55 protein-coding genes and 1 tRNA gene (2 of these 56 running past the window's edge) are annotated in these 55674 nt (G+C 68.3%); 23 read left to right on the plus strand and 33 right to left on the minus strand.

Annotation, left to right across the window (positions count from 1 at the left end; genetic code table 11):
• Positions 1 to 604: the 5' portion of an MFS transporter gene (locus tag ACUTAG_RS12410; protein ID WP_070540533.1), read on the minus strand. It extends 728 nt beyond the left edge of the window; the window shows 604 of its 1332 coding nt (coding positions 1-604); its start codon is at positions 602 to 604; its stop codon lies beyond the left edge, outside the window.
• 133 nt (positions 605 to 737) lie between these two features.
• On the opposite strand from ACUTAG_RS12410, the gene ACUTAG_RS12415 reads away from it, so the two are divergent.
• The gene (locus tag ACUTAG_RS12415) at positions 738 to 1640 is read left to right on the plus strand and encodes a LysR substrate-binding domain-containing protein (protein ID WP_223203263.1); all 903 of its coding nucleotides are present in this window, start codon (positions 738 to 740) and stop codon (positions 1638 to 1640) included.
• A 67-nt stretch (positions 1641 to 1707) separates the two neighbouring features.
• Positions 1708 to 2415, plus strand: coding sequence for a FadR/GntR family transcriptional regulator (locus ACUTAG_RS12420; protein ID WP_006389979.1), 708 nt, complete (start codon positions 1708 to 1710; stop codon positions 2413 to 2415).
• Between the two features lie 46 nt (positions 2416 to 2461).
• Here ACUTAG_RS12420 and otnK read toward each other — a convergent pair whose 3' ends face one another.
• From otnK to ACUTAG_RS12450, 6 genes are all read right to left on the minus strand, one after another.
• On the minus strand, positions 2462 to 3724 hold the full coding sequence (gene otnK, locus ACUTAG_RS12425) for a 3-oxo-tetronate kinase (RefSeq protein WP_054507883.1): 1263 nt from the start codon (positions 3722 to 3724) through the stop codon (positions 2462 to 2464).
• Positions 3721 to 4626: an L-threonate dehydrogenase gene (ltnD, locus tag ACUTAG_RS12430; protein ID WP_053500469.1), complete on the minus strand. Its 906-nt coding sequence runs from the start codon at positions 4624 to 4626 to the stop codon at positions 3721 to 3723. Before ltnD ends, otnK begins: the two co-directional genes overlap by 4 nt.
• Entirely contained in the window at positions 4623 to 5600 is a 978-nt protein-coding gene (gene denD, locus ACUTAG_RS12435; protein WP_006389976.1) for a D-erythronate dehydrogenase, read from the minus strand. The genes ltnD and denD overlap by 4 nt, the downstream gene beginning before the upstream one ends.
• The gene (gene otnI / locus ACUTAG_RS12440; protein WP_049050810.1) at positions 5597 to 6388 is read right to left on the minus strand and encodes a 2-oxo-tetronate isomerase; all 792 of its coding nucleotides are present in this window, start codon (positions 6386 to 6388) and stop codon (positions 5597 to 5599) included. Before otnI ends, denD begins: the two co-directional genes overlap by 4 nt.
• Positions 6389 to 6439: 51 nt before the next feature.
• On the minus strand, positions 6440 to 7078 hold the full coding sequence (gene otnC, locus ACUTAG_RS12445; RefSeq protein WP_020926036.1) for a 3-oxo-tetronate 4-phosphate decarboxylase: 639 nt from the start codon (positions 7076 to 7078) through the stop codon (positions 6440 to 6442).
• A gap of 185 nt (positions 7079 to 7263) precedes the next feature.
• Positions 7264 to 7710, minus strand: coding sequence for a hypothetical protein (locus ACUTAG_RS12450; RefSeq protein WP_148317367.1), 447 nt, complete (start codon positions 7708 to 7710; stop codon positions 7264 to 7266).
• A 189-nt stretch (positions 7711 to 7899) separates the two neighbouring features.
• Between ACUTAG_RS12450 and ACUTAG_RS12455 the strand changes: the two genes are divergently transcribed.
• Positions 7900 to 8334: a SecDF P1 head subdomain-containing protein gene (locus tag ACUTAG_RS12455; protein ID WP_054446826.1), complete on the plus strand. Its 435-nt coding sequence runs from the start codon at positions 7900 to 7902 to the stop codon at positions 8332 to 8334.
• A 38-nt stretch (positions 8335 to 8372) separates the two neighbouring features.
• Here the strand turns inward: ACUTAG_RS12455 and ACUTAG_RS12460 are convergent, their stop codons facing one another.
• A complete protein-coding gene (locus ACUTAG_RS12460) occupies positions 8373 to 9278 on the minus strand; it encodes an alpha/beta fold hydrolase (protein WP_148317369.1) in 906 nt (301 codons plus the stop codon).
• A 90-nt stretch (positions 9279 to 9368) separates the two neighbouring features.
• On the opposite strand from ACUTAG_RS12460, the gene ACUTAG_RS12465 reads away from it, so the two are divergent.
• Complete coding sequence (locus tag ACUTAG_RS12465) at positions 9369 to 9755, plus strand: MerR family transcriptional regulator (RefSeq protein ID WP_006389970.1); 387 nt, start codon at positions 9369 to 9371, stop codon at positions 9753 to 9755.
• A gap of 15 nt (positions 9756 to 9770) precedes the next feature.
• On the opposite strand, the gene ACUTAG_RS12470 is transcribed toward ACUTAG_RS12465, so the two are convergent.
• Positions 9771 to 10634 carry a LysR family transcriptional regulator gene (locus ACUTAG_RS12470; protein ID WP_020926031.1) on the minus strand — a complete coding sequence of 288 codons (864 nt, stop codon included), beginning with the start codon at positions 10632 to 10634 and terminating at the stop codon, positions 9771 to 9773.
• Positions 10635 to 10747: 113 nt separating this feature from the next.
• Positions 10748 to 11719 carry an alpha/beta hydrolase gene (locus ACUTAG_RS12475; RefSeq protein WP_006389968.1) on the minus strand — a complete coding sequence of 324 codons (972 nt, stop codon included), beginning with the start codon at positions 11717 to 11719 and terminating at the stop codon, positions 10748 to 10750.
• 309 nt (positions 11720 to 12028) lie between these two features.
• Here ACUTAG_RS12475 and ACUTAG_RS12480 point away from each other — a divergent pair, with 309 nt between their 5' ends.
• Positions 12029 to 13060 (plus strand): quinone oxidoreductase family protein, encoded by a 1032-nt coding sequence (locus ACUTAG_RS12480; protein WP_446650206.1) that lies wholly within the window; start codon positions 12029 to 12031, stop codon positions 13058 to 13060.
• Between the two features lie 16 nt (positions 13061 to 13076).
• On the opposite strand, the gene ACUTAG_RS12485 is transcribed toward ACUTAG_RS12480, so the two are convergent.
• Positions 13077 to 14015 (minus strand): LysR family transcriptional regulator, encoded by a 939-nt coding sequence (locus ACUTAG_RS12485; protein WP_187378281.1) that lies wholly within the window; start codon positions 14013 to 14015, stop codon positions 13077 to 13079.
• A 95-nt stretch (positions 14016 to 14110) separates the two neighbouring features.
• On the opposite strand from ACUTAG_RS12485, the gene ACUTAG_RS12490 reads away from it, so the two are divergent.
• The 5 genes from ACUTAG_RS12490 (at position 14111) to ACUTAG_RS12510 (ending at position 19848) form a co-directional block, all read left to right on the plus strand.
• Positions 14111 to 15475 carry a 2-hydroxycarboxylate transporter family protein gene (locus ACUTAG_RS12490; protein ID WP_082392035.1) on the plus strand — a complete coding sequence of 455 codons (1365 nt, stop codon included), beginning with the start codon at positions 14111 to 14113 and terminating at the stop codon, positions 15473 to 15475.
• A complete protein-coding gene (locus ACUTAG_RS12495; protein WP_222850759.1) occupies positions 15465 to 16460 on the plus strand; it encodes an esterase in 996 nt (331 codons plus the stop codon). The genes ACUTAG_RS12490 and ACUTAG_RS12495 overlap by 11 nt, the downstream gene beginning before the upstream one ends.
• Before the next feature lie 239 nt (positions 16461 to 16699).
• On the plus strand, positions 16700 to 18145 hold the full coding sequence (locus ACUTAG_RS12500) for a gluconate:proton symporter (protein ID WP_148317375.1): 1446 nt from the start codon (positions 16700 to 16702) through the stop codon (positions 18143 to 18145).
• A gap of 11 nt (positions 18146 to 18156) precedes the next feature.
• The gene (locus tag ACUTAG_RS12505; RefSeq protein ID WP_148317377.1) at positions 18157 to 19020 is read left to right on the plus strand and encodes a serine hydrolase; all 864 of its coding nucleotides are present in this window, start codon (positions 18157 to 18159) and stop codon (positions 19018 to 19020) included.
• A gap of 12 nt (positions 19021 to 19032) precedes the next feature.
• Positions 19033 to 19848, plus strand: coding sequence for a carbon-nitrogen hydrolase family protein (locus ACUTAG_RS12510; RefSeq protein ID WP_148317379.1), 816 nt, complete (start codon positions 19033 to 19035; stop codon positions 19846 to 19848).
• A gap of 75 nt (positions 19849 to 19923) precedes the next feature.
• Here the strand turns inward: ACUTAG_RS12510 and ACUTAG_RS12515 are convergent, their stop codons facing one another.
• The 4 genes from ACUTAG_RS12515 to ispB all read right to left on the minus strand — a co-directional run bounded on the left by ACUTAG_RS12515 (position 19924) and on the right by ispB (position 23118).
• The gene (locus ACUTAG_RS12515; protein ID WP_006389963.1) at positions 19924 to 20682 is read right to left on the minus strand and encodes an alpha/beta hydrolase family protein; all 759 of its coding nucleotides are present in this window, start codon (positions 20680 to 20682) and stop codon (positions 19924 to 19926) included.
• A complete protein-coding gene (locus ACUTAG_RS12520; protein ID WP_172965867.1) occupies positions 20669 to 21799 on the minus strand; it encodes a DUF3182 family protein in 1131 nt (376 codons plus the stop codon). Before ACUTAG_RS12520 ends, ACUTAG_RS12515 begins: the two co-directional genes overlap by 14 nt.
• 115 nt (positions 21800 to 21914) lie before the next feature.
• Positions 21915 to 21991: transfer RNA gene (locus tag ACUTAG_RS12525), tRNA-Pro, on the minus strand.
• Between the two features lie 161 nt (positions 21992 to 22152).
• Positions 22153 to 23118, minus strand: coding sequence for an octaprenyl diphosphate synthase (gene ispB / locus ACUTAG_RS12530; RefSeq protein WP_006389961.1), 966 nt, complete (start codon positions 23116 to 23118; stop codon positions 22153 to 22155).
• A 457-nt stretch (positions 23119 to 23575) separates the two neighbouring features.
• Here ispB and rplU point away from each other — a divergent pair, with 457 nt between their 5' ends.
• The 4 genes from rplU to proB all read left to right on the plus strand — a co-directional run bounded on the left by rplU (position 23576) and on the right by proB (position 26690).
• Entirely contained in the window at positions 23576 to 23887 is a 312-nt protein-coding gene (gene rplU, locus ACUTAG_RS12535) for a 50S ribosomal protein L21 (RefSeq protein ID WP_006389960.1), read from the plus strand.
• 35 nt (positions 23888 to 23922) lie between these two features.
• On the plus strand, positions 23923 to 24183 hold the full coding sequence (gene rpmA / locus ACUTAG_RS12540; RefSeq protein WP_006389959.1) for a 50S ribosomal protein L27: 261 nt from the start codon (positions 23923 to 23925) through the stop codon (positions 24181 to 24183).
• A gap of 175 nt (positions 24184 to 24358) precedes the next feature.
• Complete coding sequence (gene obgE / locus ACUTAG_RS12545; protein WP_020926019.1) at positions 24359 to 25495, plus strand: GTPase ObgE; 1137 nt, start codon at positions 24359 to 24361, stop codon at positions 25493 to 25495.
• A 58-nt stretch (positions 25496 to 25553) separates the two neighbouring features.
• The gene (gene proB, locus ACUTAG_RS12550) at positions 25554 to 26690 is read left to right on the plus strand and encodes a glutamate 5-kinase (RefSeq protein ID WP_148317381.1); all 1137 of its coding nucleotides are present in this window, start codon (positions 25554 to 25556) and stop codon (positions 26688 to 26690) included.
• A 172-nt stretch (positions 26691 to 26862) separates the two neighbouring features.
• On the opposite strand, the gene ACUTAG_RS12555 is transcribed toward proB, so the two are convergent.
• A complete protein-coding gene (locus ACUTAG_RS12555; RefSeq protein WP_035184254.1) occupies positions 26863 to 27552 on the minus strand; it encodes a response regulator transcription factor in 690 nt (229 codons plus the stop codon).
• A 78-nt stretch (positions 27553 to 27630) separates the two neighbouring features.
• On the opposite strand from ACUTAG_RS12555, the gene ACUTAG_RS12560 reads away from it, so the two are divergent.
• Entirely contained in the window at positions 27631 to 28080 is a 450-nt protein-coding gene (locus tag ACUTAG_RS12560; RefSeq protein WP_076472060.1) for a helix-turn-helix domain-containing protein, read from the plus strand.
• 79 nt (positions 28081 to 28159) lie between these two features.
• Here the strand turns inward: ACUTAG_RS12560 and ACUTAG_RS12565 are convergent, their stop codons facing one another.
• Positions 28160 to 28732, minus strand: a complete 573-nt coding sequence (locus ACUTAG_RS12565) for a SecDF P1 head subdomain-containing protein (protein ID WP_006389953.1) — start codon at positions 28730 to 28732, stop codon at positions 28160 to 28162.
• Between the two features lie 359 nt (positions 28733 to 29091).
• On the opposite strand from ACUTAG_RS12565, the gene thiC reads away from it, so the two are divergent.
• Positions 29092 to 31005, plus strand: coding sequence for a phosphomethylpyrimidine synthase ThiC (thiC, locus tag ACUTAG_RS12570; protein ID WP_006389952.1), 1914 nt, complete (start codon positions 29092 to 29094; stop codon positions 31003 to 31005).
• A gap of 195 nt (positions 31006 to 31200) precedes the next feature.
• Here the strand turns inward: thiC and ACUTAG_RS12575 are convergent, their stop codons facing one another.
• The 7 genes from ACUTAG_RS12575 to gpmA form a co-directional block, all read right to left on the minus strand.
• A complete protein-coding gene (locus ACUTAG_RS12575; RefSeq protein ID WP_148317384.1) occupies positions 31201 to 32613 on the minus strand; it encodes an FAD-binding oxidoreductase in 1413 nt (470 codons plus the stop codon).
• Entirely contained in the window at positions 32610 to 33329 is a 720-nt protein-coding gene (locus ACUTAG_RS12580) for a FadR/GntR family transcriptional regulator (protein WP_148317385.1), read from the minus strand. Before ACUTAG_RS12580 ends, ACUTAG_RS12575 begins: the two co-directional genes overlap by 4 nt.
• 88 nt (positions 33330 to 33417) lie before the next feature.
• A complete protein-coding gene (locus ACUTAG_RS12585; RefSeq protein ID WP_080684358.1) occupies positions 33418 to 34596 on the minus strand; it encodes a GGDEF domain-containing protein in 1179 nt (392 codons plus the stop codon).
• Between the two features lie 151 nt (positions 34597 to 34747).
• On the minus strand, positions 34748 to 35503 hold the full coding sequence (locus tag ACUTAG_RS12590) for a HesA/MoeB/ThiF family protein (RefSeq protein ID WP_026382147.1): 756 nt from the start codon (positions 35501 to 35503) through the stop codon (positions 34748 to 34750).
• Positions 35500 to 36945 (minus strand): S41 family peptidase, encoded by a 1446-nt coding sequence (locus tag ACUTAG_RS12595; RefSeq protein WP_006389947.1) that lies wholly within the window; start codon positions 36943 to 36945, stop codon positions 35500 to 35502. Before ACUTAG_RS12595 ends, ACUTAG_RS12590 begins: the two co-directional genes overlap by 4 nt.
• A gap of 61 nt (positions 36946 to 37006) precedes the next feature.
• Positions 37007 to 38596 (minus strand): murein hydrolase activator EnvC family protein, encoded by a 1590-nt coding sequence (locus ACUTAG_RS12600; RefSeq protein ID WP_020926011.1) that lies wholly within the window; start codon positions 38594 to 38596, stop codon positions 37007 to 37009.
• 5 nt (positions 38597 to 38601) lie between these two features.
• On the minus strand, positions 38602 to 39354 hold the full coding sequence (gpmA, locus tag ACUTAG_RS12605) for a 2,3-diphosphoglycerate-dependent phosphoglycerate mutase (protein ID WP_006389944.1): 753 nt from the start codon (positions 39352 to 39354) through the stop codon (positions 38602 to 38604).
• A gap of 161 nt (positions 39355 to 39515) precedes the next feature.
• Between gpmA and ACUTAG_RS12610 the strand changes: the two genes are divergently transcribed.
• From ACUTAG_RS12610 to ACUTAG_RS12630, 5 genes are all read left to right on the plus strand, one after another.
• A complete protein-coding gene (locus ACUTAG_RS12610; RefSeq protein ID WP_006389943.1) occupies positions 39516 to 39938 on the plus strand; it encodes a rhodanese-like domain-containing protein in 423 nt (140 codons plus the stop codon).
• A gap of 50 nt (positions 39939 to 39988) precedes the next feature.
• Positions 39989 to 40258 (plus strand): glutaredoxin 3, encoded by a 270-nt coding sequence (grxC, locus tag ACUTAG_RS12615; RefSeq protein WP_006389942.1) that lies wholly within the window; start codon positions 39989 to 39991, stop codon positions 40256 to 40258.
• 49 nt (positions 40259 to 40307) lie between these two features.
• Positions 40308 to 40850 (plus strand): protein-export chaperone SecB, encoded by a 543-nt coding sequence (gene secB / locus ACUTAG_RS12620; RefSeq protein WP_148317387.1) that lies wholly within the window; start codon positions 40308 to 40310, stop codon positions 40848 to 40850.
• Between the two features lie 18 nt (positions 40851 to 40868).
• Positions 40869 to 41918: an NAD(P)H-dependent glycerol-3-phosphate dehydrogenase gene (locus ACUTAG_RS12625; protein WP_446650207.1), complete on the plus strand. Its 1050-nt coding sequence runs from the start codon at positions 40869 to 40871 to the stop codon at positions 41916 to 41918.
• 72 nt (positions 41919 to 41990) lie between these two features.
• Complete coding sequence (locus ACUTAG_RS12630; protein WP_006389939.1) at positions 41991 to 42986, plus strand: Bug family tripartite tricarboxylate transporter substrate binding protein; 996 nt, start codon at positions 41991 to 41993, stop codon at positions 42984 to 42986.
• Positions 42987 to 43071: 85 nt separating this feature from the next.
• On the opposite strand, the gene ACUTAG_RS12635 is transcribed toward ACUTAG_RS12630, so the two are convergent.
• On the minus strand, positions 43072 to 43542 hold the full coding sequence (locus tag ACUTAG_RS12635; protein WP_006389938.1) for a tRNA (cytidine(34)-2'-O)-methyltransferase: 471 nt from the start codon (positions 43540 to 43542) through the stop codon (positions 43072 to 43074).
• A 131-nt stretch (positions 43543 to 43673) separates the two neighbouring features.
• Positions 43674 to 44423 (minus strand): ComF family protein, encoded by a 750-nt coding sequence (locus tag ACUTAG_RS12640; protein WP_392388247.1) that lies wholly within the window; start codon positions 44421 to 44423, stop codon positions 43674 to 43676.
• Between the two features lie 51 nt (positions 44424 to 44474).
• Between ACUTAG_RS12640 and ACUTAG_RS12645 the strand changes: the two genes are divergently transcribed.
• Positions 44475 to 45407, plus strand: a complete 933-nt coding sequence (locus ACUTAG_RS12645; RefSeq protein WP_020926005.1) for a methyltransferase domain-containing protein — start codon at positions 44475 to 44477, stop codon at positions 45405 to 45407.
• 68 nt (positions 45408 to 45475) lie between these two features.
• On the opposite strand, the gene ACUTAG_RS12650 is transcribed toward ACUTAG_RS12645, so the two are convergent.
• The 7 genes from ACUTAG_RS12650 to rsmB form a co-directional block, all read right to left on the minus strand.
• Entirely contained in the window at positions 45476 to 46720 is a 1245-nt protein-coding gene (locus ACUTAG_RS12650; RefSeq protein ID WP_020926004.1) for a YbdK family carboxylate-amine ligase, read from the minus strand.
• Between the two features lie 387 nt (positions 46721 to 47107).
• Positions 47108 to 48577, minus strand: a complete 1470-nt coding sequence (locus tag ACUTAG_RS12655; RefSeq protein ID WP_020926003.1) for a TrkH family potassium uptake protein — start codon at positions 48575 to 48577, stop codon at positions 47108 to 47110.
• Between the two features lie 55 nt (positions 48578 to 48632).
• The gene (trkA, locus tag ACUTAG_RS12660; RefSeq protein WP_006389932.1) at positions 48633 to 50012 is read right to left on the minus strand and encodes a Trk system potassium transporter TrkA; all 1380 of its coding nucleotides are present in this window, start codon (positions 50010 to 50012) and stop codon (positions 48633 to 48635) included.
• Complete coding sequence (locus ACUTAG_RS12665) at positions 50009 to 50698, minus strand: response regulator (RefSeq protein WP_026382142.1); 690 nt, start codon at positions 50696 to 50698, stop codon at positions 50009 to 50011. Before ACUTAG_RS12665 ends, trkA begins: the two co-directional genes overlap by 4 nt.
• A gap of 11 nt (positions 50699 to 50709) precedes the next feature.
• Positions 50710 to 53031, minus strand: coding sequence for a sensor histidine kinase (locus tag ACUTAG_RS12670; protein ID WP_047992069.1), 2322 nt, complete (start codon positions 53029 to 53031; stop codon positions 50710 to 50712).
• Positions 53028 to 53618, minus strand: a complete 591-nt coding sequence (locus ACUTAG_RS12675) for a DUF4390 domain-containing protein (RefSeq protein WP_006389929.1) — start codon at positions 53616 to 53618, stop codon at positions 53028 to 53030. The genes ACUTAG_RS12670 and ACUTAG_RS12675 overlap by 4 nt, the downstream gene beginning before the upstream one ends.
• A gap of 41 nt (positions 53619 to 53659) precedes the next feature.
• Positions 53660 to 54997 carry a 16S rRNA (cytosine(967)-C(5))-methyltransferase RsmB gene (gene rsmB / locus ACUTAG_RS12680; protein ID WP_148317389.1) on the minus strand — a complete coding sequence of 446 codons (1338 nt, stop codon included), beginning with the start codon at positions 54995 to 54997 and terminating at the stop codon, positions 53660 to 53662.
• Positions 54998 to 55126: 129 nt separating this feature from the next.
• On the opposite strand from rsmB, the gene ACUTAG_RS12685 reads away from it, so the two are divergent.
• Positions 55127 to 55674 carry the 5' portion of a LysE family translocator gene (locus ACUTAG_RS12685; RefSeq protein WP_006389927.1) on the plus strand. Its footprint extends 85 nt past the window's final position, so 548 of the gene's 633 nt are visible here — the first part of the coding sequence; it begins with the start codon at positions 55127 to 55129; its stop codon lies off the right edge, out of view.

The raw sequence follows: 55674 nt of genomic DNA on the forward strand, positions 1-55674 counted from the left end.
CGAACGGCACCCGCCAGCCCCAGGCCTGCATCTGCTCGGCGCTGAGCGCGGCGGTCAACGTGCCCACCACCACCGCGCCCAGCGCCACGCCGAGCGACTGGCTGCCGAACTGCCAGCTGGAATAGAAGCCGCGTCGCGACGGCGGCGCGTGCTCGACCAGCAGCGTGGTCGAGGCGCCGACCTCGCCGCCGGCGGCAAAGCCCTGGATCAGCCGCGCCAGCACCATCATGACCGGCCCCAGCAGGCCCATCTGCGCGTGCGTGGGCGCGGCGGCGATCAACGCACAGCCCAGGCCCATCAGCCACAGTGTCAGCGTCATGGCGGCGCGGCGGCCATGGCGGTCGGCGTAGGAGCCGATCAGCATGCCGCCCACCGGCCGCATCAGGAAGCCGACGCCGAACGTGGCGGTGGTCAGCAGCAGCTGGCCGTAACTGGAGGCCGCCGGAAAGAACAGCGGCCCGATGACCAGCATCAGAAAAGTGAATACAGTGAAGTCGAAGAACTCGAGCGCGTTGCCGATGGTGGTGCCGGCGATGACCCGCCGGCGCATGGAAGGCGTATGCAGGCTGCGCGCGCCGGCGCCGGCCGCGATGGCGATAGACATGTTTTCCCCTTGATGTCCGATCTCTGTGCCGGCCCGTGTTTCCGGTAACCGTGCCTAGTGAATATACGGATGGCCCGCGAAACGCAAAAGACAGTATTTTTGACGCAGTGATGACTTTTACTTATAGCCCGCCGTGCCCGCTCCGATGAACCTGCGCCAGTTGCGCGCCTTCGTGCTGATCGCCGAACACGGCAGCATCCGCGCCGCCGCCCGCGCCCTGTGCGTGACCCAGCCGGCGGCCACGCGCAGCCTGCGCGAACTGGAACAGAGCCTGGGCGCCGAGCTGGTGCGGCGCAGCGCCAAGGGGGTCGAACTGACGCCCTACGGCCAGGCGCTGCACAAACGCGCCGTGCTGATCCTGCAGGAAGCCCGGCGGGCGCAGGAAGACATCGACCAGATGCGCGATGGCGAAGGCGGCACGCTCAACCTGGCCATCAGTTCATCGGTCTTGCCGATACTGCCGGCCGCGCTGGCCGCGTTTCGCGCCCGCATGGCGCGCGTTGCCGTGGCCTTCCATGAAGTCGCGCCACCCTACAGCCACGAACAGCTGGAAACCGGCCGCTACGACCTGGTGGTGCAGACCGAATACGACGGCGACATCTATGACGGCTTTGCCCGCACCACGCTGTTCACCCTGCCGCTGGCGGTGGGCGCGCGCGCCGATCATCCGCTGCGTCACGCCACCGACCTGGCCGAACTGCGCGACCTGCTGTGGCTGATGCCCGGCAATACCCAGACGCCCACCAATCTGCTGCGCCTGGCCTATGCGGAACGCGGCCTGCCGCCGCCCACCGACGTGATTCCGTGCCAGTCCATCGCCATCGCGCTGGCGATACTGGACCAGAGCGACGCGGTGGGCTTTTTCGTGCGCAACGGCCTGCACCGCGTGCTGGCGCCGACGTCCTTGTGCATATTGCCGCTGGCGCATCCGCTGCCGGCGGCGCGGGTGTCGATCCTGACCCGGGCGGATTCGCCGCCGACGCCGGCCGCGCAGTTTTTCATCGAGTGCCTGAACCGCGCCCGCGCGCCGGCCTGATGCGGCGGGTTATCATGAGCCCCCACTCCCAGGGCGGTGACCCGCCTTGCTTACGCGGCCCCATGCCATGGCGTTTCCCCGACTCAACACGCCCCCCACGCTGACCGATACGGTGGCCAAGCAGTTGCTCGCCGAGATCGACGCGGGCCGCGTGCTGCCCGGCGAAAAGCTGCCCACCGAAACCCGCCTGGCCGAGCAGTTCGGCGTCAGCCGCACCGTCATCCGCGAAGCGGTGTCGCGGCTGCGCCAGGACGGCATCGTCGAGGCGCGCCAGGGCAGCGGGGTGTTCGTCACCGGCCACGACGGCAACCGCGCGCTGCGCATCGACGCGGCCGAGCTGGCCTCGCTGGACGCGGTGCTGCACATCGTCGACCTGCGGCGCGCGCTGGAAACCGAAATCGCGGCACAAGCCGCCGCCCGGCGCGGCGAGCGCGACATGGCGGCCATCGACGACGCGCTGGCGGCCATCGCCACCGCGGTCGACAACGGTGGCGACGGCGTCAAGGAAGACGTGGCCTTCCACCGCAGCATCGCGCGCGCCACCGGCAATCCGTACTTCCTCGCCACGCTGGCGTTCGTCAGCCAGTATCTCGAAGCCGCCACCCGCGTCACGCGCGGCAACGAGGCGCGCCACGCCGACCAGATGCGCGCGGTGCTGCGCGAACACGAAGCCATCGCCGAGGCCATCCGGCGCCAGGACGAGGACGCGGCGCGCGAAGCCGCCCGCATCCACATGGTCAACGCGGCCAAGCGCCTGCGCCTGGCGCATCGCTGAACGCGCCCGCCTTCGAAGGCGCGGCGCAAGGGCCGGCGATCGGTTCTCAGGCAGTCGGGCGGAACGCCCGCGTGAAGAAATCGGCGCCCCCGAAATTGCCCGACTTCAAAGCGATGCTGATGCGCGCCTGCACCGCCTGCGCGTACCCGGCGCACCACGGCACCCCGGGATCGATCTGCTCGCCGATGGCCAGTTGCGCCAGGCCCAGCGCCCGCACCACCGCGCCCGAGGTCTCGCCGCCCGCCACGATCAGCTGCCGCACCCCGAGCCGCGCCAGGCCCGCCGCGATCCGCGCGATCGCGTCCTCGACCAGGGCGCCGGCGCGGGCCGCGCCCAGGCTGGCCTGCGCCGCCTGCACCGCGTCGGGCCGGGCGGTCGAATAGATCAGGATGGGACCGTCGGGCAAGCGCGGCGCGGCCCAGGCCAGCGCCTGCGCCACGACGTCATCGCCCGCGTCGATACGCAGCGGGTCCAGCGCCAGCGCGGGCCGGCCGGTCGCGATGAACGCGGCCACCTGCCCCTGGGTGGCGGTCGAGCAGCTGCCCGCCACCACGGCCTGCGCGCCCGCTGCGCGCGGCAGCCCGGCGGCGGCGCCCGGCGCCAGCCCCCAATTGCCAGGCAGGCCGATGGCCACGCCCGATCCCCCGGTCACCAGCGGCAGATCCTTGGCCGCCGAGCCCAGCGCCAGCAGGTCGTCGTTGGAGATGGCATCGACGATGGCGATCTCCACCCCCGCCTGCCGCAGTTCGTCGATGCGATCATGAATCGCGCGGGCGCCACGCGCCACCACCGCGTAGTCGATCAGGCCGACCTTGCGCCGCGTCTGCGCCGCCAGCACGCGCACCAGGTTCGCGTCGGCCATCGGCGTCAAGGGATGATCCCGCATGCCCGATTCGTTCAACGGCACGTCGCCGGCGAACAGATAGCCCTTGAACACCGTGCGCTGGTTGTCGGGAAAGGCCGGCGTGGCAATGGTGAAATCCGTATCCAGCGCCGTCATCAGCGCATCGGCGACCGGACCGATATTGCCCGCGGGCGTGCTGTCGAAGGTCGAGCAGTACTTGAAATAGATCTGCCCGGCGCCCTGCGCCCGCAGCCAGGCCAGCGCCGCCAGCGATTGCGCCACCGCTTCGGCGGCCGGCAGCGTGCGGGTCTTGAGCGCCACCACCACCGCGTCCGCCGGCGTCTCGAGCGGTCGGGCCGGCACGCCGATGGCCTGCACGGTGCGCATGCCGGCGCGCACCAGGTTGTTGGCCAGGTCGGTGGCGCCAGTGAAGTCGTCGGCGATGCAGCCCAGTTTGATCGTCATGCGGACTCCGGCAAAGTGATTCCGGGGAAGATCTTGATGACCGCGCTGTCGTCTTCGCGGCCGTGCCCGGCGGCCGACGCCTGCATGAACATCTGGTGCGCGGTGGACGCCAGCGGCAAGGGAAAGCTGCTGTGGCGCGCCGTGTCCAGCACCAGCCCCAGGTCCTTCACGAAGATGTCCACCGCCGACAGTGGCGTGTAGTCGCCCGCCAGCACGTGCGCCATGCGGTTCTCGAACATCCAGCTGTTGCCGGCGCTGTGGGTGATGACCTCGTACAAGGCATCGGCGTCGACGCCTTCGCGCAGGCCCAGCGCCATGGCCTCGGCCGCAACGGCAATGTGCACGCCGGCCAGCAGCTGGTTGATGATCTTGACCTTGCTGCCCGCCCCGGCGCGCTCGCCCAGCCGGTAGACCTTGCCCGCCATCGACTCCAGCACGTTGCCGCAGGCGGCATAGGCGGCCGCGGTGCCGGCGGTCATCATGGTCATCTGGCCGGCCGCGGCCTTGGCCGCGCCGCCCGAGATCGGCGCATCCAGGTAGTGGATGCCCAACGTCGCCAGGCGCGCCTCCAGCCCGCTAGACCAGGCCGGGTCCACCGTCGAGCACATCACGAATACGCTGCCGGGCCGCATGGCCGCCGCGATGCCGCCCTCGCCGAACAGCACGCTCTCGGTCTGCTGCGCGTTCACCACCACGCTGACCACCACCTCGCAGGCGACGGCCATGTCGGCCAGCGTCGCGCAGGCCACGCCGCCTTCTTCGGCGAACGCCGCCGCGACGCCCGGCCGGATGTCGTAGGCATGCACCCGGCAACCGGCGCGGCGCAGGCTCTGCGCGATGCCCGCCCCCATCGCGCCCAGGCCGATCACGCCGACCGGGCGCATTTCGTTGACTGCGCTCATGCCTGCCCCCGCAAGTCGTCGCCGATGTAGGCGCGGATGATCTCGGCGAAATCGCTGTCGCCCTCCAGCCCCAGGCGCGCCGCCCGCGCCGTGTCCCAGCGGCCCGGCCAGCTGCCGACGATGGCCTGCACCCGCGCATCCGCCTGCCAGCGGATGCGGTCGGCCACCGCGTCGCCCGCGATCTCGCGCAAGGCCCGCACCATCTCGGCCGCCGTCACCGAGACGCCCGGCAGGTTGATCGGCCGGCGATCCGCCACCGCTCCGGCGTCCAGTTCGCAACCGGCGATCAAGGCCTGCACCGCCCGGCGCGGCGACAGCAGCCACAGGCGAGTGTCGGCGGCCACCGGGCATGCCGCCGGCTCGCCATTGAGCGGCTCGCGGATGATGCCGCTGGCGAACGACGAGGCCGCCGCGTTGGGCCGGCCCGGCCGCACACTGATGGTGGGCAGGCGCAGCGCGCGGCCGTCGACGAAGCCGCGGCGCGTGTAGTCCGCCAGCAGCAGTTCGGCAATGGCCTTCTGCGTGCCATAGGAGGATTGCGGATTGAGCGCGGTGTCGTCACGCACCGTTTCCGGCAGGGCGCCGCCGTAGACCGCGACCGAGCTGGTGAACACCACGCGCGGCCGATGGCCTTGCCGACGGCAGGCCTCCAGCAAGGCGCGCGAGGCATCCAGGTTGATGCGCATGCCCAGGTCGAAATCGGCCTCGGCCTGGCCGCTGACGATGGCGGCCAGGTGGAAGATCACCGCCGTATCGGCGCCGATCAGGGATCGCAGGCAATCGGGATCCGCGACATCGCCCTCGACCGAACGCACGCGCGTGTCGTTGATGGCGTCGGTCCGGGTCACGTCGAGCAGGTCGATCTGGGAGATCGGCACGCGCTCGCCACCCAGGGCCAATCGCCCCTGTTCCAACAGCTTGCGCGCCAGGCGCTGGCCCAGGAAGCCGGCGCCGCCGGTAATCAGTATCTTCATCGCTCGCCTCCCGCGAGATAGGGTTTGGCCCAGCCGAGCCCCGCCGTCGTGGCGCCCTTGGGCCGGTATTCGCAGCCGATCCAGCCCGCGTAGCCCAGCGTGTCGACCAGCGCCAGCAGGTACGGGTAGTTCAGTTCGCCCAGGTCGGGCTCGTGGCGGTCCGGCACGCCGGCGATCTGGATATGGCCGATGCCCGCCATGTCGCGCCGCAGCTTCACCGCCAGGTCGCCCTCGACGATCTGGCAGTGGTAGCAATCGAACTGCACCCGCAGGTTGTCGGCGCCGACCTCGGCGCGGATGGCCTGGGCCTCGTCCTGGCGCGTCAGGAAATAGCCGGGCATGTCGCGCGGATTGATCGGCTCGATCACGATGGTCACGCCAGCGCTGGCGGCCGCGCGCGCGGCGCTTTCCAGGTTGCGCAGGTAGGCCTGGCGATGCGCGGCGCGCTCCTGCCCGGCCGGGACCCGTCCCGCCATCACGTGCAGGCTGCGGTTGCCCAGCGCCGCGGCATACTCCAGCGCCCGGTCCAGGCCGCGGCGAAACTCGTCCTCGCGCCCCGGCAGCGCGGCGATACCGCGCTCGCCGGCCGCCCAGTCGCCCGGCGGCGCGTTGAACAGCGCCTGCGTCAGGCCGTGCGCCTGCAGCCGCGTCCGGATCTCGGCGGCCGGATGGTCATAGGGAAACAGGAACTCCACGCCCTGGAAACCATCGCGCGCGGCGGCGGCGAAGCGCTCCAGGAACGGGTGTTCCGCATACATCATGCTCAGGTTCGCGGCCAGGCGCGGCATGTCGGCTCCTTCAGGTCGTGGCGGGCGCCGTCGGCCCGCGCAATGCGCGGATCAATAGCGCGCCCCGAACACGGCGCGCAATTCCTCGACCGCCGTCTCGGACAGGGGCGCGGGCCGGGGCTCGGACATCAGCCACAGGCGCGCGGTCTCTTCCAGTTCCTCCAACGCATGGGACGCGTGGGACACCGACCGCTCCCACACCACGGGCCCCAGGCGCTCGAACAGCACCCCCCGGACCTGCGCCGCCAGCGCCGCCACCTGCGCGGCCGCGACCGGATCGCCCGGCCGCCGATAGGGGATCAGCGGAATGCGGCCCACCTTCATCACCTGGTAGGGCGTGATCGGCGGCAATACCTCGTCCTGGCGCCAGACGCCGGCCAGCGTCAGCGCCACCAAGTGCGTCGAATGCGTATGCACCACGCCGCGCGCGGCGGGATCGGCCTGGTAGATGCCCTGGTGCAGCGCCAGGGTCTTGGAAGGCTTGCCGCCCGAAACCGGATTGCCGGCCAGGTCCACCTTGGCCAGCTCGGCCGGATCGAGTCGGCCCAGGCAGGCGTCGGTGGGCGTGATCAGCCAGCCGTCATCCAGGCGCGCACTGATGTTGCCGGCCGCGCCGACGGTATAGCCGCGTTGGTAGAGACTGGCCCCGACGGTGCAGATCTCCTCGCGGATACGGGTTTCCAGGCTCATGGCGCGCCCCGCGCAGGGCGGTGACGGACAGCGGAATAGTCTTGCGGCATGCGCGCCCCCTCGGCATAGTCATATGGTCATCATACAAATTTTGCCGAAAAAACCGGTAGCGGGATTACCCGGTAGCGCGAGCCTTGCCTCGTCCGTCGCCCCCTCGTCCGTCGCCCGTTAGCGAGCGACGGCCCTCACAGCGAATAGCGGTAGTCGCAATTCAAGGTCGCCTTGAGCGGATTGCCCGCTCCCGAGGCGGTCGGGCCGCCCGGCCGCGGCCCGGTCAGCTTGGCCTGGAAAGTGCCGGCCACATCCCCGTTGGCAACCTTCCTGACCGCGACGGTGCCCGGCAAGGCGTACAGCGTCAGCGGCCAGGCGTCGCCGGGGGCGACAAGGGTGAAGACGCCCAGCGGAAAATCCTCCACCACGTAGGCCGGGGCATCGCCCGAGTCGAAGCCCTGCGTCGCGTTTCCATAGGTCAGCGTCAGGTTGAGCTCCTCGGACGACGGCGACGGAATGGCGCCGCGCAGCGCCACCTTGCCGCTTTCCGAAACGCACGACAGCTCGGCCGGCGCAGAGCCGGCGTGGGCCGCGCCGGCCAGCAGCAGGCAGGACAGAAACCAGGGGGCGGACAGCTTCATGTGACGGGATTCCTTGCAGTGGCCGGACGCGGCCCGGGGGGCGATCATCGAGCCGCCATATTAGCGGCCAAATGCCCGCCAGCCCACCGGCGGCAGGCAATGCCAGCGTTCGCATACAAGTCGTAATACGCATCGCCGTCGATGAGGCTAGGATGCCGTCATCGATCCGCCGCTTCCCGGAGCCCGCCCATGACCGTTGTCCGATCCCTCGCCTGCGCCGCGCTGCTGCTGGCGGCCGCCGCCTCCCACGCCGAAAGCGTGGCCCTGCGGGCCGACGAAGCCACCGCCGGCGTCGACCCGCAAACCTCGATGCGCTATGTCGACGTGGTGCTGCATCCCGACAGCCGCCAGGCCCTGGCGGACTTCACCCGCGACCGCGTCGGCAAGCGCATCCAGCTGCGTTCGAACGGCGTGCTGCTGTCCTCGGCCACGCTGCAAAGCCCGCTAGAAGGCGACAGCTTCCGCATCGTCGCGGGCGAGCATGGCTTCGCCGGCAAGTCCGCCGACGAGATCGCCAAGGGCATCATGCGTGGCGGCGGCCTCACGGTGGATGACGAAGGCTCGACCCCGGGCGACATCGGCACCCGGCCCAGCAAGCGGTCCGCCCCGGCCGGGAGCAACTGAACCGGTCCTCGCGACCGACCGCGTGCCCCCGGCGGGCGTCAGCGCCCCGCCGCGTCGACGAACGCGGCCAGATCGCGGTTGAACCGCTCGGCCTCTTCCACGAACGGCGCGTGTCCCGACGCCGCATATACCGAGCCGCGCACGCGCGGACTCAACTGCCTGGCGCGTTCCAGCGACGGCTCGGCGCGCACCAGCGCATCGCGCGCGCCATAGATCAGCCATAGCGGCTTGCGCATCGCGCCCAGGCCCTGGCGGGCCGCGATCGTCATCCGCGGCACCGCGGCCTGCATCCCGGGCGACGCCAGGGCGGCGTTGGCCTGCAGCCGCTCGAACGTGGCCGTGTCCGGCTGCGTCTCGAAACACAGCGCCAGGAAGGCGCGTTCGGCGTCCAGGTGCGTCTTCAGGTCGGTCGACGCCATGCCGCGATACACCTCGGGATGCGGCGCGATCTGGCTGGCGTCCAGTTCGATCACGCCGCCCACGTAGACCGCGCCGGCGACATCGCCGTCGCCGTACGCGGCCAGGTAGTTGGTCGTCACGGCGGCGCCCAGCGACCAGCCCACCAGCACCGGCTGGCGCGCGCCCGACGCGGCGATCACGGCCGCCAGATCGTCGGCCCAGCGCCGGCCATCGGTGTAGGCCTGCGGCGCGGTCGGTTTGCCCGACTGGCCGTGGCCGCGCAGGTCGTAGGCGATCAGGCGATAGCGCTGCAACAGGGGGCTGGACAACTGCGCCTCCCAGCTGAGGCGGCTGCCCAGCAGGCCGTGGACGAAGACGATGGCGGGGCCGGCCGGATCGCCGGACTCCTGGATGGCAAGCGTCACGCCATCCGGCGCGACGGCGGTGTACTGGCGATCATCGGCCAATGCCGCGGCGCTCGCCGACAGCAGGGCGATCATCGCCAGCAGGCGACGGAATAGACGGAACAAAGGCTGGCCGGGCATGGGGCTGACTCCTGGATGGCAAAAGGGGAATCGCAGTCTCGACCCTCACACCGGTGTTAGAGTCAAGCGCCCGGCTCGTGAAACTTCGCCATGACACTCCCGCCCGCCGCCAAGCCGATGTCGATCGGCGCCCTTGCCCGCGCCACCGGCGCCAGCCTGCGCTCGATTCGCCATTACGACGCGCACGGCCTGCTGGCCTCCTCGCGCGCCGACAACGGCTATCGCCACTTTGCCCCCGCCGCGGTCAGCCAGGTGCGGCAGATCCAGCGCCTGATCGCAACCGGTTTCAGTCTCGCCGAGATCCAGGGCTTTCCCGATTGCATGCGCATGATCGAGGGCGCGGCCGCCTGCCCGCAGACCTCCGAAGTGCAACGCCAGCGCCTGGCCTCGGTCGAACGGCAGATCGCCGACCTCGAACGTCGCCGCGCCCGCCTGCGCCAGATGCTGGCCGAGGGCGCCGCGGCCTCCCCCGAATAGCCGCGAGCAGGACGGTCACGGGCGTAGCCGTGGTTCCTGTTGCACGCACTCCACCAGGAAGTCCATCACCGCCTTGACCGACGGCGACCGGCGCAAGTCCGGAAACACCGCCAGCCACAGATCGCGGGACGGCGCCTCGCCCGCCACCGCCAGCCGTTGCAGCATGGCGTCGCTGTCGCCCACGATCGTGGGCAGCACCACGGCGCCCAGCCCTGACCGCGCGGCCATCTGCTGCGCCGCCAGGTCGCTGGCGGCAAAGACCACCGGCCGGTGGCGGCGGACCTGATGCAGCCAGGCCTGTTGCGGCAGGGCGTCGCCGCTCGCGTCATACGCGATGAAGCGCCACTGCTCGGCGGGCTGCTCCGCGTATCCGGCGCCGCCATACAGCGCGAATCGCACCACGCCGATTTTCCTGCGCACCAGCGCATCCTCTTCCGGGCGCACGGTACGCAGGGCGATGTCGGCCTCGCCGCGGTCCAGCGCCACCAGCGACAGCGACGGCAGCAGAACCACGTTCAGCTTCGGATGCCGCTCGCGCAGCGCGGCGATCCGCGGCGCGATGCAGTGGCTGGCCAGCGACGGCGGCGCGCTGACGCGGACCGTGCCGGCGACCTCGATCGAGGCAATGCGCGACAACTGTTCGACTCCCGTGGCGATCTCGTTCATGGCGCCGGCCAGCCGCGCCAGCGCGCGTCCGTCCTCGGTCAGCGGACGGCTGCGCGGCAGCCGGTCCACCAGCCGCAGGCCCAGGGATTTTTCCAGCGCGTCGATGCGGCGCCCCACGGTGGCATGCTCGACCCGCAGTTCACGGGCGGCCGCCGACAACGATTGGGTACGCGCCAAGACGGTGAAGTAATACAGGTCCTGCCAGTCGAACATCGGATTGTCCACTCACGCCGGGGATGATCGTGCGGGAGAAAACTCCCGGATCCTGATGCCGCTTTTACCATGCGCCGGCGCGGCGCCGAGCCGGTCCCGGCTTCCATGGCCTTCTAGGGTTCAAGCGCGACCTGCAGCGCGCGCTCCAGCGACACCCGCAGCATCTCGCCATGGCCGAACTGCGCAAACGCCTCGTAGCGGGCATCCGCGCCGCCTTCGCGCAGGCCTTCCACCATCGCGCGCACGGCAGGCTGCAGGTCGATCGGCGTGCCATCCGGCCGCGTCGACGGCGCATTGGGCCGCTGGCGCGCCGGATCGCGCGGCTTGGTGCCCGCCAGCACAAGCACGCGCTTGCCGGCCGCGCGCCGCGCGTCGAAGCGCCGCCACTCCTGCAACAGGGCGCCATCGGCCCACCAGGCCGACGGGTCGCCCGTGATGTAGCGCGCGAACGTGTCCGGCCGCGTGAACAGCACGTGCAGCGCGAACAGGCCGCCATAGGAATGCCCCCACAGGTATTCGCGTCTGTCGTCGACCGCGGCGCGGCCGCGCACCAGCGGCTTGACCCGTTCGCGCAAGAGGGCCAGGAACTCGTCCGCGCCGCCTCCCTCGCGGCCCAGCACCACCGGATTCGGCTGGCGCGCGCCCTGCTCGAACACGGGCGGCGTGTAGTCATAGGCGCGCGCCACCACGTCGTTGCGCGTCGGCACGTCGTAGCCCACGGCCACCAGCACCGGCGCCCCGCCCGCGCCCAACCGCAGCAGGTCGGCATCGGTCAGCGTGGCCAGCGCCGCGTTGCCGTCGAGCATGTACAACACCGCGCTGCCGCCGGCCGGCGCGGCCTGGCGCGGCACGGCGATCTGGATGCGGTAGTGGCGCTTGCCATCGGCCGAATCGAGCCGGTGCGTTTCAAAGCGATAGACCGTCGACGGCCGGTCCGCCACGGTCTCGCCGACAAGCTGCGCGCCACGCGCGACCGGCGCGCCCGCATCGTTCGGCGTCGGAGCCTGCGCCTGCGCACCGGCGCTCCAGAGAACGCCGCTGAACAAGGCGGCTTGGCAAAGGCGGAACAGGATACGGGAGGACATCGGCTTCTCGGGATTGCGCGTGCCGCAGGGCGCCAGCCCGCCGGCGGAATGGAAAACGGTTCGGCACGCTGCAACGGCGGCGCCTGCCGCAGCATAGCCCAAATCATAATGGGACTTAATCCTGTTTGCAGACCAACACCCGCCGCGATTGCACGCGGCCGCCGCGCATTGGCGCGCCCGTTCCGGCAATTTCCTCACGCCCCCGGTGAATTCCTGGGGAATTCCCAGACCGATTCACGCCTTCTACGATGGCCGCCATCGATCGATGCCACGGCGCGCCGTCCCTCCCTCAACAAGGAATCCTTCGCAGTGAAAGCCATCCTGATAGAACGCTACGGCGGCCCCGAAGTCCTGCAGATGCGCGCGGACCGTCCCATGCCGGATGCCGCGCCCGGCCACGTGGTGGCGCGGGTCGCCTACGCCGGCATCAACTTCATGGACGTGCACACCCGCCAGGGCAAGTACGCGGCCTCCACCACCTATCCCGTCCGCCTGCCCTGCACCCTCGGCATGGAAGGCGCCGGCGAGATCGTCGCGGTCGGCGCCAGCGTCACGCATCTGGCGCCCGGCGACCGCGTCGCCTGGTGCATCGCCTGGGGCAGCTACGCCGAGTACGCCAGCGTGCCGGCGGCCAAGGTCGCCAGGATCCCCGACGCCATCCCGTTCGACCTGGCCGCCGCCGCGATCTTCCAGGGCGCCACCGCGCACTACCTGGTCGAGGACATCGCCCGGCTGGGCCCGGGCAGCACCTGCCTGATCCACGCGGCTTCCGGCAGCATCGGCCAATTGCTGGTGCAGATGGCCGCGCGGCGCGGCGCCACCGTGTTCGCCACCGCCAGCAGCGCGCAAAAGTGCGCCGTCGCCAGCGCGCGCGGCGCCCACCACGCCCTGCCCTACGACGACGGCCGCTTCGCCGACCGCATCCGCGAGGCCACCGGCGGCGCGGGCGTGGACGTGGTGTTCGACGCGGTCGGCAAGGCCACCCTGCGCGACAGCTTGCGCGCCTGCCGCGCGCGCGGCCTGGTCATCAACTACGGCAATGTCTCGGGCTCGGTCACCGACCTGGATCCGATCGAACTGGGCGAGGCCGGTTCGCTGTTCCTGACGCGGCCGCGGCTGGCCGACCACATGCGGGACGGCGTCACCGTGCAGCGCCGCGCCGACGCCGTGTTCGGCGCGCTGCTCGAAGGGTCGCTGGACATCGCCATCGAGGGTCGCTACGAAATGGAAGACGTGCAGCGCATCCATGCGCGGCTGGAAGCGCGCGAACAGATCGGCAAGTCGGTCATGCGCATCGGCGGCCAGCCGGCAACACGGCCGGCGCGCTGCCCTGGTCGCTGAATGACTTGGCGCCGGCTTACAGCAGGCTCGCCTGCCAGATGCCGGCTTCGATCAAGCGGCGGCATTGCGTCACCACTTCGTCCGCCACTAGCTGCACCGGATTCGACCCGCCCAACTTGCGCCACGCCAGGCAGACGGTGCGGGCCAACGGCGGATCGATGGGTCGGGCGATCACCTGTCGGGCCTCGATCTCGTCACGCACCGCGCAGGGAGCCAACACGCTGTGATAGCGACCACTGGCGACGAGCCTGACCAATTGGTGTCCCGCGTCGATCTCCAACGCCACGTCCAGCACCGTGCCGTGTCTTTCAGCATGCGATTCCAGCGCCGCGCGAAACCCGTTGGCGCGCGACGGCATCGCCAGCGGATACTCGCCCAACGTGCGCATCCGCACCACGCCCTTGCCGGCTCGCGCATCGCGGCGGCTTACAAGATGCATGGTCTCCTGCGCCATGGGCGTGCAATGCAGGTCCATTGTCGCGGCCCGGTCGAACACCACGGCCATGTCGATATCGCCGCTTTGCAGCCAATTCCACAGATAGCTGGAAAACGCTTCGACCACACGTAACCGGAGCTTCGGATAGCGGGCCGAGAGGTGCTCGATGATGGGCAAGGCCGCCACCGCCGCCGTCGACGACGGCAGGCCGATGGCGATCTCGCCCTGCGGCTCGCGACGCAGGACCTCCACCTCGTTCAGGCTGGCCTGGGTCAATGCCAGGATGTCGTAGGCACGTGCCAACAGCAGACGTCCCGCCTCCGTCATACGGACGCCACGCGGCTCCCGATGCAAGAGGACCGTGCCCAACCGGGCTTCCAGCTTGGCGATGGCAATGCTCAGCGCGGGTTGCGCCACATCCAGGCGCTGCGCGGCGGCTGTCATGCTGCCGGCCTCGCCAATCGCGACCAGCGCCATGAGGTGCTGCATGGTCAGAGGAAGTTTGCCGAACTCATCCATTGATAAAACATATGGTGGAATAAATTTGGCATATTTTACATTTATTACTCGCGTGACTACATTCGCCGCTTCGACCATAACAACCAGGAAGCGAGATGAGACAAGCCCACCCCTGCGTGCCGCAGCCGCGCGCCACCCATGACGCCACGCCCCTTTCCGACAGAGCGTGGCGACGCACCTGGCTGCGGCTGATGTGCGTCCGGATTGGTGTCGTGCCCCTGCCAGTGTTCGCGGCATTGCTGATAGTCGTTGCCATCATGACGGTCAAGGGCAAAGTGCCGTCCGACTTGTCCATGTCGATCGGCGTCCTCGCGCTTGGCGGCTTCGTCTTCATGGAATTGGGCAACAGAATCCGTCTGATTTCGGTGACGGGCGCCGCAGCCATCATGGCGTTCGTGGTTCCGTCCGCCCTGACCTACTATGGCGTGATCCCGCCACCCGTGGTCGAGTCGATCCAGACGTTCACCAAGGTTTCGAACTTCCTTTACCTGTACATCGCCATCATCATCGTCGGCAGCATCATGAGCATGCCGCGCGAGGTGCTCGTGGCTGGCTTTCTGAAGATATTCGTGCCACTGGCGGCCGGTTCGGTCGTGGCCGCCATGGTTGGCACCGGCGTCGGTATCGCGATGGGCTTTAGCTGGATGCACAGCCTGTTTTTCATCGTCATTCCGATCATGGCCGGCGGCCTGGGCGAAGGCGCCATCCCGCTATCGCTGGGCTATTCCATATTGACGTCACAACCACAGCCTGTGCTGTTCGCCCAGATCATTCCCGTGGTCATGTTGGGCAGCTTCACCGCGGTGATACTGTCAGGCCTGCTGAACCTGCTGGGCAAGCGCTTCCCTCACCTGACAGGCGAGGGCCGTTTACAGCCAGGGCCGGACGCAGCCCTGGCGAGCACGGATTCCCACACCAGCGCCTCGCCCTTCAATCCGATGGCGCTGGGCAGCGGCCTGGTGACCGTGGTAGGCCTGTATCTGCTGGGCACACTGGGCCAAAAGCTGTACGATTTTCCCGCGCCCATCGCCATGCTGATCCTGGTGGTGGCCTTGAAACTGCTGCGCATGATCCCCGCTGACATCGAGCGGGCGGGTAAGGACCTGTATGCCTTCACCGCCAAGGTCGTGACCTACCCGCTGTTGTTCGCCATGGGCGTGGCGTTGACCCCCTGGGACAAGTTCGTCAGCGCGTTCACGCTTCCTACCCTGGTTACCGTGTTCGCCACCGTGGCCTCGATGATCGCCACCGGTTTCTTCCTGGCTCGCCGCCTGCGTATGTATCCCATCGATGTAGCGGTGGTGAACGCCTGCCATAGCGGACAGGGCGGCACGGGCGACATTGCCATCCTGACCGCCGCCAACCGCATGGCGCTGATGCCGTTCGCCCAGATATCCACGCGCATTGGCGGCGCCATCACCGTCACCTTGGCGCTGATCGCCATCCGCTATGTCGTCTGAGATCACGTCTGATGACATCCTGGCAACCGGCGACGCAATTGCCTTGCGCCGCGTGCGCGGGTTCCATGTCGGCGGGCACGCGGTGGACCTGCACGGCCTGCCGCCACGCACCATCGAAACCGTGCCCGGCGAGCCTGCGCGAGGCTCGGATCCCAACGGTCGCTATTTGGTCGGCCAGCTGTATGCCCAGTATTTCGAACAAGCACGGCCTTCGCATCCAACGCCGTTGCTATTCTGGCACGGCGGCGGCATGACGGGTGCCACCTGGGAAGATACGCCCGATGGGCGCCCCGGCTGGCACGATCACTTCATGCGGCTTGGTTTCCACACCTGCGTCAGCGATGCCGTGGAACGCGGCCGCGCTTCCTGGGCGCCCTATCCGGACATCACACCGCTGCCGCCGGAACACCGCACTCTGGAACAGGCCTGGTCAATCTTCCGCTTTGGTCCCAATGGCGGTCGCAACGGCGCCATCCACCCCGGGATGCGCTTTCCGAGCGAGTACGGCGAGCAACTGGCCCGACAGTTCGTGGCGCGCTGGACCTGCAACACCACCGCCACCGTTGCCGCCTATGGCGACCTGTTGCGCCGCTTCGGGCGCAGCATCGTCATCGCCCACAGCGAAGGCGCGCGGCATGCAGCCCAGCTCGCCGCCACGATGCCTGAAACCATTGCTGCCCTGGTCTTGATCGAACCCGCTGGCGCCCCTCCCGTCGACGGCGTCGCCGCGCTCCGCGCGGCCAAAGTCCCGCACTTGGTGGTGTGGGGCGACCATTTCGACTACAGCGACCTGTGGCGCCGCTACCGCTCGGCCGCCGAACACTGGCTGTCCCGACTGGGCGCGGCGCAGGGACGGGTGGATACGCTGGATCTGCCCGCGATGGGCATCTCCGGAAACAGCCACCTGCTGATGATGGATGACAACGCGGCCGAAATCGCCGCCATGGTCGCCGCCTGGATCCGCGCACGCCTACCCTTGGAGTGAAGGCCATAACCAAAGGTTATGCCAACACCCTGACCATTCATTTGAACCCGCTTCGCCTGGCGCCCACACTCTCCCCGTCCGCGCCAGGCTGCCTGACGAACGCTTGGCCGATCGGACAGCAACCGCTGGGAATCCACGCCTGCAGCACCCACAAGGCGGGATCACAACAATAGGCCGACAACCGCCGGACGCGCCGCGCGTCACGGCCTGGCCACGGATTGGATAGGGACGGAGAAGACATGACCTCATTGGCACAAACGGCGGCGGCGCCACGCCCGCCCGCCGGCGGCTCGTTGCACCCACGCCGGCGCAATGCCGCCATCGCGGTATTCCTGGTCGGGCTGGCCATCGCGCTCTACACCCACTACGCCCTGCCAGGCCAGACCAGCCTGTGGGGCCTGACGCCCGTGCTGGTGTTCGCCATCATCGCGCTGCTGGGCGTGGACATCGTGCTGTCCACCATCGCCGCCATCGTGCTCGGCGCCATCATGACGGGCACCACGCCCATCGCCATGAGCAAGCTGCTGGCCGAATCGCTGGGGTCGTTCATCGCGGTGGTCGGCCTGATCATCGTGCTCGGTGCCGGCGTGGGCGAAGTCGCCTCGCGCACCGGCGCCGCGGAACAGATGGTGCGCGCCATCGTGCGCCGCATCGGCCTGTCGAACCAGGTGCGCGTGCGCCTGGGCATCATGGTGACCTCGACCCTGATCTGCGGCGCGCTGGGCACCCTGGCCGGCGGCAACGCCATCATCGCGGCGGTGGTGATCCCCATCGCGGCGGCGGTGCGCCTGTCGCCGCCCGCGGTGGCCGCGCTGTTCCAGACCGCCGGTTCGGCCGGACTGGTGCTGGGGCCCTTCACGCCCAACGTGGTCACCGTGACCGGCCTGACCGGCTTGAGCTATCCGCAGTACCTGCTGGTGGCGGGCATACCGATGGCCGTGGCGACGCTGCTGGCCGGCTGGTTCATGTCGGGCCGCATCCAGAAGATGACCGAGGCGACTCATCAATACGAGGAAGCCGGCGCCAGCATGGCCACCCTCGACCTGGACGCCGCGCCGTCCCCCACGGCCCTGCGCGCGGCGTGGGCGTTCTGCCTGACCATCATCATCCTGGCGGTCGCCGGCGTGCTCGCCAAGGCCGGCTACGCCTTCGCCATCATCGTCATGGTGTCGCTGGCGGCCACCACCGGCCTGGCCGGCGGCATGGGCCCGCGCGCGATCCTGCAAGCGATGTATGCGGGCACCGGAAAGCTGATCTGGATCTTCTTCCTGTTCTGGCTGTTCAACCCGGTGCTGGTGCTGGTGGACCAGCTCAACGCCTACCACGCCGTGCTGGAACTGGCGAAGCCGCACCTGGCCGGCATCAGCGGCGCCATGCTGTGCGTCATCGTGCTGTGGTTCAACGTGATCGGCCACATCCCCGGCGCGGCGGTGGCGCAGATGACCTTCACCGCCAAGATCTTCGGCCCCCTGCTGGCGGCCGCCGGCGTCGGCCCTGCGGCCACCACGGCGGTTATCCTGGGCAGTTCGCAGATCGACTGGTTTGGTCCGTTCCCCACCTCGGACATGTTCGGCCAGATGGGCCTGGCGCGCTCGGGCGAGCTCAAATACATGCTCTACAACGGCTGGGCGGTGATCCTGGTGAACCTCTGCCTGTTCTCGTCCCTGTTCTTCTTCCTGGTCTGAGGAGATCGACCATGTTCCCCTTGGGATCGCAACCGCTGGACCGCAACGCCTTGCGCCAGCACGTCGACGCGGCGCTGGCGCCCTTGCTGGCCGCCACGCCCGCGCGGGTCTCGCTGAGCCTGCGCGACCTGGACGGCAACATCGTGCTGGCGCACCACGCCGACCGCGTGCAGCCATCGGCCAGCATCATCAAGGTGCCCATCCTGCTGGCGCTGCTCGAAGCGATGGCCAACGGCCGCTACGCGCTCGAACAGCCGCTGGCCCTGCCCGCTTGCGGCGACCGCGCCGGCGGCACCGGCATCCTGGCCCAACTGCCCAGCGTCGCCAGCCTGTCGCTGGCCGAACTGGCGCGGTTGATGATCGTGCTCAGCGACAACGTCGCCACCAACGCGCTGATCGATCTGTTGGGCTTTGACGCGATCAACCAATGGAGCCAGCGCGCCGGACTGGCGGCAAGCCGCCTGCAACGCCGCATGATGGACACCGCCGCGCGCGAAGCCGGCCGCGACAACTTCACCAGCGCCGACGATGCCACCGCCGCGCTCTGCTGGATGCTGCGCGACGGCATGCTGCCGCCGCCCTTGCGGACCTTCGCGCTCGACCTGCTGGCCGACCAGCGCGAGCGCGCCCACTTCGGCGCCGCGCTGCCGGCGCCAGCGCATCTGGCCAGCAAGGCCGGCCAGCTGCCAGGCCTGCGCCATGACGCCGGCATCCTCACCGTGGCGGACCGCAGCGTGGTGCTGGCGGTGCTGGCCGACGGCTTCACCGACTGGCAGACCGCGCAGACGCTCCAGGGCGGCGAAGGCGCCGCCCTGCTGGGGCAGATCGCGCGCGCGGTCGCGCTCGGCCTGAAAGCCCAGGCGCACACACACTGACAAGGAGCCCGCATGTCCATCAGAGTGGCAGCCATCCAGCTCGATAGCCGCCGTGACCGCGATGCCAACCTGGCGGCGCTGGAACATTGGATAACGGCCGCGGCCAACGACGGCGCGAAACTGATCGTCACGCCCGAGTACAGCGATGTGCGCGGCGACACACCAACGCTGCGCGCCGCCGCCAGTCCGATCCCCGGCGCGGTCACGGCGCGCATCGCCGCGCTGGCGCAACGCCACGCTTGCTGGATCCACCTGGGCTCGATGCATGAACGCCTGGCGGACCAGGACCGGCTCGGCAACACCGGCGTCACCTTCGCCCCGGACGGCAGCATCGCCGCCTCCTACCGCAAGGTCCACCTGTACGACGCGGTGGTCGACGGCATCCCCTACCGCGAATCCGCCGACTTCGCGCCCGGCGCGCACCTGCGGACCATCGAGGCGGCGGGCCTGACGCTGGGCCTGAGCATCTGCTACGACCTGCGCTTCGCCGAACTCTACCGCGCGCTGCGCGCACGCGGCGCCAACGTGCTGGCGGTGCCCGCGGCCTTCAACCTGCACACCGGGCGCGATCATTGGGAAACCCTGCTGCGCGCCCGCGCCATCGAGAACCAGTGCTACGTGATCGCCGCCGCCCAGATCGGCGGCGACGGCCCGGGCCTGCCCTGCCTCGGCCGCAGCATGATCATCGACCCCTGGGGCACGGTGCTGGCCTGCATGCCGGACCGCACCGGCTACATCCTGACCGACCTCGACCCGCAGCGCGTGGCCACGCTGCGCGCCGGCCTGCCGGCCTGGGAGCATCGCCGCACCGATCTCTACCCGGGTTGACCCGCGCGGCGGAAAGCGCCAGGGCCGGCATCGTTGCCGGCCTTGCGCGCAACGCGCCAGCCCGACCGCGGCCGCTCAGTAGCGCGCCCGCCCCTCGCCCATGCGGGCGCCCATGACCATTTCGGTCACCCAGTTCACCAGTATCGAGGTATAGGCGCGTTGCGCCGGTTTTTCCGTCAGCGCGTGGTCGGCGCCGTCGATGATCCGGTGCGTCAACGAGTGCGATCGGCGAAACGCGGAGCGATAGCTCATGATGGTCGAATGCGGGATATAGCTGTCGTGTTCCGCCTCGACCAACAGCACGTCGCCGGCGAACGCCGTGCACGCCTTCAACGCGCGGTTCTCTTCCGGCGCGACGTAGACGCTGCGATAGGCGCGCAGGGTCTCGCGATCGAGCTGGTTCTTGGGCACCAGCCATTCGTCGTCACGATACAGGGCAGGCACATGCAGCGCCAGCCAGCGCACCGGACGCAGCGTACTCAAAAGCGCCGCCAGGTAACCGCCGTAGCTGCTGCCCACCACGGCGATCGAACCGGAGTCCAGCGACGGATGCTGCGCCAGCCGGTCATAGGCCGCCACCACGTCGCGCAGATTGTCCTCGCGCGTCACCTCGCGTTGCCGCGCCTGCGTGGCGGCGTGTCCGCGCAAATCGAAGGTGAGGCAGACGCAACCCAGCGCGGCAATGCCCTTGGCGCGCGACAGGTCGAACTGCTGGCTGCCGCCCCAGCCATGAATGAACAGCACCCCCGGCACCTTGTCTTCCGGGGTAAGGAACGTGGCGTCCAGCGACACGCCATCCACGTCGAGCGCGAGCGGACTGCTATGCGCCGCCATCGGCCGCCTCCAGGATGCCGCCCGACTTGCTGATGGGTCCCACCGCCGCGTCGTGGCCGTGGAACACCAGGCGTTGCGTGATTGGAGCCGGTTCGTCGGCGCCATAGCGCTCGCGGGTCGCGGCGCGCACTTCGCGCAACGCGGGCGAGAGCGCAAAGGCCTGCATGGCGGCCAGTTCCGCGATGCTGGCGCCGCCCGCGCGCCACGATTGTTCCAGCACGCCCGCGCGCGGCCGGCCATCGGCGCCGAGACCAAACGCCACATCGTAATTGCGCCGCGAAGCAATCAGCGCGGGATAGGCGGCCGATACCGCCGCGTCATACTGGCACGCCAGATCGATCGCGCGGCGTTCACGGTCGGCGAGATCCAGCCTGCGCAAGGCATCGAAGCCGCCCCGCGCCACGCGCAGTTCCGAGCCGCCGTACACGAGGCAGCCCGTATTGTCGGGCGTCAGCGACTGCGTGCCGACATAGGCGATCTCCATTTTTCCCACCTTGGACCAGCCCACGCTGCACGTTTCGACTTCGTCCAGGTCTTCCTCGATCACCAGGCCAAGCCGTCCCATCGTCCGCGCGCATTGGCGCTCCAAGGCCTGCCGCAGCGCATCGGCATCCGAGGCGACCTCCTGCCCGCGCCCGGCGGTCGCATCGGCAGGTTTCAACCGCACCGGCCCGCGTTGCAACAGCCGCAGGCCACCGGCCAGCGCGTCTTCCGGGCGGAACGCCGTGTAGCCGGCAAGCACCGCGTCACCCAATGCATCCGCCAGCGAGGCGACCCAACCCGCTGGCGCCGGTGCATCCGGCCGCGCCAGGCCATGGCTGATGGATTTGGTGGCGACGAAGGCATGCGGCACGACGCCACCATAGAGGTCGGCGATGCCCGCGATGCCCAGGATGGCCGCGCGCGCCGCGCCGGCGATGCTGCGGTCGGGCACGTAATACGGAACCGGGCCGCCGCGATGGCGACTGGGCCGGTAATCGCGAACATGGCGCCCGCCCAACAGCGCGGCCAGGCGCGCCGCCAGGGCGTCATGCGACGCCACTTCGTGCTCGGACGCCCGGGCGCGGCGAGGATAAGCGACCACGAGCGGGCCGTCTGCGAGAGAAAACGAGTTCATGGGCGCCACGCCAGCAAACGGCGTGCCCACGCAAAAAAGCCGGCAACGCTTGCGCGGTACCGGCTTTCAGCCAAAGGCGTCGGGAAACACCTTCAAGAATTCGACCACAGATAAGTGGTCGGGGCGAGAGGATTCGAACCTCCGACTCCTGCGTCCCGAACGCAGTACTCTACCAGGCTGAGCTACGCCCCGAGTCTGGGCATGGGCTTATACATCTCCCACACCCTACAGCTGCTGACTTCGTTGCGCTCAGTGCAACCAAATCATCTTTTCGCTTCGGCTTGAAGGTTTTGCCCTTCCCGCCTCGTGAATTCCAACCTTGCTCAAAGCAGCGCTTGCAGTGCTGTTTTCAGCTAGCGATCTCGATTCACCGCGAAAGCGCAGAATTCTAACAGAGAATTTAGAAAAGGGGAAACGGGATATGCAGAAAGTGCTTCGCGGGCCCGATCCGCCTCGGCCACGGCGGCCTGGCGGGCGTGTTCCAACGCGTCCGTCGCCTGGATGGCGGCGGCCACGGCGGCAAAGTCGGCGTCGCCCGTCTTGATGGCGTCGCGGATCAATTGCTGCTGCTGCGGCGTTCCCACTTCCATTACGCGGATCAGCGGCAGCGTGGGCTTGCCCTCGCGCAGATCGTCGCCCACGTTCTTGCCCAGCGCGGCGGCGTCTCCGCTGTAGTCCAGCACGTCGTCGACCAACTGGAAGGCCGTGCCCACGTGGCGGCCATAGGCGGCGGCCGCGGCTTCCTGCTCGGGCGTGGCGCCCGCCAGCACCGCGCCGACCTGGGCGGCGGCCTCGAACAGCTTGGCGGTCTTGTAGCGCACGACCTGCAGGTAGCGCTCCTGCGAGACGTCCGGATCGTGCACGTTCAGCAACTGCAGCACCTCGCCCTCGGCGATGACCGTGGTGGCTTCGGACAGGATGCTCATGATGCGCATCGAGTCGGCCTCGACCATCATCTCGAACGAGCGCGAATACAGATAGTCGCCCACCAGCACGCTGGCCGCGTTGCCGAACACCGCGTTGGCGGTTTCGCGCCCGCGGCGCAGGTCGGACTCGTCGACCACGTCGTCATGCAGCAGCGTCGCGGTATGGATGAACTCCACCACGGCGGCCAGCAACTGGTGGTGCGTCCCTTGATACCCCAGCGCGCGCGCCACCATCAGCACCATCGCCGGGCGCATGCGCTTGCCGCCCGCGCCAATGATGTAGTCGCCGATCGTACGGATGAGCACCACATCGGAATTCAGCCGCTCGCGGATAACCGCATCGACGGCTTTCATATCGTCAACTATGGGAGCAATGAGCGCGGGGAGATTCAAGACGTATCCGGAGAGTGAAACGAGCTATATGTAACAGCTCTTACCGCTGGGCCGCCGGGATGGCGGGGGATTCGACCAGCGATTATACGGGCTGCCAGGAACCGGAGCCGGACGTAGCGACGCCCCTGCCCGGGGCGCGGAATCCCCCTCCGCCATCCCATCCGAACCGCCCCGCCCCCGTTTTTTCGGTTGCGCGCCACCCCGACGCGGCGCCCCGGCCACACCTAAGCCCTTAGCCTGCAAGCGCTTTTTGACTTTTCCCCAGCCGCGGGCTAATATCCCGGATTCGGTCAGAGATGGCCGAATTACGTCGGTGAATTACGCGCGCTTGGTCTTGGTAACCCCATATTGGCAACCCCATATTGGCAACCCCAATCTTGGCAACCCCAGGCAAGCACTGCCGGCCCAGCAGGGCCGGCAAGCGAATGAACCCATTTACCTATTTAAGGAATACCCCATGTACGCGGTCGTAAAAACCGGTGGCAAGCAGTACCGTGTTGCCATTGGCGAAAAACTCAAGGTAGAACAGATACCGGCTGACATTGGGCAAGAAATCACCCTGGATCAAGTGCTGTCCGTGGGCGAAGGCGACCAACTGAAAGTTGGTACGCCCCTCGTCGCCGGCGCCGTGATCAAGGCAACGGTTCTTGCGCAAGGCCGCCACGACAAGGTCAAGATCTTCAAGATGCGCCGTCGCAAGCACTATCAGAAGCGTCAGGGCCACCGTCAGAACTACACCGAAATCCGCATCGAAGCCATCACGGCCTAAGACGCGACTCGGCACCACATTAGCAGGAGCTAAACATGGCACAGAAAAAGGGCGGCGGCTCTACGCGAAACGGACGCGACTCAGAATCGAAGCGTCTGGGCGTCAAGGCTTTCGGCGGTGAACTGATTCCCGCTGGTTCGATCATCGTGCGTCAGCGCGGTACCCGTTTCCACGCTGGCGTGAACGTCGGCATGGGCAAGGACCACACCCTGTTCGCGCTGGTCGACGGCAAGGTTCAATTCGGCTTCAAGGGCGCGTTGAACAAGCAAACCGTTTCGATCGTCGCCGCCGAGTAATCCTCGACGCAGCACGGTCCGGCACGCGGCGCGGTCGCCTCAGCGATCCGCCGCCAGCCAGAACGGCAAAGCCCTGTCGCACGCGGCAGGGCTTTTTTTCCTTCGGGCCACCGCAAATGCGTGGCGGCCCTCGCCGCGCTGCGGCGACTCCCTATCTCATACACGCGCAGACATCATGAAATTCGTAGACGAAGCCACCATCGAAGTCGTCGCCGGCAAAGGCGGCAATGGCGTGGCGAGCTTTCGCCGCGAGAAATTCATTCCCAAGGGCGGCCCGGACGGCGGCGACGGCGGACGCGGCGGCAGCATCTTTGCCGTGGCTGATCGCAACATCAACACGCTGATCGACTTCCGCTACGCGCGCCTGCACCGCGCCAAGAACGGCGAAAACGGCCGCGGCTCGGACCAGTACGGCGCCGCCGCCCCGGACATCACGCTGCGCGTGCCCGTCGGCACCATCATCCATGACGCCGAGACCGGCGAAGTCCTGTTCGACCTGAACCGCCACGACCAGAAGGTCGTGCTGGCCGCCGGCGGCCAGGGCGGCATGGGCAACATGCATTTCAAGTCCAGCGTCAACCGCGCCCCGCGCCAGTGGACGCCCGGCAAGGAAGGCGAACACCGCTACCTGCGCATGGAACTGAAGGTGCTGGCCGACGTCGGCTTGCTGGGCCTGCCCAACGCCGGCAAGTCCACGCTGATCACCCGCATCTCGAACGCCAAGCCGAAGATCGCCGACTACCCGTTCACGACGCTGCACCCGAACCTGGGCGTGGTGCGCACCTCGCCGTCGCGCAGCTTCGTCGTGGCCGACATCCCCGGCCTGATCGAAGGCGCCTCCGAAGGCGCCGGCCTGGGCCACCTGTTCCTGCGCCACTTGGCGCGCACCCGCGTGCTGCTGCACCTGGTGGACGTGTCCACGCCCGATCCCGACGCCGATCCGGTGGAGCAGGCCGTGGTCGATGCTCGCGCCATCGTCGAGGAACTGCGCCGCTACGATCCCGAGCTGGCCGCCAAGCCGCGCTGGCTGGTGCTGAACAAACTGGACATGGTGGCCGATCCCGAGGACACCAAGCGCCGCTTCATCGAGCTGTACGACTGGAAGGGCCCGGTGTTCGGCATCTCCGGCCTGTCCGGCGACGGCACCCAGGACCTGATCTACGCGCTGCAGGACTACCTTGACGCCGAACGCGAAAAGGAACAACTGGCGCAGGACCAGGCCGACGGCACCTACGTGGCCGAAGATCCGCGTTTCGACGACACCCGCAGCGACGCCGACAACAAGCCGGCCGCGCCGCGCGGCGACGAATAAGCCATAATCGCAATCTCGTTCGATTACGCCTTTTTTCGCGCCGCAGCCCGCCGCCATCATGTCTGCCGAATCACCCGCCGTTTCCGTCGTCGCCAATGCCCAGCGCCTCGTCGCCAAGGTCGGCTCATCGCTGGTCACCAATGAAGGCCGAGGCCTGGATCGCGCCGCCGTGGCACACTGGGCGGCCCAGATCGCCGCGCTGCACAAGCAGGGCAAGCAGGTCGTGCTGGTCTCCAGCGGCGCCATCGCCGAAGGCATGGCCCGCCTGGGCTGGCGCAAGCGCCCGTCGGTGATGCACGAACTCCAGGCCGCGGCGGCGGTGGGCCAGATGGGCCTGTGCCAGGCCTACGAGGCAGCCTTCGCCGAATACGGCCTGCGCACCGCGCAGATCCTGCTGACCCACGAAGACCTGGCCGACCGCCACCGCTACCTGAACGCGCGCAGCACGCTGTTCGCGCTGCTGCGCCTGGGCGTCGTGCCGATCGTGAATGAAAACGACACGGTGGTCACCGACGAGATCCGGCTGGGCGACAACGACACGCTGGGTGCACTGGTCACCAACCTGATCGAAGCCGACACGCTGATCATCCTGACCGACCAGCGCGGCCTGTACGACTCCGACCCCCGCAAGAATCCCGACGCCAAATTCATGGCGCACGTCCAGGCCGGCGATCCGGCACTGGAAGCCATGGCTGGCGGCGCCGGCAGCGGCATCGGCACCGGCGGCATGCTGACCAAGGTTCTGGCGGCCAAGCGCGCCGCGCACAGCGGCGCGCACACCGTGATCGCCTCCGGCCGCGAACGCAACGTGCTGACGCGCCTGGCGCAAGGCGAATGCATCGGCAGCGAACTGCGCGCCGTGCTGCCGGTGTGGTCGGCGCGCAAGCAGTGGCTGGCCGACCACCTGCGGCTGCGCGGCCGCGTGGTGCTCGATGACGGTGCCGTGCAGGCCCTGCTGCGTGAAGGCAAGAGCCTGCTGCCGATCGGCGTGGTCGATGTAGAAGGCGAATTCGGCCGCGGCGACGTGGTCGCCTGCGTCGACAGCCAGGGCCGCGAATGCGCCCGCGGCCTGATCAACTATTCCTCGGTGGACACCCGCCGCATCCTGCGCCAGCCGTCATCGCAGATCGCCCGCATCCTGGGCACCATGACCGACCCCGAGCTGATGCACCGCGACAACCTGGTCGTGCTCTGACAGCGCGCGGGCGGCGCCCCTCCCTCTTCCCGAACAAGGCGGCATCCGCCGCCCGTTGGCGCAATCGCATGCGCGCCTGTACCGGCGCGACGCTCCCCTACCTATGTAATTCGAATATCACATTAGTAGGAATTTCCGTGGCATGGTGTTGGAGCACGCGCGGGACCGTGTCCTAGTCGTGGGGCGCCGGCACGCCTTGCGGCATCAACATGTATCCCCACCCGCGCACCGCCAGCACCGGCAGGTCGATGTTGAGCCGGCGGGCCTTGCTGCGCAGGCGCGACACCAGCACATCCACGCGCCGCGCGCCGTCCATGGGGTCGCGTGTGGCTTCGGGGAAGAAGCCTTCGCGGGGCAGGCACTGATGCGGGGCGTTCAGCAGGCTGACAAAGAAGGCGCGTTCAGTGTTGGTCAGCGGCAATCGTTCGCCCGCGGGGCCGGCCAGCATCCGGCCGCGGCCATCGACACGCCAGCGCGGCAATGTGTCGGTCTCGGCGCGCCGGCAACGGATCAGGTTGCGCAGCACCGCATCCCATTCCGCGATGTTCGCCTGCAACGGCACGCAGGCATGGGCGCCGGCGTCGAGCGCCGCGATGCGGGCCGTGGGGGAATCTTCGGGGGATTGCCACACGACTGCGCTACCAGATGCGGCCCGACGCAGTTCGGCAATCAGTTGCGACAGATTGTCGCTCGTGCCGCGCAACACGACGATGTCGGCCGGTTCGCTGCGCAGCCGTGCCAACAGGCTGTCTGGGGACCGGCACAGGCCGACCTCCCACTGAAGTTGACGCAAGGTGTGCACAAACTTGTTGCACGCCATTCCACCAAGTTGCACGACGAGGACGTAACCTCTTTCCTGCATGTGCTGCCTCTCCGAACTTATCACCTAAGTAATATTTATATCTACCAAAGTGCCTACAGTGCAAGCTTCAATCGACGCGTGAAAACTTTTTCAGACCGACTGAAGCACGCCCGTCTTTTGCGTGGCCACACGCAGAAAGCCCTCGCTCGCATGGCCCGACTGTCGCAAAGCGCGATCGGCAGTTATGAGAGCGGGCTGAGGCATTCGAGCCGTTCACTGCGCAAACTGGCGCAGGTATTGAAGGTGGAACTCGAATGGCTGGAGACGGGCAAGGGCCCCATGGAATTGCCCATGGAAGGCTATGACCTGAGCGACACATTGCCGGCGACCGGCGTGTCCGAGCCGTTGCCGCGCGCCATTGCCCGCCGCGGGCGTCCCCTGGCGCCGTGGCCCTTCCCCAATATTGCGCCGGCGCAGTTCGACACGCTGACGGCGGACGACCGGTTGGTGCTCGAAGCGCTGAACCAGACCTTTATCGAAGCCTCCCAAGCGCGCCGCGGCATCAAACCGCGCGGCCGCAAGAGTTGAGGATGGCCGCCGCGATTGTGATGGCAGGATGAAAAAAGCCCGGCGATGCCGGGCTTTTTTCATGGCCGTGAATCGCCGCTCAGGGCTTGGCGGGAGCCGGTGCGGTGGCCGGGGCGGCGCCGCCCGCGGCCGGGGCGCTTTCGCCACGGATCTTGGCGGCGATGTCGGAAGCGGCCTGGGCCGACGGCACGCCGAAAGCCAGCACGCCACGGTTCAGGGGTTCGCCGATGCGCGGCGCCGCGATCAGTTCACGGTCGATCACCAGCGCCAGCATGTTGCCGACGTTCTTGCTGCTGACGTCATTGAGCTTGCGCGCGCCGGCGTCGGAGAAGCGCAGGCCGACGAAGTTGGCGCCCTGGCGATCGACCAGGGCGGCCGCCTCGGTCAGGTCGGCGCGGGTCAGCACCGGCTGCTGCTGCATGTAGATCTTGCCGTCGGGCAGGTTCACCTCGACCAGGCCGGGGCCCGATTGGGTCTGGGCGACGTAGAACTCGACCACCGCGGCGGTGGCCGGTTGCGTGGACGATTGCTGCTGTCCGGCCGCATCGGGCGTGGCGGCGGCGCCGGATTTGGTCGGGGCGGTCTTGCAACCCGCAAGCGCAAGGGTCATGACAACCAGGGCGGGCGCCAGTTTGCGTAGGGTCAGTTGCATGCTCGTTTCCTTCTTGAGTGGACTGGGGCCGGTGGGCGGACCGCCGGCTGACGTGAAAAAGTGTACAGAACCTGTATGGCACTGTCTCCGCAGACTGATTCCAAATGTAAACCGGTACTACCAGCGTGCGCCGCCCCACTGCGGCGGCGCAGCATGGCCGCTATTCGCCTGCCGGCCGGGCAGGCTCTATACTTCGCTTTCGCGCAGGGGTACTCGTCGCGCCAGAACGGCCCGACGTGTTGAGAGAGTCCCTTCGTACCAGTACGGATAATGCCGATGCTGGGAGCCGTATTCCCGCCATGCCCGCATGGCGGGAGTCCATTCCCGATCGGCTCCAAACCATTCGCTTGGAGCTTTCCATGAACGCCAATCCCAAATTCCTGGCCGCCACCGCCGAAGTCGACGCGGCCGCGGTCGCCCCGTTGCCCAAATCCCGCCGGGTCTACGAGGTCGGCTCCCGTCCCGACATCCGCGTCCCGTTCCGCGAGATCGAGCAGGACGACACGCCCACCATGTTCGGTGGCGAAAAGAACCCGCCGCTGACCGTCTACGATTGCAGCGGCCCCTACACCGACCCCGACGTCAAGATCGACATCCGCCGCGGCCTGCCGGAAGTGCGCCGCGCCTGGATCGACGAGCGCGGCGACACCGAAGTGCTGTCGGGTCCGACCAGCGAGTACGGCAAGCAGCGCCTGACCGATCCCAAGCTGACGGCCATGCGCTTCGACCTGCAACGCCCGCCGCGCCGCGCGGTGGCCGGCGCCAACGTCTCGCAGATGCACTACGCGCGCCGCGGCATCATCACGCCCGAGATGGAATACGTGGCGATCCGCGAAAGCCTGCGCCGCGAGCACTACCTGCAGACGCTGCGCGACAGCGGTCCGGACGGCGAGAAGATGGTCAAGCGCCTGCTGCGCCAGCACCCGGGCCAGTCGTTCGGCGCCGCCATCCCCGCCGCCATCACGCCGGAATTCGTGCGCGACGAGATCGCGCGCGGCCGCGCCATCATTCCCGCCAACATCAACCACCCGGAAGTCGAGCCGATGGCGATCGGCCGCAATTTCCTGGTCAAGATCAACGCCAACATCGGCAACTCGGCCGTCAGTTCGGGCATCGGCGAGGAAGTCGAGAAGATGACCTGGGCGATCCGCTGGGGCGGCGACACGGTCATGGACCTGTCGACGGGTAAGCACATCCACGAAACGCGTGAATGGATCATCCGCAATTCGCCGGTGCCGATCGGCACGGTGCCGATCTACCAGGCGCTGGAGAAGGTGGACGGCAAGGCCGAGGAACTGACCTGGGAGATCTTCCGCGACACGCTGATCGAGCAGGCCGAACAGGGCGTGGATTACTTCACGATCCACGCCGGCGTGCGCCTGCCGTTCATTCCGATGACGGCGGACCGCATGACGGGCATCGTTTCGCGCGGCGGCTCGATCATGGCCAAGTGGTGTCTGGCGCACCACAAGGAAAGCTTCCTGTACGAGCGCTTCGAGGAAATCTGCGAAATCATGAAGGCCTACGACGTCAGCTTCTCGCTGGGCGACGGCCTGCGCCCGGGCTCGGGCTACGACGCCAACGACGAAGCCCAGTTCGCGGAACTGAAGACGCTGGGCGAGCTGACGCAGGTCGCCTGGAAGCACGACGTGCAGGTGATGATCGAAGGCCCCGGCCACGTGCCGATGCAGATGATCAAGGAAAACATGGAGCTGCAGCTGGAACACTGCCACGAGGCGCCGTTCTACACGCTGGGCCCCCTGACGACCGACATCGCGCCGGGCTACGACCACATCACCTCGGGCATCGGCGCGGCGCTGATCGGCTGGTACGGCACGGCGATGCTCTGTTACGTGACGCCCAAGGAACACCTGGGGCTGCCGAACAAGAAGGACGTGAAGGACGGCATCATCACGTACAAGATCGCGGCGCATGCGGCGGACCTGGCCAAGGGCCATCCGGGCGCGGCGATCCGCGACAACGCGCTGTCCAAGGCGCGCTTCGAGTTCCGTTGGGACGACCAGTTCAACCTGGGCCTGGATCCGGACACGGCCAAGGAGTTCCACGACGAGACGCTGCCGAAGGACTCGATGAAGGTGGCGCACTTCTGCTCGATGTGCGGGCCGCACTTCTGCAGCATGAAGATCACCCAGGATGTGCGCGATTACGCGGCGTCGCAGGGCGTGAGCGAAAAAGACGCCCTGCAGAAAGGCATGCAGGAGAAGTCGATCGAGTTCGTGAAGAAAGGCGCCGAGGTTTACCACCGGCAGTGATGTTCCGAACGGATCCCCCTTGCCGGACTGGCCGCTGATGGCGGTGGTCCGGCGGACACGGGGAAGATGAAAAAGGCCTGGAAGCGCTGCTCCAGGCCTTTTTTGTTATCCGCGGTGTTTTTTTGCGGAATTGGTCCGATCTTTGATCGCGCGCGGTGAGGTCCTTGAAACGCCCGCCGACAAGCGCAAGAAAAACTACAGCAGCTTTCCGGGATTCATGATCCCCTTGGGATCCAGCACCCGCTTGATCTCCCGCATCAACCGCAACTCCACCGCATCCTTGCTATGCAGGAAGTGGCCGCGCTTGAGCTGCCCGATGCCGTGTTCCGCGCTGATGCTGCCCCCGTACCGGTTGACCTCGTCGAGCACCGCATCGGTGATCGCGGCGCCGTGTTCGGCCACCCAGCCGCGCTCGGCGCCGGCGGGACGCGAGAGGTTGTAATGCAGGTTGCCGTCGCCGAAGTGCCCGAAGATGAAGGGGCGGATGTCCGGGTACAGCGCGCGTACGCGCGCTTCGGCGGAAACCATGAAGTCGGGGATGCGTTCGATCGGCAGCGACACGTCATGCTTGAGATGCGGACCGTCGGCGCGCTGCGCTTCGGAGATTTCCTCGCGCAGTTTCCACAGCGCCTGCAACTGGGCCAGCGAGGCCGAGACGGCGGCATCCAGGCACAGGCCGCGGTCGAGCGCGGTGCCGATCACGTTTTCCAGCAGCGCGGTCAGGGCGGCTTCGTCGGCCGTGTCGGCCAGTTCGACCAGCACGTAGGCCGGATAACGTTGGCCGAACGGCTCCTGCACGCCCGCGGCATGGGCCAGGACCAGGTCGAGGCAGTCGCCGGAAAAATACTCGAAAGCCTGCAAGCGGGCGCCGCATTGTTCGAACAGGATTTCGAACAATTGCAGGGCCTGGGCCGGGGATTCGACGGCGGCCAGCACCACGGAACGCACGTCGGTGCGCGGGAACAGGCGCAGCGCCACGGCGGTGATGACGCCGAGCGTGCCTTCGGAGCCGATCAGCAGCTGCTTGAGGTCGTAGCCGGTGTTGTCCTTGCGCAGGGTGCGCAGGCCGTTGAAGATCTCGCCGTTGGGCAGCACCGCTTCCAGGCCCAGCACCAGTTCGCGCGCCATGCCGTAGCGCACCACGTTGACGCCGCCGGCATTGGTGGCGACGTTGCCGCCGATCTGGCTGGAGTCCTCGGCGGCCAGGCTCAAGGGCAGCAGCCGGCCGGCGTCCTGCGCCGCGCGGCGCAGGTTGCCGAGGATGCAGCCGGCTTCGGCGACCATCGTGTTGGCGACGGTGTCGATGGCGCGCACGGCGTTCATGCGGTCCAGGCTGAGGACCACGTTGATGGGCGCGGCATCGGGCGTGGCGCCGCCACACAGGCCGGTGTTGCCGCCGCGCGGCACCACCGGCACGCCGGCCTCGTTGCAGAGCGCCAGGCAGGTGGCGACCTCGGCGGTGGTGCGCGGGCGGACCACCGCCTGGGCGTGGCCGTTGTACAAGCCACGCCAGTCGGACAGCCAGGGCGCGATGTCGTCGCTGGCGGTGAAGACGGTGTCGGGGCCCAAAGCCTGGACCAGGCGCTGGGCGATGTCGGTTGTGGTCATGATGTCTGCCTGGAGGCGGGAAAGAGGGAGTCGAGGCGCAGGCGGCTGGCAGCCTGGCGCAGGTGGCGTTCGGCCGTCAACCGCGCGCGCGCCGCATCGCGGTCGCGGATGGCCTCGAACACGGCGACGTGTTCGTGGTGCACGGCATCCGTCATGCCGGCCAGTTGGCGGCTGTTGGCGCGCGCGGTGCTGACAGCCAGGCGCAATTGCAGATTCAGGTACTGCAGCAGGTCCTGGTAGAACGGATTGTGGGTCGCGGCCGCGATCGCCAGGTGGAAGGCGATGTCGTGTTCGACCCCATGTTCAGGATGATGCTGGTGCCGTTCCAGGTCGGCCAGGGCGCGAGCCAGGGCGTCCAGGTCGGCGGCGTTGCGGCGCTCGGCCGCCAGCGCGGCGGCGCCGCCTTCGAGTTCCATGCGCAGTTCGTAGACGCTGGCAAGTTGTTCGCGGCTGACGGCGATGTCGGCGGGCACCCGGAAACCCTGCGCACCGGTGCGCGCCAACACCACGCAACCCGAGCCCTGGCGGCTCTGGATCAGGCCCTGCGCCCGCAGGCGCTCGGTGACTTCGCGGATGACGGCGGCGCTGACGCCGTACTGCTCGGCCAGGATGCGGCCGGACGGCAGCTTGGCGCCCACGGGATAGACGCCATGGGCGATGTCGTCCGCGATCTGGCGGGCGACCTGTTCGGTGAGGGTCAGGCTCTTGGTCAGCATAGGGGCGAAGTATAACCTGTACTTTTCAGGTTATCTGATAACTTTTGGCAATCCCTTCCGTGCCCGGTCGGTGCGGACCCGCCGCGCGTCAGGCGGCCGCGGCGGCGTCGCCGGGCCGCAGCGTGTCCTCGGCATCCGGCAGGCCGGCGACGGAACAGCGGCGGCCGCCGCGGGCCTTGGCGCGGTACAGCGCGGCATCGGCGGAATCCAGCACCGCCTGCGCCTTGCGGTTGGCGCCGGAGATGATCGAAATGCCGATCGACAGCCCGACGCTGACGCGCGTGCCGTCGGCCAGCACGATGGGCTGGCTGGCATCATGCAGCAAGTGGTTGCCCAGCCGCAGCGCGGCGGTGGCGTCGATGCCGGTGGCCAGCACGATGAATTCGTCGCCGCCGATGCGGGCGGCCACGTCGTCCACCCGCAACATGGCGCGCATGCGCTGTGCGATGGTCTTGAGCACTTGGTCGCCGGCGGCATGGCCGTGGGTGTCGTTGATGATCTTGAAGTCGTCCATGTCCATGTAGAACAGCGCGGCGGCGCTGTCATGCTCGCGCGCGCTGGTGCAGATGCGCTCGAGCGCCGCTTCCAGGCCGGCGCGGTTGGCAAGGCCGGTCAGCGCGTCCTGGCTAGCGCGGCGCTCGTTCTCGCGCTCGGCCAGCATGGTGGACACCAGGATGCGCCGCAGCCGTTGCGAGGCGATGCTCATGCTGACCAGGTAGAACGGGATCTGGATGAAGACGATGGCGGTGACGTATTCGCCAGCGAACAGCGCGCCCAGGCACATCGGCCCCAGGCTCAGGAATATCATCGCCGCCACCAGCCGCGGCGCGCCGTAGTTGCGAAAACAGATGCCGCCCGCCATGGCGCCGCAGGACACGCCGGCCAGCGTGGCGGCCAGCCAGTCATGGTTGAGGAACGTGACGAAGACCCCATAGCCGACGCTGAACGCCCACAGCAGCGCCAGCACGATGTAGACGTCGGTATGGGTGCTGCCGCCGCGGGCGGCATTGCGCAACGCCGAGCGCAGGACGGTGACGCGCACCACGGCCAGCAGGATCTCCAGGATCAGCCAGGAAATATAGAGCGGCTCGGGCCGGCGCCAGGCGACCACGCCCGAGATCATCAGGGTATTGATGACGCCGCCAGCAAAGATCGGCAACGTGCCGAACAGACTGGCGATCAAGGCGGCGCGGATGTCCGCGGGCGTGTCCTGCCCGGAATGCGTCAACCAACGGGTCAGCCGCCACTTGGGCAGGCTGAAACTCAATCCTGTGTCCACACCGTTACGTCCAAAGCTGGCTGCCACGGAGCGGCAGGCTGGCTGGCGTTATAGCAGGTATTTCAAGCCTTTAATATTGTCCGCGAGGGCAATGACGGGCCGCTTTAAAAGGGGTCGGGATATGCCGATGACGGTCGGATCAGTGCCCGCGCGCGCCACAGACCGCGCACTCGGGATCACGCTGGACATTGACGCTGCGCCACTGCATGGTGCGCACGTCCAGCCATAGCAGGCGCCCCGACAGGCTCTCGCCCACGCCGGACAGCAGCTTGAGGGCCTCGGCCGCCTGCATGCTGCCGATGATGCCAACCACCGGCGCAAACACGCCCATGGTGGCGCAGTTGGCCTCTTCGACGTCGTCCGCCTCGGGAAACAGGCAGTGGTAGCACGGCGCGTCCGGATCGCGCAGGTCGTAGACGCTGACCTGGCCATCGAAACGGATGGCGGCGCCAGACACCAGCGGCTTGCGGTGCTGCACGCAGGCGCGATTGATGGCGTGGCGGGTGGTGAAGTTGTCGGTGCAGTCCAGCACCAGGTCGGCCTGCGCCACGGCGTCGGACAGGGCCTGGCCCTGCAGCCGCTCGACGCGGGCATGCACGCGGGCCTGGGGATTGAAAGCCGCCAGCATGTCGCGCCCGGACTCGGCCTTGGGCCGGCCCACGCTCGCGGTGGTGTGGAGGATCTGGCGCTGCAGGTTGCTGAGCTCGACGACGTCGTCGTCGGCCAGCGTGATCTCGCCGACGCCAGCGGTGGCCAGGTAGAGCGCGGCGGGCGAACCCAGCCCACCCGCCCCTACGACAAGCACACGCGCCGCCAGCAGTCTTTCCTGCCCTTCGATACCCAGCTCGTCGAGCAGGATGTGGCGGGCGTAGCGCAGCAGTTGCTCGTCGTTCATTTGTCCTTGCTGGGCTCGACTCCGGTCGGCGTGATCTTCATGCGCTGGGCGTTGCCGGCGCCGGGCTTGGCGTCGGCCTTGGCCTGGGCGCGGGCCGAGCCCTTCTGCACCGGCTTGCCGGCCAGCAGGTTGATCGCCTGCTGCAGCTGGAAGTCATCCTTGCCGCCGAACTCGAACACCTTGGTCGGCACGTCGACGTTGTCCTGCTCGGAGTTGGACTTCACTTCGTTGGCCGTGCCCGGGTTCGACAGGTGGCGCTGCAGGTCGGCTTCGCGCGGCAGGCGGAACAGGTCGCCGTCGGCGGTATCGGCCACGACGTAGTCGGGCTCGATGCCGGTGGCCTGGATTGAACGGCCGCTGGGCGTGAAGTAGCGCGAGGTGGTGAGCTTGACCGCGGTGGTTTCCGACAGCGGCAGGATCACCTGCACCGACCCCTTGCCGAACGTGCGGTTGCCCAGCACCTTGGCGCGCTTGTGGTCCTGCAGCGCGCCGGCCACGATCTCGGAGGCCGAGGCCGAACCGACGTTGACCAGCACCACCATCGGCACGGTCTTGGTCCAGGCCGGCAGGCCCGACAGGTAATTGCTTTCGCCGCGGGCGTATTCCGACGGGGTCGCCAGGTACTTGTGGCGGGCGTCGGGGGTACGGCCGTCGGTCGAGACCACCAGGGCGTCGGCCGGCAGGAACGCGCCGGACACGCCGATGGCGCTGGTCAGCAGGCCGCCCGGGTCATTGCGCAGGTCGAGCACCAGGCCCTTGGGGGCTTCCTTGGCGCCCAGGTCCTTGAGCTGCTTGGCCAGGTCGGCACCGGTCTTTTCCTGGAACTGGGCGATGCGCACATAGGCCACGCCGTTGTCCAGCATCTTGCTGCGCACGCTGCGCACCTTGATGATGTCGCGCACGATCTTGAGCACGATCGGCTGCGGCCGGTCGGCGCGCATGATGGTCAGCGTGATGGGCGACTTGGGAGCGCCGCGCATGAGCTTGACGGCGTCGTTCAGCGACATGCCCTTGGTGGGCGTGTCGTCGATCTTGATGATGAGGTCGCCGGCCATGACGCCCGCGCGCGCGGCGGGGGTGTCTTCGATGGGGGAGATGACCTTGACGAAGCCGTCCTCGGCGCCGACTTCGATACCGAGGCCGCCGAACTCGCCTTGGGTGGCCGTCTGCATTTCACGGAAGGCGTCGGCATCCAGATACGCCGAGTGGGGATCCAGGTTCGACACCATGCCGGAAATGGCATTGTCGATCAGGGTCTTGTCGTCGACCGATTCGACGTAGTTGTTCTTGATGGCCGCAAAGACGTTGCTCAGCTGCCTGAGCTCATCCAGCGGCAAGGGACTGCCGCGCTGGGCGACAGCCGTCACACCCACGCTAAGCAAGACACCTGCCACCGCACCGATGGCAATCAGACCGAAACCACGAAACTTGCGAGTGCCCATGCACACTTCCCGAATTGGTTTTCGCCCTTGGGTTGGCCCCGGAGCGTTTGGCCGTCTGGCTTTACTGGGCCAGCCACTGGGCTGGATCCACAGGAGCGCCGCGATGGCGAATTTCAAAGTATAGGCCGGATTCCACTTGGCCGCCGGTTGCGCCTACCGAAGCAATAGTATCCCCCGCCGCGACGGAATCGCCCACCCGTTTGAGCAGACTTTGGTTGTAAGCATAGACGGTCAGATATTGCTGGCCATGATCCACAATGATGAGATTGCCGAAACCCCGCAGCCAATCGGCGTAGACCACCGTGCCGGGCGCCACCACCTTCACCGGCGTTCCTTCGGGCGCGCGCAGCACGATACCGCGCCAGACGCCGCCATCCGGACGGTCGACCCCGAAACGGCCCTGCACCTGGCCGCGCACGGGTGCCGCCAGGCCATGGCGCAGGCCATTGCCGCCGCCGACCGGCGCGGCGCGCGTCGCCTGTTGGCTGGGCGCGCTGCGGGTTTGAGTGGCGGGCTCTTCCACGGGTTCCGCCTTTTTGGGGGGCTCCGCGGGTTTTGCCGGCGGCGTCTCGGCCGGGCCGGTCAGGCGGGGATGGCGCGAATCGGCCGGGCGCAGGCCGGCGGCGTCGGGATCGGCCACGGCGACCGGGCCACGGCCCTGGCGCGACGCGGCCTCGACCTGTTCGCGGGCGGCGGCGGCCTCGCGCGCGTCGCGGTCGCGCCGGGCGCTGTCGGCCGCGGCCTTGTCGGCGGCCGCCTTGCGGTCGGCTTCCGCCTTCCGGCGGGCTTCCTCGGCGCGACGGTCGGCCTCGGCCTTCTTGCGGGCCTCTTCGGCGCGCCGGGCTTCCTCGGCCTTGCGGGCTTCCTCGGCGCGACGCCGCGCTTCTTCGGCCTTGCGGGCCTCTTCGGCCTGCTTGATGATGGCCGCGTCCAGGTCGGTGATCAGGCGCGACAGGCGCTGGTCGTCACGCCCCAGCTTGTTCGCTTCGGCGCGCTGGGCGGCGATCTGGCCTTCCAGCTGCGCCAGCAGCGTGGCGCGTTCTTTCTGCTGGGCCACCAACGCGGTCTTTTGTTCGGAGGTTTCGGCGACCAGCTTTTCGATCTCGGCGCGGCGGGCATCGGCGCGGCCCTGCAGGGCCGCCAGGCGGTCGATATCGGCGCGCAGCGCCTCGACCGCGCGGGCCCGGGCCTGGGAGACATAATCCAGGTAGCCCAGGTTGCGCCCCAGCACCTGGGGATCATCGCCGGACAGCAGCGCGGTCCAGGGCGACAGGCCACTGGTGTATTGGGTGCGCAGCTGGTCGGCCAGCTCGACCCGGCGCTTGGCCAGCACGGCCTGCTGGGCCGTGATCTGTTTTTCCAGGCCGGACAGGTCGGCCGCCGCCTGGCGGTTGGCCTCGGCCAGTTCCTTCAGGCGCAGGTTGATCCTGGAAATCGCCGATTCCGACTGTTTCAAGGCATCGGCGGCTTCCTTGCGGGCGGCTTCGCGCGTATCGATGTCCTTCTGCAGGTTCTCGATACGGTCGCGCAGCTGCGCCTGCTGCTTCTCGGCATCGGACTGGCGGCCGGCGAGATCGTTGGACACGGCGCCCGCCGGCAGCACTCCACCGGCCAGCATGACCGCCAACAACCACCCCGCCATGCGCACCATGGATATCAGTCCTTCTTAGCCTTGCCCTGGGCCGCGACGGCGGCCATGGCCGCCTCGATCTCGGCGGCATCGCCCAGATAATAGTGGCGGATGGGGCGCAGGTCATCATCCAGTTCATACACCAGCGGCTGGCCGGTGGGGATGTTGAGGTTGACGATATCGTCGTCCGAGACGTTGTCCAGGTGCTTGATCAGGGCGCGCAGGCTGTTGCCGTGGGCAGCGATGAGCACCTTGCGGCCGGCGCGGATGGCCGGGGCGATGGATTCGTTCCAGAACGGCAGCACGCGCGCCACGGTGTCCTTGAGGCACTCGGTGGCCGGCAGCTGGTCGGCCGGGATCCGGGCGTAGCGGCTGTCGAAGCGCGGATGGCGCTCGTCGTCCAGCGACAGGGGTTCCGGCGCGATGGCGTAGGCGCGGCGCCAGATCAGCACCTGCTCGTCGCCGTACTTGGCGGCGGTCTCGGCCTTGTTCAGGCCCTGCAGGGCGCCGTAGTGGCGCTCGTTCAGGCGCCAGTTCACGCCCACCGGCGTGTACATGGCGTCCATGGCGTCCAGGGCGATCCACAGGGTGCGGATGGCGCGCTTGAGCACCGACGAGTAGGCCAGGTCGAAGGTGTAGCCTTCCTTCTTGAGCAGTTCGCCCGCCTTGCGGGCCTGTTCGCGGCCGGTTTCGGTCAGGTCGACGTCGGTCCAGCCGGTGAAGCGGTTTTCCAGATTCCACTGGCTTTCGCCGTGGCGCATCAGAACGAGTTTGTGCATGGTTTGGCAGGCGTGTAACGCGGGTTAAAGTTGCGGAATGCGCTCATTTTATAATTGAGCGATTTTGCCCTTGATTTTGCCCCGGCGCACCCGTCGATTTCGCGGCGCGGCGCGTCAGGGTTCGCCCTTACCAGGCTAGACGCCGCACTTCAGGATGCCCCGTGGACCTTCTGCAATTCTTGCTCGATAAAAACAACATCTTCATTGTCGCCGTAACCCTCGTTTCCGGCGTCATGCTGGCCATTCCCGCCCTGCGCAAGGGCCGCACCGGCTCGGCCGTCAGCACCACGGAAGCCATCCAGATGGTCAACCAGCGCCAGGCCGTGTGGGTCGACGTGCGTCCCGCCGAGCAGTTCCAGGCCGGCCACATTGCCCAGGCACGCAGCTTGCCGGTTGCCGACCTGGAACAGAAAGCCGCCTCGCTGCCCAAGAACAAGCCGCTGGTCGTGGTTTGCGACAATGGCCGCGATTCCGCCCGCGCCGCCGCCAAGCTGCGCGCGCAGGGCTTTGCCGACGTCGTGCCGCTCGAAGGCGGCATGCGCGCCTGGCTGGCCGCCAGCCTGCCGGTCACCCAGAAGGGTTGAACCGGCGCGGCGCGCCCCCATATTACTGACAGAATCCGCCTGGAGCGCCTATGAACAAAGTTGTCATGTACAGCAAGGACTATTGTCCCTATTGCGCCCGCGCCAAGGCGCTGCTGGAGCAGCGCGGCGTGACCGACCTGGAAATCATCCAGATCGACCGTGAACCCGGCCAGCGCGATCGCATGATCGAACGCACCGGCCGTCGCACGGTGCCGCAGATCTTCATCGGCGATACCCACGTCGGCGGTTGCGACGACCTGATGGCGCTGGACCGCTCGGGCGGCCTGGTGCCCATGCTCAACGGCTCAGGCCCCGGCTGACCGCCTGGCCATTCGCCCCTTTTTGCCCCTCCCACCAACGGAAACACTCATGGCTGATCAAGACCAAAACACCCAGCAAGAAGGCGGCAACGACGCGCCCTCGTTCAATCTGCAGCGCGTCTACCTGAAAGACCTTTCGCTGGAAATGCCGAACGCGCCCCACGTCTTCCTGGAGCAGGAAGCGCCCCAGGTCGAGGTGAGCATCACCGTGGGCGGCCAGCGCCTGGCCGAAACCGTGTTCGAAACCACGGTCACCGTCACCGTCACCACCCGCGTCAACGACAAGGTCGTGTATCTGGTCGAAGGCACCCAGGCCGGCATCTTCGAAGCCGCCAACATCCCTGAAGAACAGCTCGATCCGCTGCTGGGCATCGTCTGCCCGACGATGCTGTACCCGTACCTGCGCGCCAACATCGCCGATGCGATCACCCGCACCTCGATGCCGCCGCTGCACCTGACCGAAGTGAACTTCCAGGCCCTGTACGAGCAACGCCTGGCGGAACTGCAGCAACAACAGCAAGGCAATGCCAATGGCAACGGCAATGGCAGCGGCTCGGGCATCATCCTGCCCGCCAGCGCCACCCGCCAGTAAGGCGATCCGCGGCGCCCCATGAACCAACCCACTCCGCCCGGCCTGCGCGTCGCCGTCCTGGGCGCGGGCAGCTGGGGCACCGCGCTGGCGGCGGCCGCGAGCCGCCGCCAGCCCACCGTACTCTGGGCGCGCGATCCGGCGCAGGCCGCCGACATGGCCGCCCGCCATGAAAACGCGCGCTATCTGCCCGGCATTGCGCTGCCGCAGACCCTGACCCTTTCCTCCGATCTCGACGCGACCCTGCGCAGCCTCAAGCAGGACGGCGCGGCGGGATTGATCATCCTGGGCGTACCGGTGGCAGGCCTTGCCGCCACCTGCGCCGAACTGGCGCACCGCCTGCCCGCCCTGGGCCTGCAGGACACGCCCATCGTCTGGACCTGCAAGGGCTTCGAGGCCGACACGGCCCGGCAGCCGCATGAAATCGTGCGCGAAGCCCTGCCGGACGCCATCGGCGGCGCGCTATCGGGCCCGTCGTTTGCCCGCGAAGTCGCGCAGGGCCTGCCCGTGGCGCTGACCGTCGCCAGCGGCAACGCTGCCCTGCGCGCCGCCACCACCCAGGCCCTGCACGGCGCCGCGCTGCGCGTCTACGCCAGCGCCGACCTGGTCGGCGTGGAAGTCGGGGGCGCGCTCAAGAACGTCATCGCCGTGGCCTGCGGCATCGGCGACGGCCTGGCGCTGGGCACCAACGCCCGCGCCGCGCTGATCACGCGCGGCCTGGCCGAAATGACCCGTTTCGGCGTCGCCCTGGGCGCGCAGGCCGAAACCTTCGCCGGCCTGACCGGCCTGGGCGACCTGGTATTGACCGCGACCGGCGAACTGTCGCGCAACCGCCGCGTGGGCCTGGAAATCGGCGCCGGCCGCAAGCTGGCCGACATCCTGGCCAGCGGCGTCACGGCCGAGGGCGTACGCTGCGCGCGCGCCGCGCTCGAACGCGCCCGCGCCATCGGCGTGGAGCTGCCCATCACCGAGGCCGTCTGCGCCGTGCTGTTCGAAGGCGTGGCGCCCATGACGGCCGTCTCCGCGCTGCTGGCGCGCAATGCCCGCGACGAGCACGGCGACGGCGGCTGAATCGCCCGAGCCGCCGGGCCCCATTCCCAGTCTTCCATAACAACACCACGCACGACACCCTGGAGACACCCCATGACGCACACCCGCAAGTTCCGGGTCGGCCGCCTGTTGCGCGGCCTCTGCCTGAGCCTGGCGGCCGTCCTGCCAGCCGCCGCTCACGCCGACTGGCCAGACCGCCCCATCCACATGGTGGTGCCCTTCCCGCCCGGGTCGTCGCCGGACATCCTGGCGCGCACCATTTCCGAACCCCTGGCCCAGGCCCTGGGACAACCCATCGTCATCGACAACAAGCCCGGCGCCGGGGGCAACATCGGCACCCGCATCGTGTCCCAGGCCAAGCCCGACGGCTACACCCTGCTCTATACGATCAACGGCCCGCTGGTCACCGCCCCCACGCTCTACAAGAAGACGCTGGGCTATGACCCGCTGCACGACCTGGCGCCCGTGACGCTGGTCGGCACCAGCCCCAATGTGCTGACCGTGCCCGGCAACCTCAGGAACGTGGACTCGGTGCAGGACTTCGTTCGCATGGTGAAAGAGCACGGCAGCTCGCTGAATTACGGTTCCGTCGGCCCCGGCAGCTCGGCCCATCTCGCCATGGAAATGTTCAAGGAACGCGCCGGCATCGACATGGCGCACATCCCCTACGCCGGCTTCCCGCAGGTGATCAGCGCCATCATCGGCGGCGACATCCAGGCCGGTTTCATGGTCCCCGCCATCGCCGTGCCGCAGACCCGCGACGGCAAGGTCAAGGTCCTGGCCGTCACCAGCCTGCAGCCCAGCGACACCCTGCCGGGCATCCCGACCATGGCCGCGCAGGGCTACCCGGACTTCGAGGCCATCTCCTGGAATGCCATCCTGGCCCCCGCCGATACCCCGACGCCCATCATCGAGCGCCTGAACAGCGAACTGACCCGCATCATCAACAGCGACACGGTCCGCAAGCAGATGGCGCTGCAGTACTTCACCCCCGCCGCCTCCACCCCCGAAGCCCTCACCGTCCGCATCCGCGACGAAAAGGCCCGCTGGGACCAGGTCATCCAGAAACTCAACCTGTCGCTGGACTGACCCCGCCGCCATCCCGCGCGCATGCCAAGGCGCGGCTCGATAACCTGCCCCCGCCCGATGGCGGGGCTGCCAGGCTCATCCAGGCCTAAACGCCGCCTTCATACCCCTGCTGCCGCCAGGCCTCGAATACCGTCACCGCCACCGCGTTCGACAGGTTCAGGCTCCGCTGGCCGGTCCGCATCGGCAATCGCAGCCGCTGCTGCGGCGCAAACAGCGCGTGGTGCTCGGCCGACAACCCGGCGCTTTCCCGCCCGAACACGAACACATCGCCCGGTTCGAAGCGGACGTCGCCCACACTGCGCTGCGCCTGGGTCGTCAACGCGTAGATATGCGAGGCGGACGCGCCGGTGTCGTCCAGCGCCTCCTGCAAGGTGTCGTGCACTCGCACCGGCTGCCATTCGTGGTAATCCAGCCCCGCCCGCCGCATGCGGGCATCGTCGAGCTCGAATCCCAGCGGCCGTACCAGGTGCAACTGCGCACCGGTATTGGCGCACAGGCGGATCGCATTGCCCGTGTTGGGCGGGATCTCGGGACAAACGAGGATGACGTGGAACATGGTGAACGAGCGGAAAGACGTTGAAGACGGGCTGGCGGCCGGAGCCGCGTTGGAGCGATTGTCGCCGATTTGGCGGCCCGCTTTCCCCGGCGCTTGGCCGCGCGCGTAGGCCGGTGCAACCACGCGGCGGGTCAGCGGCCGCGCGGCGTGCGCGCCGCCACCAGCACCGTCACGCTGGCCGCCCCCGCCGCCAGCAAGGCGCGGGCGGCGGCATCCGCGGTGCTGGCCGTGGTCATGACGTCATCCACCAGGCCGACATGGCGGCCGCGCAGATCGTGCGGACAATGGAACACCCCGCGCGCGCCGGCCAGGCGCGCCTGGCGCCCCAGGGCCGTCTGCCGGGGCGTTTCGCGCCGCCGCCGCAGCGCCGCCCGCAACCATGGCCAACCCAGTTGTGCCGCGAGACTACGGGCGATCTCGGCCGCCGGGTTCATCCCGCGCCGGCGCAGCGAGGCACGGCTGGACGGCACCGCCACCAACAGCAGCGCTTGCGCCGGCGGCTCGCACCACACCGCGTGTGCCAGCAGGCGCGCCAGCACCGGCGCAGCGCTGAGTCGCAACTGGGTCTTGAGCTGGCCGATCAGCATATCGGCCGGCGCCTCGTAATCGAACGCGACGATCGTGCGCACGAAAGCCGGCGGCCGCGCCAGGCAAGCGGCGCAATGCAAGGCATCCGGCTCCCACCGCAAGGCGCAGCGCGGGCAGCGCGGCGCGAACGACGCATCGGCGAGGTCGGTTTCGCAGCCCTCGCACAGCCTGGCGCCCGCGACACGCGCTCCGCATAGCGGGCAGTCGCAAGGCACCCGGGCCAGCAGGCGCCGCCCCATGGCCTGTAGGGACAATCGGCCGCCGCGGCCGGGATGGGCAATAATGTGAGCCATCCCCCCATGAAATCATGATCCGCCCGCGGCGCCGACCCGGGCGCGACCGAAATGTCCCTGCCAGCACCCGCCACCCCGCCTTCGCTCCCCCTGGTCGCCGCCGACGTGCCGCGGCAGTTCGCCCGCCGCGGCGACCTGTCGGAGGCCCAGTTCCTGTACGGCGAGGTCGCCCGTCGCATGCTGGGACGGCTGCAGTACATCCGCGTCCAGCCCCAGGCCATGCTCGACGCCGGCTGTGGCGCCGGTGACAACCTGCCGCTGTTGCGCGAACGCTATGCCGAGGCCGCGTACACCGGGCTGGACAATTGCGAAGCCTTGCTGGAAGTCGCCCGCAAGCGCCATGCGCCCGGCGGACTGTCCGCCTGGATCGGCAAGCTGGCGCGGCGCGGCCCGGCCAACGCCTTCGTCAACGCCGACCTGGCCGCGAGCGGCCTGGCGCCCGAATCGCTGGAATTGGTGTGGTCGAACCTTGCCCTGCACTGGCACCGCGAGCCGCACGCCGTCCTGGCCGAATGGCGCCGCATCCTCAAGGTGGGGGGACTGGCGATGTTCTCCTGTCTTGGGCCCGCCACCCTGCGCGAACTGCGCCAGGCGCTGGACGACGCCGGCCTGCGCACGGCCACGCCGGCCTTCGTCGACATGCACGACTTCGGTGACCTGCTGGTGGAGAATGGCTTCGCCGATCCGGTCATGGACCAGGAAATCCTGACGCTGACCTACCGCACGCCGGAAAAACTGCTGCAGGACGTGCGCGCGCTGGGCGGCAACCCCGCTGCCGGCCGCCGCGGCGGCCTGGTGGGACGGGACTGGCGCGATCGCCTGTGCGCGGCGCTCGAAGCGCAGCGGCGGCCGGACGGGGTCATCGCCCTGAGCATCGAAGTGGCCTATGGCCATGCGTGGCGGGCCGCCACCCATCGCGGCGTGGCGGGAGAGACCCGCCTGTCGGTCAGCGCCATCGGCGGCCGGCAGCGCGGCACGCCTTGAAAGACACCGCCCCGGCGGCAACCCCGGGAAGGGGCGCCTGCCGGGGCCGGTAAAGCCAGAACTACCCGTTAGTGCAGCCGTTCGGGCAGCGTCAGCGTCACGCCCGGTTCCGCCGCCGACAAGGGTTGCATGGGCTCGGAGTTGGCGCGGATGCGCCGCCGCAACACCGCGGTCGGCTCGGCCGGCGCCGCCGCCTGGGTTGACTCGCCGCGCCAGGCTTGCGACATCGACTCCACCACCAGCGGCAGATCGCGCAGGCGATGGAACTGGCTGCGCAACCAGCGCGCATCGTTGCCGCTGCGCATGGCCTCATCGCGCAACGCCGCGATCATGTCCCCGGTTCCCAGTTCTTCGGCCACCGGCATCAGCCGCTGGAACAAGGCGCGCAGGTGGTCCATCAGGCGCAGGCGCTGGCCATCCGGCGTCACGTAGCTGCCTTGCAGGCCGAAACGGCAGGCCTGGAAATGATTGCTGCGGTAGGACAGCCAGGCCTTGTCGCTGGGATCGTCCTCGCGCATCAGCAGCACCGCGAGCGCCTGGGCGAACGCCGCGATCTGGCAGGCGCGCTCGACGGTCAACGGCGTGTCGCAGACCCGGATTTCCACGGTGCCGAATTCCGGTTTGGGACGGATGTCCCAGTACAGGTCCTTGATGCTCTCGGCCAGGCCGTAGGCGCGCAGCTGCGCCAGGTGCGCCTCGAACTGGTACCAGTCCTTGACCTCGGCCGGCATGTGGCCAGCCAGCGGGAAACTGTTGACCGCGTTCAGGCGTGAGCACGAGAACAGGGTATCCACGCCTTCGCAATACGGCGACGAGGCGGACAAGGCGATGAAGTGAGGCACATAGGGCGAAAGCCGGCGCAACAGTTTGATAGCTTCGTCGCCGCTTTTCACGCCCAGGTGGATGTGCTGGCCGAAAACCGTAAATTGACGCGCCAGGTAACCATACATTTCGGCCAGGTACTGGAAGCGCGGCGTATCCGAAATGGAGCGTTCCTGCCAGCGCATGAAGGGGTGGGCGCCGCCGCCCGCCACCGAAACGCCGACGGCATCGGCCGCTTCGACCAGGGCATCGCGCATTTCGCGCATTTCGGCCAGCAGGCCCATGGGGTGCTCGTGCACCGAGGAATTCAATTCAATCATGGACCGCGTGATTTCCGGTTTGACGCGGTCGGCAATGGGATGGTTGGCCATTTGGGCCAGCAGTTCGTCAGAAGCTGCGGTCAGGTCAAAACTGCGGGGGTCGATCAGTTGCAGCTCGAGTTCGATGCCCAGGGTGTTGGGGGCCGACGAAATGAACGGGATCTGTTCCATCTCGGACTCCTTCGGATATGTGATGAGGGGATGCGCCGTTCGACCTTGAAGCCCGGTAACTTCCCGGGGGGCGCTAGACGGCGGCTTGTGACTGCATAATAGCCGCAGGTTTGTGGCAAAACGAATGTAAATCGTGACATTTGTGTGCAACATCGCGATGCATTCGGTTTTGCCCTATACGACAAAGTGAGCGAGCACTCACAACGTACGGATGGCGGGGCTCGCCGGCCCGCGAAGGTCGCAGGCGCAGGCTGGACGGGGCTTTTCGTTTGGGGTGGGATAACCCTTACAAGGGTTATCCCCGAGCAAATTCGCTCGCTTCGGCCGGGCGTCAGGTCACTCGCGCCCGACGGCACGCCGCTGCCGGGCCGGATCCGGAATGCGCCGCTATTTGCGCCAGAAAATGGGCGTGAACAGCACCAGCACCGTCAGCAATTCCAGGCGGCCGATCAGCATGGCGAAGGTGCACACCCAGATCTGGAAGTCGGACAGCACGGCGAAATTGCCCATGGGCCCGACCGGGCCCAGGCCGGGACCGGTGTTGTTGACGCTGGCGAACACGGCCGAGAAGGCCGTGATCGGGTCCAGCCCGGACAACAGCAGCAGGCTGGTGAAAACGGCGATGGACAGGCCGTAGAACAGCATGAACGCCAGCACCGACGACATGGTCCGCGCTTCCACCGCGCGGCCATTGATGCGCACCGGGCTGACCGCATGCGGGTGCAACATTGTTACCAACTCATTGCGAGCCTGCTTGACCAGCAGGATCGCCCGGATCATCTTGATGCCACCGCCCGTCGACCCGGCCGAGGTGGCAAACCCCGACAGCAGCAGCATCGTAAGCGGCGCAAACAACGGCCACTGGGCGAAATCGGTGTTGGCGTAGCCGGTGGTGGTGGCCATGGAGATAGTGTTGAACATGCCATAGCGCAACGCCTGCAGCGGCTCCTGGTAGACGCCTTTGACGTACAGGAACACCGAGATCACCAGGCCCACGCCCAGCACCACCACCAGGTAGGGAATGGCTTCCGGGCAACGCAGGTAGGCGCGCGGGCTGCGCTGGCGGAAGGCGTTGAAATGCGTGGCGAAGTTGATGCCGGCGATCAGCATGAACACCATGGCCACCATTTCCACGGCCACGGAATCGAAATGGGCGAAGCCGTCATCCCAGGTGGAAAAGCCGCCCAGCCCCATGGTCGTGGCCATGTGGCACCAGGCCTCGAACCAGGACAGGCCGACGGCCCGGTATGCCAGGAAGCACAGGATCGAAAACGCGAAGTACACCGCGTACAGCGCCTTGGCAGTGCTGGCGATGCGGGGCGTCAGCCGCTCGTCCTTCATGGGGCCGGGCGTTTCGGCCCGTACCACCTGGTGGCCGCCCACGCCCAGCAGCGGCAGGATGGCCACCGCCAGCACCAGGATCCCCATGCCGCCGATCCAGATCAGGGTGGCGCGCCACAGGTTGATCGAGGCGGGCAGCGCATCCAGATTGGTCAGGACGGTGGCGCCAGTGGTCGTCAGCCCCGACATGGCCTCGAAATACGCGCCGGTGAACGACAGCGGCAGGCCGGCGCGGTGGAAATAGATCAGCAACGGAATCGCCGCCAGCAGCGGCAGCCCGGCCCAAACCGCCGACACCAGCACGAATCCGTCGCGCGCGCGCAGCTCGCTGCGCGAACGCCGGGTCAGTGCCGCGAGCGCCACGCCGATGCCGACGGAAATCAGGAAGCCATGCAGGAAGGCGTCGCGCGCCGCGTCGCCGCCCACGTAGGCCACGCCCAGCGGGATCAGCATGGTGAGGGCAAACATCACCATGGTCAGGCCGAGGATATGCAGGGTGGCCAGGACGCGCTTCATGCGGGAAGCCCTCCGGCCGCCGCCGGCCCGCCGGGAAGCTGGGCGCGCGGATCCATCAGAAGAACGACGCCGACACTTGGAACAGCTTTTCCACGCGCGGCATCTGCTTGCGCGAGGGCACGAAGACGATGACGTGGTCGTCGGTCTCGATCACGGTATCGGCGTCGGGCAGAATGATTTCGTCCTCGCGCACCAGGGCGCCGATGCTGGCGCCCTTGGGCAGGCTGATCTCGCCCACCGGCCGGCCCACCACCTTGGAATTGGAGCGGTCGCCGTGGGCGATCGCCTCCAGCGCCTCGGCCACGCCCTGGCGCAGGCGGTGCACCGCCGCCACGTCGCCGCGGCGCACGTGGCGCAGCAGTTCGCTCATGGTGGCCTGCGACGGCGACACGGCGATGTCGATATGGCTGCCCTGCATCAGTTCGCCATAGGCCTGGCGGTTGATCAGCGCGATCACCTTGCGCGCGCCCAGCCGCTTGGCCAGCAGCGACGACATGATGTTGTCCTCGTCGTCGCTGGTCAGCGCCAGCCAGGTGTCCATGTCCTCGATGTTCTCGCGTTCCAGCAGGGCCTCGTCGGTGCCGCTGCCATGCAGCACCAGCACGCTGTCGGGCAACTGCGTGGCCAGGTATTCGCAGCGCTTGAGGTCGCGCTCGATGATGCGCACGCTGTAATTCTCTTCGGCCAGCGTGCGCGCCAGCCGCAGGCCGATATTGCCGCCGCCGGCGATCATCACGCGGCGCACGGCCTTCTCGGCCTCGCGCAGCTGGCGCACGGCGCGGCGGGCATGGCGCGTGTCCACCACCAGCACCACTTCGTCGCCGGGCGCGATCACGGTGCCGGAGCCGGCCCGCAGCGGCCGGCCGCCGCGCAGCACGTCGATCACGCGGGCGGTGACGTCGGGCCAGACCTCGCGCAGCTTGTCGACGGGATGATGCGCCATCGGGCTGCCATGCCCGACGCGGACGGTCACGACGCTGACGCGGCCCTCGGCGAATTCGACCACCTGCAGCGCCTCGGGGAACTCGATCAGGCTGTGCAGGTAGGTGGTGACGCTGCGCTCGGGGCTGATGATGGCGTCGATGCAGAAGCCCTCTTCGCTCATCAGTTCGGGATATTCGGCGATTTCGCCCGATCGGATGCGGGCGATGCGGCGCGGGATGTTGAACAACTGGCGGGCGATCTTGCAAGCCACCATGTTGGCCGCGTCGGAGGCGGCGCAGGCGATCAGCAGGTCGGTATCGGCGGCGCCCGCGCCCTCCAGCACCGATACCTGCGAGCCGTCGCCGTGGACGACGCGCAGGTCAAAATGTTCTTGCAGGTATTGCAGCTGGGCCGGATCCGAATCGATCACCGTGATGTCGTTCTGCTCGGACACCAGGTTTTCAGCCACGCTGGTGCCTACGCGACCAGCGCCGATGATCAGGATCTTCATGCGCCCCGTTTGCGCGCCGATTCAATGCCCAATTGCTTGAGCTTGCGATACAGGTGGGTGCGCTCGAGGCCGGTGCGTTCGGAAACGCGCGTCATGCTGTGGCTTTCGCGAACCAGGTGGTATTCGAAATAAATACGCTCGAATTCATCGCGCGCCTCGCGCAGCGGTTGGTCCAGCGAGATGCTGCCCAGCTGGCCGTTGGCGGTGACCGGAACCTCGTTGGCGGGAGCAGCCGACAACGCCGGCGGATCGAGTTCGTCTTCGAGGGCCACGGTGGCGCTGGCCGTCGCCGGCGCCACAACGGGCGCCGGATGCGGCACCCTGCCACGGGCCAGGCCGGCCGCCACGGTCTTGAGCAGGCGTTGCAGCGTGATGGGCTTTTCAAGGAAGTCCATGGCGCCGATGCGCGTGGCCTCGACCGCCGTGTCGATGGTGGCGTGGCCGCTCATCATGATGACCGGCATGTCCAGCAGGCCTTGCGAGCCCCATTCCTTGAGCAGGCTGACGCCATCGGTGTCCGGCATCCAGATGTCCAGCAGCACCAGATCGGGACGCATGCGAAGGCGCGCGGCGCGCGCTTGCGCCGCGTTTTCGGCCAGTTCGACCGTATGCCCTTCGTCGTAAAGGATTTCCGACAAAAGCTCGCGAATACCGACTTCGTCGTCAACCACCAGAATTCTGGCCATAAAGCATCCACCTATTGCGTAGCCGCATTATCCTTTTCTTGCGCGGTCGCGTCCATAGTATCGGCCCCGGGCGCAAGCCGGGTCAACAAGATGGAGATCCGCGCGCCGCCTTCCTTGCGATTGGCAAGGTCGATCCGACCGCCATGCTCTTCCACGATCTTGCGTACGATTGCCAATCCTAACCCAGTCCCGTGGGACTTGGTGGTTACGTAGGGCTCGAAGGCGCGCTGCATGACCTGCGGCGGGAAACCCGGGCCGGTGTCGGCGACCGTGAAACGCAGGGCCTGCTGGTCGGCGCGGTCGGGCTGCTCGCTGCGCATCAGCTGGGTGGTGACGCTGACCCGGCCCTCGCCGCCCTTCTCGGCGATGGCGTCGCGGGCGTTGGACAGCAGGTTGTGGATCACCTGGCGCAGCTGGGTCGGGTCGCCCTCGATGGCCGGCAGGTCGGCGCCCAGGCTGACGTCCAGGTTCAGCGCCTTGCCCGACGCCGAACGCACCGAGGGGGCGCCGTCGGGCTCCCAGCCGTACAAGGACAGCACGTCCGCCACCAGGGCGTTGAAATCGATGCGCTGCATCACCGCCGGCGGCGTGCGGGCGTATTCGCGGAAATCGTCCACCATCTGCTTGAGCGACGCCACCTGGTTGACGATGGTGTTGGTGGACCGCTCGACGATCTGGGCCTCGGCCGGTTGCAGCTTGCCCTCCAGCTTCATCGCCAGGCGCTCGGCGGAGAGCTGGATCGGCGTCAGCGGATTCTTGATTTCGTGGGCCAGGCGGCGCGCCACCTCGCCCCAGGCCACCGTGCGGTTGGCCGAAATGACCTCGGTGATGTCGTCGAACACCACCAGGTAGCCGTTGCCACGGCCATCGACCCGCAGGTGGGTGCCGCGCGCCAGCAGCGTCAGCGCCTGCGGCCCGTTGGGCGTGTCGCCCTGCTTGGGGGCGATCTCGAACTGCTGCTGCCAGTGCTGGCGTTCCGAACCCACCGCCGCGTGGGTGGAAAACGCCTGCCGCACGACATTCGCGAATTCGAGCATGCCGTCCACGGTTTCCAGCGGCCGCCCGATCACCGAGCGCAGGTCGGCCTGCAGGATGGTCTGGGCGCCCTGGTTGACGGTGGTGACGCGGAAGGACTCGTCGAACACCAGCACCCCGGAAGACAGGTTCGACAGCACACTTTCCAGGTAGACGTTAGAGCGCTCGAGCTGCTGGCGGTTGCTTTCGACCATGCGGCGGGCCTCGTCGAGCTGACGCGTCATGGCGTTGAATGAACGGGTGAGCTGGCCGACCTCGTCGCGTTCGGGCGGCTCCGGCAGCGGCCGGTAATCGCCCACGCCCACGGCCTGGGTGCCGCCGGCCAGGCTGAGCAGCGGCCGCACCAGCCGCTTGGACAGCGACAGCGCCACGGCGATGGCGCCGAATGCGGCCAGCAGCAGCGCCAGGGTCAGCGTGATGCCATAGAGCTTGCGCAGGCCCAGCCGCGACAGGGCCAATTCCTGGTAGTCGCGAAAGCCCTGCTGCACCAGGTTGGCGTTGTGCGCGATCTGCTCGGGCACCGGCTGCAGCAGCTGCAGCCAGCGCGGCTCGGAGGCGGCGCCCAGCAGGTTGTCGTAGCGGTCGGGCCCGGTCAGCGGGATCACCACGCGCAGATGCAGGCCGCCGTCCACGCCCGGCTTGACCGGATCGTCGGCCTCGGCGGCGGAATAGCCGCGCGACAGGCGCAACTGGTTCATCACGGCGGGCGGCGGCATGGCCGGCAGCAGTTGGCCATACTGGCTGGTGGAGAATGCCACCATGCGGCCGCTGCCGGTGAAGACCATGGCTTCCTGCACGCCGTTGGCTTCGCGCAGGCGGGTCAGGGCCAGCGTCACGCCGGTGTCGGAATTGCGGTTCAGTTCCGCGGCCATGGAGCGCGCCCGCGCGTCCAGGTCGGCCAGCAGCGAGTCGAGCGCGGCGCGGCCGAGGTTCAGGCCGGCCTCGAGCGCGCTATCGACCCGAACGTTGAACCACGACTCGATCGAGCGCGACATGAACTGCACCGAGACCGTGTAGATCAGCGCGCCGGGCACCACGCCGATCAGGGCAAAGGCCAGCGAAAACCGCGCGGTAAGCCGGGCGCCGAACTGCCGGCGGCGGATCTGCCGCGCCAGCCGCACCGTCAGCGCCACCACCCAGACGAACAGCGCCAGGGCGAAAATGCCGTTCAGGATCAACAGCGTGTCGTAATAGCGGGCAAAGCGCGAGGCATTGCCGGTGGACCACGCCAGCAGGCCCAGCAACGCCAGGCCGCTCACGGCGCCGACCATCAAGGCCAGCCGAAGCAGCAGCCTCATGAGGGGTCTTTCTCCTTGTCACCCAGCGTGAACGAAAAATCGGTCCACGGCGTCGCCTGGATCCAGGAACTGCTGTTCAGGGCATTGACCTGGAAGGGCCGCGGCAGCAGCGACGTGTCCAGCCGCAACCGCAGCTGGCCGCCATAGACCACGCCTTCGTCGAACTCGTCGGCGTCGGCCACCTGCCAGTTGCGGACGTGGCGGATGACGCTCATGGCGTCGTCCAGCGATGCCACGGGGAAGGAAAGCTCGCCCACCCCGGCGCGCCACTGGCGCGTCAGCGCGTTGTAGATCACGCGCCAGGTGCGCGAGGTATCCACCAGGGATTTGTCGAACCACCACCAGCGCTCGCGCGTGATGGTCAGGTCGGCGGTGAAATACAGGGGCACGCCGCGCTGGGCGGCGTCGCGCAATTGCGGGTTCAGTTCGAATTCGATGTCGGCATCGATTTCAAGTTTGTCGCCACGCACCACCGGTTCGACCCGCGCCACTTTCGGCTCGGATCCATGCGCCTGGCCGGCCGGCACCAATGACAGCGCGGCAGATGCGAACAACAACCCGAGAAATAAGCGTGAAATGATGGACATACGACACCAGAACCCCCGTCATGCCCCCTATTCTTGGCGATTCACGACTGCTTGGCAAACAAGGCGTAGAAAAACCCATCGTGCTGCGCCGCGGGTGTTGCGTCGACAGCAACTGGCAGCAATTGCCCCGGCGCCTCCAGGCGCCGGGCATCGGGATGGCGCTGCAGGAATTCCAGCGCCTGGCGCGTGCCTTCGATCGGGAATACCGAGCAGGTCACGTACAGCAGCCTGCCGCCAGGCGCCACGGTCTGCCAGAGCGCGTCCAGGATGCGGGTCTGCAGCGTGGCGGTGCGGCGCAGGTCGTTTTCGCGGCGCAGCCAGCGGATGTCGGGGTGGCGCCGCACGATGCCCGATGCGGTGCAGGGCACGTCCGCCAGCACCGCATCGAACGGCCGGCCGTCCCACCAGGCGTCCAGATCGGCGGCGTCGGCCGCCTGCAACCGCGCCCGCTCGCCGGCCAGGCCCAGCCGGTCCAGGTTCTGGCCGACCCGCGCCAAGCGCCCGGCATCGGCGTCCAGCGCCAGCAGGTCGATGTCCGCCAGCTCCAGCAGGTGCGCCGTCTTGCCGCCGGGCGCCGCGCAGGCGTCCAGCACGCGCATGCCGTCGACCGGCGCCAGCAGCTCGGCCGCCAGCTGGGCGCCGGCGTCCTGCACCGACCACCAGCCCTCGGCGAAGCCGGGCAGTTGCGCCACGGGCCGGGGCGTGGCCAGCACCAGGCCCGCCACGCCGGCGGGCTCGGCCGCCAGGCCGGCGTCCCGGAACGCGGCCAGCACCTGCTCGCGGCTGGCGCGGCGGCGGTTGACGCGCAGGGTCAGCGGCGCCGGCAGGTTGGCGGCACGCAGGATGTCCTGCCATTGCTGGGGATAGGCCACGCGCAGTTGCTTGACCCACCAGCCCGGATGGTTCCATTCGGCCTCGGGGCTGTCGGCCACCGCGGCCGCCAGCGCCTCGCGTTCCCGCAGGAAGCGGCGCAGGCAGCCATTGAGCAGGCCCTTGAACGAGGCCAGGCTGCGGTTCCTGGAGGCGGCCGTGACGGCCTGGTCCACGACGGTGTGCGGCGCGTACACGGGCATGCCCGGCAGCGCGGCCGCGGCCTCTCCCTCGGCCCGCAGCAGGGTCAGGGAGACCAGCAGCAGCGACTCGAACAACACGTTGGGATAGCGCTGCACCAACTCGCGGCCGACCGCGTCGGCCCAGCCCAGATAGCGCATGGCGTGGAACGACACCGCCTGCACGGCCGGCCGCAGCGGTCCGTCGACGTCGGCCAGCGCCTCGGTCAGCGACCGCCCGTCCAGGACTTGCTCCACGACGCCCGCGCTGGCAAGCAGGACGGTGGACAGCGAGGGGGCCAGATGAGGGGGGGCGGAACGCGTGGACATGGCAGGAAATCAAAGGACAAGACCGCTATGGTAGCCCGGCGCGGCCTTTCCCCTCGCGACGGCCGGCCCCGGAGCGCTGGACGAACCCGGCCGGGCGCGTCACACTGGCCGCTTGCCTCGGAGCCCGCCATGTCCACCGCCACGCTGCTGCTGTTCATCCTGGCCTCGGCCGTCGCCATCGTGACGCCCGGCCCGACCGTCCTGCTCGCCATGAGCAACGGCTCGCGCCACGGCGTGCGCACCGCCTGCTGGGGCATGGGCGGCGCGGTGCTGGCGGATTTCATTCTGGTGGGCGCGGTCGCTTCCGGCCTGGGCGTGGTGCTGGCCGCCTCCGAAGTGGCCTTCCATGTCATCAAGTGGGCGGGCGCTGCCTACCTGGCCTATCTCGGCTGGAAGATGCTGCGCTCGGACGCCGCGCTGGTGCTGCCGGCCGCCGAACCCGGCGCCGCGCGGCCGGTGGGCCTGAAGCTGGGCCTGCGCAGCTTCGTGGTGGCGCTGACCAACCCGAAGGCGCTGCTGTTCATGTCGGCCTTCCTGCCGCAGTTCATCAATACCCAGGCGCCCCTGCTGCCGCAATACGCCACCGTGGCCGCCGTGCTGGCGCTGATGAACATCCTGACCATGCTGGCCTACGCCACCCTGGGCGCGCAGCTGGTGCGGGCCTTTCGCGGCTCGGG

It is taken from the genome of Achromobacter sp. CSND-B12 (assembly GCF_052906545.1).

Coding starts and splice junctions, on each gene's coding strand:
- ACUTAG_RS12420 (WP_006389979.1), top strand. CDS start 1,708: ATGGCGTTTCCCCGACTCAACACGCCCCCCACGCTGACCGATACGGTG.
- otnK (WP_054507883.1), bottom strand. CDS start 3,724: ATGACGATCAAACTGGGCTGCATCGCCGACGACTTCACTGGCGCCACC.
- ltnD (WP_053500469.1), bottom strand. CDS start 4,626: ATGAGCGCAGTCAACGAAATGCGCCCGGTCGGCGTGATCGGCCTGGGC.
- denD (WP_006389976.1), bottom strand. CDS start 5,600: ATGAAGATACTGATTACCGGCGGCGCCGGCTTCCTGGGCCAGCGCCTG.
- otnI (WP_049050810.1), bottom strand. CDS start 6,388: ATGCCGCGCCTGGCCGCGAACCTGAGCATGATGTATGCGGAACACCCG.
- otnC (WP_020926036.1), bottom strand. CDS start 7,078: ATGAGCCTGGAAACCCGTATCCGCGAGGAGATCTGCACCGTCGGGGCC.
- ACUTAG_RS12450 (WP_148317367.1), bottom strand. CDS start 7,710: ATGAAGCTGTCCGCCCCCTGGTTTCTGTCCTGCCTGCTGCTGGCCGGC.
- ACUTAG_RS12455 (WP_054446826.1), top strand. CDS start 7,900: ATGACCGTTGTCCGATCCCTCGCCTGCGCCGCGCTGCTGCTGGCGGCC.
- ACUTAG_RS12460 (WP_148317369.1), bottom strand. CDS start 9,278: ATGCCCGGCCAGCCTTTGTTCCGTCTATTCCGTCGCCTGCTGGCGATG.
- ACUTAG_RS12465 (WP_006389970.1), top strand. CDS start 9,369: ATGACACTCCCGCCCGCCGCCAAGCCGATGTCGATCGGCGCCCTTGCC.
- ACUTAG_RS12470 (WP_020926031.1), bottom strand. CDS start 10,634: ATGTTCGACTGGCAGGACCTGTATTACTTCACCGTCTTGGCGCGTACC.
- ACUTAG_RS12475 (WP_006389968.1), bottom strand. CDS start 11,719: ATGTCCTCCCGTATCCTGTTCCGCCTTTGCCAAGCCGCCTTGTTCAGC.
- ACUTAG_RS12485 (WP_187378281.1), bottom strand. CDS start 14,015: ATGGATGAGTTCGGCAAACTTCCTCTGACCATGCAGCACCTCATGGCG.
- ACUTAG_RS12490 (WP_082392035.1), top strand. CDS start 14,111: ATGAGACAAGCCCACCCCTGCGTGCCGCAGCCGCGCGCCACCCATGAC.
- ACUTAG_RS12495 (WP_222850759.1), top strand. CDS start 15,465: ATGTCGTCTGAGATCACGTCTGATGACATCCTGGCAACCGGCGACGCA.
- ACUTAG_RS12500 (WP_148317375.1), top strand. CDS start 16,700: ATGACCTCATTGGCACAAACGGCGGCGGCGCCACGCCCGCCCGCCGGC.
- ACUTAG_RS12505 (WP_148317377.1), top strand. CDS start 18,157: ATGTTCCCCTTGGGATCGCAACCGCTGGACCGCAACGCCTTGCGCCAG.
- ACUTAG_RS12510 (WP_148317379.1), top strand. CDS start 19,033: ATGTCCATCAGAGTGGCAGCCATCCAGCTCGATAGCCGCCGTGACCGC.
- ACUTAG_RS12515 (WP_006389963.1), bottom strand. CDS start 20,682: ATGGCGGCGCATAGCAGTCCGCTCGCGCTCGACGTGGATGGCGTGTCG.
- ACUTAG_RS12520 (WP_172965867.1), bottom strand. CDS start 21,799: ATGAACTCGTTTTCTCTCGCAGACGGCCCGCTCGTGGTCGCTTATCCT.
- rplU (WP_006389960.1), top strand. CDS start 23,576: ATGTACGCGGTCGTAAAAACCGGTGGCAAGCAGTACCGTGTTGCCATT.
- rpmA (WP_006389959.1), top strand. CDS start 23,923: ATGGCACAGAAAAAGGGCGGCGGCTCTACGCGAAACGGACGCGACTCA.
- obgE (WP_020926019.1), top strand. CDS start 24,359: ATGAAATTCGTAGACGAAGCCACCATCGAAGTCGTCGCCGGCAAAGGC.
- proB (WP_148317381.1), top strand. CDS start 25,554: ATGTCTGCCGAATCACCCGCCGTTTCCGTCGTCGCCAATGCCCAGCGC.
- ACUTAG_RS12555 (WP_035184254.1), bottom strand. CDS start 27,552: ATGCAGGAAAGAGGTTACGTCCTCGTCGTGCAACTTGGTGGAATGGCG.
- ACUTAG_RS12565 (WP_006389953.1), bottom strand. CDS start 28,732: ATGCAACTGACCCTACGCAAACTGGCGCCCGCCCTGGTTGTCATGACC.
- thiC (WP_006389952.1), top strand. CDS start 29,092: ATGAACGCCAATCCCAAATTCCTGGCCGCCACCGCCGAAGTCGACGCG.
- ACUTAG_RS12575 (WP_148317384.1), bottom strand. CDS start 32,613: ATGACCACAACCGACATCGCCCAGCGCCTGGTCCAGGCTTTGGGCCCC.
- ACUTAG_RS12580 (WP_148317385.1), bottom strand. CDS start 33,329: ATGCTGACCAAGAGCCTGACCCTCACCGAACAGGTCGCCCGCCAGATC.
- ACUTAG_RS12590 (WP_026382147.1), bottom strand. CDS start 35,503: ATGAACGACGAGCAACTGCTGCGCTACGCCCGCCACATCCTGCTCGAC.
- ACUTAG_RS12595 (WP_006389947.1), bottom strand. CDS start 36,945: ATGGGCACTCGCAAGTTTCGTGGTTTCGGTCTGATTGCCATCGGTGCG.
- ACUTAG_RS12600 (WP_020926011.1), bottom strand. CDS start 38,596: ATGGTGCGCATGGCGGGGTGGTTGTTGGCGGTCATGCTGGCCGGTGGA.
- gpmA (WP_006389944.1), bottom strand. CDS start 39,354: ATGCACAAACTCGTTCTGATGCGCCACGGCGAAAGCCAGTGGAATCTG.
- grxC (WP_006389942.1), top strand. CDS start 39,989: ATGAACAAAGTTGTCATGTACAGCAAGGACTATTGTCCCTATTGCGCC.
- secB (WP_148317387.1), top strand. CDS start 40,308: ATGGCTGATCAAGACCAAAACACCCAGCAAGAAGGCGGCAACGACGCG.
- ACUTAG_RS12625 (WP_446650207.1), top strand. CDS start 40,869: ATGAACCAACCCACTCCGCCCGGCCTGCGCGTCGCCGTCCTGGGCGCG.
- ACUTAG_RS12630 (WP_006389939.1), top strand. CDS start 41,991: ATGACGCACACCCGCAAGTTCCGGGTCGGCCGCCTGTTGCGCGGCCTC.
- ACUTAG_RS12635 (WP_006389938.1), bottom strand. CDS start 43,542: ATGTTCCACGTCATCCTCGTTTGTCCCGAGATCCCGCCCAACACGGGC.
- ACUTAG_RS12640 (WP_392388247.1), bottom strand. CDS start 44,423: ATGGCTCACATTATTGCCCATCCCGGCCGCGGCGGCCGATTGTCCCTA.
- ACUTAG_RS12645 (WP_020926005.1), top strand. CDS start 44,475: ATGTCCCTGCCAGCACCCGCCACCCCGCCTTCGCTCCCCCTGGTCGCC.
- ACUTAG_RS12650 (WP_020926004.1), bottom strand. CDS start 46,720: ATGGAACAGATCCCGTTCATTTCGTCGGCCCCCAACACCCTGGGCATC.
- ACUTAG_RS12655 (WP_020926003.1), bottom strand. CDS start 48,577: ATGAAGCGCGTCCTGGCCACCCTGCATATCCTCGGCCTGACCATGGTG.
- trkA (WP_006389932.1), bottom strand. CDS start 50,012: ATGAAGATCCTGATCATCGGCGCTGGTCGCGTAGGCACCAGCGTGGCT.
- ACUTAG_RS12665 (WP_026382142.1), bottom strand. CDS start 50,698: ATGGCCAGAATTCTGGTGGTTGACGACGAAGTCGGTATTCGCGAGCTT.
- ACUTAG_RS12670 (WP_047992069.1), bottom strand. CDS start 53,031: ATGAGGCTGCTGCTTCGGCTGGCCTTGATGGTCGGCGCCGTGAGCGGC.
- ACUTAG_RS12675 (WP_006389929.1), bottom strand. CDS start 53,618: ATGTCCATCATTTCACGCTTATTTCTCGGGTTGTTGTTCGCATCTGCC.
- rsmB (WP_148317389.1), bottom strand. CDS start 54,997: ATGTCCACGCGTTCCGCCCCCCCTCATCTGGCCCCCTCGCTGTCCACC.